Genomic DNA, 57,054 nt, shown 5'->3' on the forward strand with positions numbered 1-57,054 from the left:
CCGCTCCCTGGTGCGCCTGCTGCCCTCATCGCTGCTGAAGATCGAAAGCGGTAGCGTGGTGCTCGAAGGGCGTGACCTCATGCGGATCGACGATGGCGAGATGCTGAAAGTGCGCGGCGGCGAGATCGGCATGATCTTCCAGAACCCGACCAGCCATCTCGACCCCGTGATGCGGATCGGCGACCAGATCGCCGAGGGCATCCGCTATCACCAGGGCCTCGGCGCCCGCGAGGCCCGCACTGCGGCGACGGAAATCCTGGCGCAGGTCGGCTTCCCCGATGCGAAGCGCCAGTACGACAGTTATCCGCACGAATTTTCCGGCGGCATGCGACAGCGGGCGATGATCGGCGTGGCGCTGTCCTGCAATCCGAAGATCCTGATCGCCGACGAGCCGACCACGGCGCTCGACGTGACCATCCAGGCGCAGATCCTGCGGCTGTTGATTGACATTCGCGATCGGCGCGGCCTGTCGATCATTCTGATCACCCACGATCTCGGTATCGTCGCCCAGACCTGCGACCGCATCGCCGTGCTGCGCGGCGGCAAACTGCTCGAAGAAGGGCCGAAGCGGACGATCCTGGCGCGGCCGCAGCATCCCTATACGATCAACCTGATCAACAGCCACCCTTCCCTGCCGGGCGAGATATCAGCGCCGCTGCTCGAGATTGCCGACGCCAGCAAACCGGCCAGGCCATTGCTCGAAATCGACGATCTTCATGTGCGCTTCAGAGCTGGCGGCGCCCTGCTCAGGGGCAGTGCCAAGACGGTCAGCGCTGTTGCCGGTGTCAGCCTGCAGATCATGCCGGGCGAGACGGTCGGCATCGTCGGCGAATCCGGCAGCGGCAAGAGCACGCTTGCCCGGGCCGTGCTCGGCCTCACGCCGCTTTCGTCGGGCCACGTCACCTTCGACGGCGTCGATCTGGCGCTGCAGAAAAGCGCTGGCCTGGCAAAGCTCAGGCGCGAGACGGCGATGGTCTTCCAGGACCCCTATAATGCGCTCAATCCGCGGCTGACAATCGGGCAGATGCTGGCCGAGGTGCTGAAGGTGCAGGGCAAGGTCGCCAGGAGCGATATTCCGACGCGGATCGGCGAACTGCTCGATCTCGTCGGCCTCGAACGCGAATTCGCCGGCCGCAAACCGCGCAGCATGAGTGGCGGCCAGTGCCAGCGCGCCGGCATTGCCCGGGCGCTGGCCGTCGATCCGAAGCTGATCATCGCCGACGAATGCGTGGCGGCCCTCGACGTCACCATTCAGGCGCAGATCATCGAGCTTTTCCGAGAACTCACGGCGAAGATGAACCTGACGCTGATCTTCATCGCCCATGATCTCGCGATCGTCCGCAATCTGTGCGAACGCGTCGTCGTGATGTATCGCGGCGAGATCGTCGAGGAAGGTCGTTCCGAAGAAGTCTTCGCGCGGCCTAAGCATTCCTATACGGCGGCGCTGATCGCCGCCATTCCCGACATCGATCCTGACAAGCGGCTGCTTCAAGACGCCGACGGCAAGGACGATCCGCATTCGATGCCGATTCAATCAATCAAACGCATGCCATAACAACGAAGGGAACGAACTCATGACAAACAGGTGGAAATCAATCGGGCTTGCAGCTTTGCTCGCCGGCCTGACGCTCAGCGCAAGCTATGCCGAGGCCGCCGGTGTGCTCACCATCGGCCGCCGCGAGGATTCGACGACATTCGATCCGATCAAGACCGCGCAGAACATCGACAACTGGGTGTTCTCCAACGTCTACGACGTGCTGATCCGGGTCGACAAGACAGGCACGAAACTGGAGCCGGGCCTTGCCGAAAGCTGGACCGTCTCGGATGACGGGCTGACCTACACGTTCAAGATCCGCGACGCGAAATTCTCGGACGGTTCGCCGCTGACGGCGGAAGACGCGGCCTACAGCCTGCTGCGCATCCGCGATGACGCCGCCTCGCTTTGGAGCGATTCCTATAAGGTGATCGACATGGCGGTGGCGACTGACGCGCGCACGCTGACGATCAAGCTCAAGAACCCGTCCGCGCCGTTCCTTTCGACGCTGGCGCTGCCGAATGCCTCCGTCATCTCCAAGAAAGGCATGGAATCGCTTGGCCCCGATGCCTATGCCGAAAAGCCGATCGCATCCGGTGCCTTCGTGGTCGAGGAATGGCGGCGCGGCGACCGCGTCATTCTGAAGAAGAACCCGAACTTCTGGCAGGCCGACCGCGTCAAGCTTGACGGCGTCGAGTGGATCTCGGTGCCTGACGACAACACCCGCATGCTGAACGTTCAGGCCGGCGAGCTGGATACGGCGATCTTCGTTCCCTTTTCTCGCGTCGAGGAGCTGAAGAAGGACCCGAACCTCAATGTCGATATCGACGCTTCGACCCGTGAGGACCATCTTCTGATCAACCATGCGCATGGCGCGCTCGGCAAGAAGGAAGTCCGCCAAGCGCTGGATCTCGCGATCGACAAGAAGGCGATCGTCGATACCGTCACCTTCGGCCAGGGCACGGTCGCCAATTCCTATATTCCGAAGGGCGCGCTCTATTATTATGCCGACAATCTGCAGCGGCCCTATAATCCCGAAAAGGCGAAGGAGTTGCTTGCGGCCGCCGGCGCCTCCGACCTGACGCTGAACTATCTGGTGCGCGCCGGCGACGAAGTCGACGAACAGACGGCGGTGCTCGTCCAGCAGCAGCTGCAGAAGGCCGGCATCACCGCCAACTTGCAGAAGGTCGATCCGAGCCAGGAATGGGACATGACGGTCGCCGGCGACTACGATATCTCGGTCAATTACTGGACCAACGACATTCTCGATCCGGATCAGAAGACCACCTTTGTCCTCGGCCACGATTCCAATAACAACTATCTGACCAACTACAAAAACGAGGCGGTCAAGGAATTGGTGGCGAAGGCCCGTCTCGAGCTCGACCCGAAGAAGCGCGAAGCGATGTATGTCGATCTGCAGAAGATGGCCAAGGACGACGTCAACTGGATCGACCTCTATTACAGCCCCTATATCAACGTCTCGCGCAAGAATATCGAGAACTTCTATCAGAACCCGCTCGGCCGCTTCTTCCTGGAAGAGACGGTCAAGAACTGAGTTCGCAGTTGCTCCGTCGCCGCAAAGGCGGCGGAGCATCATTTGTTGCTGCGACACGTGGCTGGGGCCGCTTGCTTACTCGGCCGCGAGCTTGTCCTGCGTCATGGTATCGAAGTCGCTGGCGTCGTGGCGCTCGTGCAACTGGCTAGAGGGCTCGCCGGACAGGCGGTTGACCATTCGGCCGCGTTGCACGGCCGGCCTGCTGTGGATGGCGTCGGCCCAGCGCAGCACGTTCTTATAGTCCTCGACCTGCAGAAATTCGGCTGCCCCGTAGGTCCAGCCCTTCACCAGACCGCCGTACCAGGGCCAGACGGCAATATCGGCGATCGTATATTGGCTGCCTGCCAGATAGTCGCTTTCGGCCAGGCGACGATCGAGCACGTCGAGCTGACGCTTCACTTCCATGGCGAAACGGTCGATCGCATATTCGATCTTCGTCGGCGCATAGGCGTAGAAATGGCCGAAGCCGCCGCCGAGATAGGGCGCGCTTCCCATCTGCCAGAACAGCCATGACAGGCATTCGGCTCGGTCGGCAGGCTCGGTCGGCAGGAAGGCGCCGAACTTCTCAGCGAGATAGGTCAGGATGGCACCGGATTCGAAGACGCGGATCGGCTTTGGCCCGCTGCGGTCCATCAAAGCCGGTATCTTGGAATTGGGGTTGACCGCGACGAAGCCGCTTCCGAACTGATCGCCGTCGCCGATCTTGATCAGCCATGCATCGTATTCGGCACCGCTATGGCCAAGCGCCAGCAGTTCCTCGAGCATGATGGTGACCTTCTGGCCGTTCGGCGTGCCGAGCGAATAGAGCTGCAGCGGATGGCGGCCGATCGGAAGCTCCTTGTCATGCGTCGGTCCGGCGATCGGGCGATTGATGCTGGCGAACTGGCCGCCATTCGCCTTGTTCCAGGTCCAGACTTTCGGGGGTGTATATTCGGGAGAACCGCTCATCTTTCAAACTCCTGGCTTTGGTAAGATAGATCGCGACGCCAATCGGTTTGGCCACCGCATTTTTCCTGACATAGCAGAGGCAATCAGGTTTGGTCAGAGGTGTCGGAGAAGGTTCACACAATCGTCAGAGCGCTGGCAAACCCATGGCTCTATCCCTCGTATTCGGTTGCTGCGACGATTGCTTGACCATCGCGATCAGTTTTCGGTTTCCGAGTAGGTGATGATCTCGTCCAGCTGCTCGACGAGCACGCGGCTGCCCTCCACGTCGCCGGCCATCCTGGAGAAGACGTCCGCCATGCCCCGGAAGATGGTCGCGGCCGGATCATCCTCGCCGAGGAAATCGGCGATCTCCTGCATTTCGGCAACCCACCGATAGGCTTTCGGATACATGTCCGGTATGGATCTCGACAGCTTGCGATCGACGTCCGGAAGGCTTTCGGAGAGCTCGGCTTTCAGGCTTTCGGCGGCACCCGAACGCGATGCGGCGAGCAGCATGGCGGTGCTGAGGCCGATAAATCCCTTGTTGATGCCGGCATAACACATCTTCAGTGCCGAGGCGGCGCCGAGCGGTCCGTCGAGCCTGCGGATCCTGAGGCCGCAGTCCTCGAGGGGCCGGCTTCGGCCCGCAGTATCGCCGCTGATATAGATGGTCGGACCTGATTTGCCGGGGACCGGCGGCCCGCCGATGATCGCACCGTCAAGCACTTCCACGCCCCTGCCTTCGAAGCGTGCTGCCAACGCCCTCATCGTTTTCGGCGCGATCGCGTTGAGGTCGACGAAAGGCGGCGGCGCCGACATGGCGGATGATATGTCCGCGACGAATTCAGCGACCTTGATCGCCTCCGCCGGCGGAACGATCGACAGGATCAGCTCGGCCTTCCTCAGCTCCTGGTGGCCGACAGGCACCATGCCGGCTGCCTTTGCCCGCGCCATCGTCCGCTCGCTCCTGCCCTCGAGGCAAGTCAGCACCGTGGCACCGTTGTCGAACAGCCGTTTGGCGACAGCACTTCCCATCGCACCTGATCCGATAATCGCAAAATTCGGCATGTGAACCTCAATCAGTGACGGCATCAGGTGAAAAATGTTGCTGAGGGCCCTGCCGTCAACTGCGACGATTCAGCCGGAGGTCCATTCCGAAGCAGCTGGCCGTTTCATGCGCGCTGCCGTTGCGGCACGTTTGCTTGATATTCGTCAATGTCGGGACGGTCGACACCGGTATGATCGGTGCTATCATTCGCATTCAAGGATATGGATTTCAATGTATCGGACGATCATCTGCGGCATCGGCATGGGCTCCAGGGAAACGGCAATCCGCCTTCTGCGCCGGGCTACTGCGCTGGCGGACGAAGGTGGAAGCATCGTCGTCATGCACGTCATCGAGAATATCCCGCGCCGTCACCTGACGGAGCTTCCCGAGGAATTCGAAACGACCGCCATCGTCGACGCCGAAAAGAAACTAGCATCGCTCTGCAAGGAGATGGGAATTCCGGCGACGATCGAGGTGCGCGTTGGCGTTGCCGCCTCCCTGCTCGTCTCCGTCGCAAGGGAGAAGTCGGCTGATCTCATCCTGCTTTCATCCCATGTGACGGATATTACCGACTACGTCTTCTCCTCCATCGTCGACAAGGTCGTGCGCCACGCCGGGTGCTCGGTTCTCATCGACCGGCGACCCGATCCCACGCATGAAGGCTCGGCGCCTCAAGTGGAAGATGCGGCGTTGCTCTAGCTCCGCTGCGGATTGATGAAGTCGATCACGAACGACCTCCCCTCCCCGGGGCCGGCCCGACAACCTATATCATCCCCAAGCCAACCAGCAGTATTCGCTGCCTGACCGGAGAGATGCATGAGCCAGGATCCATATGAGCTTCTGGGCGTAAAGCGGGATGCGACGCAAAAGGATATTCAAAGCGCGTTCCGCAAGCTCGCCAAGAAACTTCACCCCGACCTCAACCCCGGCGACAAAAAAGCCGAGGAACGGTTCAAGGAAATTTCGGCCGCCAACGAGATCTTGAGCGACGAGGAAAAACGCGGCCGCTTCGATCGCGGCGAGATCGACATAACCGGCGCCGAGCGGGCGCAGCGCAACTATTACCGCGACTATGCCTCGGCGAGCCGTCCTAGCGATCCCTATCACAACAGCGCAGGCTTTGCCGATTTCGGCGATGCCGACGATCTCTTTGCCAATTTCTTTTCGCGACGTGCCGGCGGCGGCCAGGCCCGCAGTCGTGGCCGGGACAGCCATTTCTCGATGGAAGTCGGCTTTCTCGACGCCGTCAACGGCACCAGGACTGAGATCAAGCTGCCGGAGGGCCCAGCGCTCGATGTACAGATCCCGCCGGGAACGCGCGACGGCCAGACTTTGCGGCTGCGCGGCAAGGGCGAGCCGGGCATCGGCGGCGGGCCGGCGGGCGATGCCCTCATCGACATCCGTGTGCGGCCGCACCGCTTCTTCACGCGCGACGGCGATGACATCCGGCTCGAACTGCCGATCTCGCTCGGCGAGGCCGTGCTCGGCGGCAAGGTTCGTGTGCCAACGCCGTCAGGGCCTGTCAATCTGACGCTGCCGCCTCATTCCAACACCGGCAAAGTCCTGCGCCTCAAGGGCAAGGGTATTGCAAAACGCGGCGGCGAACATGGCGACGTCTACATCTCTCTGAAGATCGTGCTGCCCGATGCCCCGGATGAACGACTGAAGTCCTTCATCCAGGAATGGGCGACGGCAAACCCATACGATCCGAGAAAGAACATGGAGGCCTGATCATGGATGATCTCGAATTCCGTCTTTACTTGAAAATCGACGTCGTCCAGCTCGACCTCTGGGTCGAAGAGGGTTGGCTGATCCCGGAGACGTCAGGCGGCCAACGGCAATTTCGGGACGCCGATGTCGCACGCGCCCGGCTGATCCTGGATCTCATGGGAAACATGGGTGTCAACGAAGCCGGCGTCGATGTCATCATGGACCTAGTCGACCAGTTGCACGGCCTGCGGGGCACGATGGGCAAGCTGATGACCGCCATCAGCATGCAGGAGCGGGATGTTCAGCGCCGGCTGTTCGAGAGCCTCGAGGAGATCGACCGGTTTTAGCCAGAACCAAGCTTCTACACGGCGAACCAATAGCGGATGATGTGAAAGAACAGCGGCGCGGCGAAGGTGATGGAATCCAAGCGGTCGAGCACGCCCCCGTGACCCTCGATCACATAGCCCCAGTCCTTGGCGTTGAGATCGCGCTTGATGGCCGAGAGCACGAAGCCGCCGAAGAAGCCGGCGACGACGATGACCGTGCTGATGGCAGCTGCCTGCAGCGGCGAGAACGGCGTCAGGCGATATAGCAGTGTTCCCACGAGGATGGCCGAGGCGCCGCCTCCGACCAGCCCTTCGATCGTCTTCGACGGGCTGATGTTCGGCGAGAAACGGTGCTTTCCGAGGAGCTTGCCCCAGACGTACTGGAAAACGTCGCTGAGCTGCACGACCAGGACCAGATAGACGAGAAGAAGTGCCGACGGCGTGCCGGTTTCCAGCATGAGGAGTGCCGGGGCATGGCTGATCGAATAGACCGTCAGCATCAGTCCCCACTGCACCCTAGCGCTGCGGGCGAGAAATTCGTTGACGTCGCCGGTCAGGGTCGCCACCGCCGGCAGGATCAGGAAGGCATAGACCGGGATAAAGATGGAGAAGAGGCCGTACCACTCGGTTCCGAGCAGCACGTAGTGGATCGGCAGGACCACGAAGAACGACAGGAAAAGCGCCAGATGATCGCCACGTCGCGATGGCGTCAGCGTCCAGAATTCGCGAAGCGCCATGAAGGATAGAAATGCGAACAGGATGACCGTCGACGTTTCGCCGAGCAGGATCGCGCCGCCGAACACGGCGACCATGATCCACCAGGAGCGGATACGGGCGTTGAGGTTCTGAACGGTGGCGACGGAGCCGGGTTCTGTCGCGCGTCGCTGCAGGATGAAACCGATGGCGGAGGCGACGGCAAGCAGGCCGAGGATAGCGGCTAGCACGAAAGAGAACATACTGGTCATGCGGTGTGCCCCCCATCCGCGAGCTCGATGACAGCGGCACGGGCGCGCGCCAGGAATTCGGCCTTTTCCTCGCCCGGTTCGACACGCAGCGGTTTGCCGAAGCGCGCCGTGCAGGTGATCGGCACGATCAGCATGCTTCCCTTAGGCAGGATGCGCTGGAGGTTGTCGAGATGGATCGGCACCAGATCGACATCGGGGAAACGGCAGGCAAGGCGAAAGATGCCGCTGCGGAACGGGGCGATCTCGTCGGTGGTGCTTCTCGTTCCTTCCGGGAAAATCAGGACTGAGCGCCCCTCCTCGAGCAGGCGCTCTATCGGAGCCAGCGGGTCGGTATCAGGCGGAGGCTTGCGGTCTATCAGGACCGCTCGCAGGCCTTTCTCCGCGATGAAACGGCGAAAGGCGCTCGCTCCCCAATAATCGCGCGCCGCAACCGGATGGGTCATCCGGCGCACCGGCCAGGGCAAGGCGGCCATGACGGCGACGGTATCGATATGGCTGTTGTGATTGGCGAAATAGATGCGCCGGCTGGGATCGGGCGCGCAGCCCCGCCACTCGCTTCGGGCGCCGACCAGGATACGGACGAGCAGCACGAGAAACCGACGGATAATCGCGATCATAGCTTCTCCAGGGAATGTTTCAGCCTCAACGTGCGGGTGGTGCAGGTGACGAGGCTACCGGCCGCGATGATCGCGGATGCAAGGATCAGCGACCAATGGCTGGGGGATATCAGCGTCTCAACGCTCTGGGCAAGGAGACCCGCTGTCAGCACGGCCATGCGGCGCTGCTTGGCCATGATGCCGCTGAAATCCTGCGGCAGGCCCACCGATCCGCCGAACACCCTGATATAGGCGGTAAGGGCTGCGAGCAGCGCAGACAACCAGCCAAGCCAGCCAAAGCCGCAGGCATAACCGGCCGCGATCAGAAACAGGCTGTCGGCGACCCGATCGGGAAATTCGTTGTAGAGCGGCCCGCTCTTGGTTTTCTTGCCGCCTTCGATCGCGACCATTCCGTCTAGCAGATTGCAGACCAGCCGCAGTTGTACCGAGATCGCGGCGCAAACCATGGCAATCGGATGTGTTGTGAAAACGATGAGCGCTGCGCCTATACCCGCGAATACGACCGATAAAAGCGAAATGCCGTTCGGTGTCGCGCCGCTCCGCGCCAGCCACGCGCTGAGGCCGATGGCCCAGGAAGACGACCGGCTCGCGATCGGTCGCCGCGAGGCGCCCTCTTCTTCCCCCATTTCATGTCCCCCAACCCCTATCCTCCTTGCTTATCCTGCCAATTGCGTCGCGCCAAGCCGCGACGCCATACAGTTCGGAAAAAAATGGCTGCAGAACGCAAGGCGCAACAGATTGAACAGCCTGATTTTTAAGCCCATTCGCTGCTTGACACATTTTTGGGCGCTACTATGATTTTTGAACCAAATGGTAAAAAAGGGGAACAATCAATGACCAAAGATATCCTGATTTCACGCCGGGCAGTGATCGCGTCGGGCATTGCGCTTGGGGTCAGCGGCTTTGCCCCGCTGGCAAGGGCGGCTGCGCCGCTGAAGGTTGCCGGCATTCATGCGTCGCCGGTCGAAAATGCCTGGAACTCCTGTCTGCACAAGGCCCTGCAGGACGCGGCCAAGGAAGGCGTGATCGAATATGTCTTCTCCGAAGGCGTCTCCGGCACCGATTATCCGCGTGCCATGCGCGAATATGCCGAACAGGGCAACAAACTGATCATCGGCGAGGCCTATGCGGTGGAAAAAGAGGCCCGGCAGGTCGGAGCCGACTATCCCGATACCGCTTTCGTGCTGGGTTCGAGCGGCGAGCAGGCCGGCGACAACTTCGGCGTCTTCGGCACCTGGAATCATGACGGCGCCTATCTTGCCGGCATGCTGGCGGGCAAGATGACCAAGTCGAATATCGTCGGTTCCGTCGGTGCCATTCCGATCCCCGAGGTCAACATGCTGATCAATGCCTTCGCGGCCGGTGTCAAGGCGGTCAACCCGGACGCAAAGCACCTCGTCTCGTTCATCGGCACCTTCTTCGATCCGCCGAAAGCCCGCGAAGCCGGTCTTGCCCAGATCGACGCCGGCGCCGACATCCTGTTCGGCGAGCGCATCGGCACGGCCGATGCCGCCAAGGAGCGCGGCATCAAGTCGGTCGGTTCGCTGATCGACTATACGCCGCGTTATCCCGATACGGTGTTTGCCAACGCCATGTGGTATTTCCGCCCGATCCTGGACGCTGCGATTGCCGATGTCACAGCCGGAAAGCCGGTCGGCAGGAACTACACGTCCTACGGCCTGATGAAGGAAGGCGGCAGCGATATCGTTTTCGTCAAGGGTGTCGCACCCGCCGAGGCAGAGGCTGCGATGGAAGCCAAGCGGGCAGAGATCAAGGCCGGCACCTTCGAAGTTCCGAAGATGATGGACGAGCCAAAGTAATTCGGCCCATGCAGGGCGATGCGACGGATCTGGCGGCAGCGATCAGGCGTGGCAGCCTGAGCGCTGCGGAAGCGATGCAGGCTTCTCTTGCCGCAGCCGTGCTGCAGGAGCCGCTCGGCGCGATCGCCTATCTCGATGCCGCCATGGGCCTCGCCTCGGCGAACGCCCTCGACGAAGAACGGCAGAGCGCGCCCAATCGCTTTGTCGCCAGGCCCTTTGCCGGCGTGCCGACCTTGGCAAAGGATCTTGGCGGCCCCTTCGCCGGGCTGCCGGTCACGGCCGGTTCCCGCCTGTTCGAGAGAAAGGGTGGCGAAGCGGATTCCGATCTCGCTGCTCGTTTCCGCAACGCCGGCTTCTGCCTGTTCGGCCTGACGACCAGCCCGGAATTCGGCCTGTCGCTCGCCAGCGAACCGGTGATCGGGCCGATCTGCCGCAATCCGCTCGATCCGGCACGGACCGCAGGTGGCTCCTCCGGCGGGGCGGCGGCAGCGGTTGCCGCCGGGATCGTCTCCATTGCGCATGCCACCGATGCCGGCGGCTCGATCCGAGTGCCAGCCGCCTGCTGTGGCCTCGTCGGAATGAAGCCGACGCGCGGCGCCATCCCGGGTGGGCCATCCTTCGGCAACCACTTGGCCGGCATCGCCAGCGAACTCGCGGTCTGTCGTTCGGTCCGGGATACAGCGCTGATTTTCGACAGACTGAGCGGCAAATCGCGAGGACCTTTTCCGGATCCCTCCCCTGTCGATAGCGATAACGGCCATTTGCGGATTGGCCTGCTTGCCGATACCGGCTCGACCTACCCGACCGAGGGTGATCGGCTCGCAGTCGTCGAGGCTGCGGCCCGTGCGCTGGAGAGCGAGGGACATGAGGTCGTTCCAATGGCATGGTCCGAATTTGAATGGAGCGTCGCCGCCAGCGACAGCACGTTCGCCGATATCATCTCCGTCAACCTTGCGGCACTCATCGAGGCGGCGGCTCTGGATGAAAGCAGGGCCGAGCCTCTGACGCAGGCCTTCGCGGCGCGTGGACGGGCGCTTCCGGCGACATCGCTCTGGAACACGTTGAACGAGGCCGTCCTGGTGAGCCATAAGCTCTGGGCACTATTCGACAGGGTCGATTGCATCCTCATGCCGATGCTGTCCTCCGCACCCCTTGCGATCGGCTCCTTTCCATCCGATCATGCCGATACGGATCTGCATCTCGAGCGGATGACGGCATTTGCGCCGCTTGCCTGCCTCGCGAATATTTCGGGTTTTCCTGCTTTGACGCTGCCTTTCGGACAGGATGAGCATGCCATGCCGCTGCCGGTGCAGATCATGGCGCCGATGGGTCACGAGCCGCGTCTGCTGTCGCTTGCCACCCGCCTGGAGGCCGAGGGGCGGTGGCAGCATCGTTTTCCCATTGCGGGATTGCCGTCATGACCGGGCCTGTGCTGGAAATTGTTGGCGTCAGCAAGCGCTTCGGCGACAATCTGGCCAATGACGATATCTCGATGACGCTTGCCAAGGGCGAGGTCGTGGCCCTGCTTGGCGAGAATGGTGCCGGCAAGACCACGCTGATGAGCATCCTTTTCGGCCACTACATGCCGGATGCCGGGCGAATTCTGATCGAGGGTGCGGAGGTTCCGCAGGGCAAGCCGCGTGCCGCAATCCGCGCCGGCGTCGGCATGGTGCATCAGCATTTTTCGCTGGCGCCCAATCTGACCGTTCTCGAAAACGTCATGACCGGCACGGAAAGACTGTGGTCCTGGCGCTCGGGAACAACAGCGGCGCGGAAGAAGCTGCTGGCAATTTCCGAGCGCTTCGGCCTCAAGGTTGATCCGGATGCCCGCCTTGGCGACTTGTCGGTCGGCGAGCAGCAGCGCGTTGAGATCCTCAAGGCGCTCTACAACGATGCCCGCATCCTGATTCTCGACGAGCCGACGGCAGTGCTGACCAACATCGAGGCCGAGCGGCTGTTCACGACGCTGAAGGAAATGGCCCGCCAGGGCCTGTCGCTGATCTTCATCTCGCACAAGCTCGACGAGGTGATGGCCGCGGCCGACCGCATCGTGGTCTTACGCGGCGGCAGGATGGTCGCCGAACGCAGGGCGTCGGAAACCAGCAAGGCGGAACTCGCCGAACTGATGGTCGGACGCCGTGTGACGCGGCCCGTGCGCGAGCCGTCGACACCCGGCGCCGTTGCCCTCGAGGCGGCCGATGTGACGGTGCGCATCGACGGCGTCGATCGGCTGAAATCGATCAGCTTCCGCCTGCACCAGGGCGAGATCCTCGGCATCATCGGGGTTTCTGGCAATGGCCAGGCGGCTTTGGCGCATCTTCTTTCAGGCACGCTGTCGCGCAGCGGCGGTGACCTTCTGCTGTTTGGGGAAGCCATCGGCAATCTCGGCGTCGCCGATGTCGTCGAAGCCGGCATCGGCCGCATTCCCGAGGATCGCAACGAGGAGGGCGTGATCGGCGAAATGGCGATCTGGGAAAACGCCGTGCTGGAGCGCATCGCGTCGCCGGCGTTTTCGCGCCGTGGTCTCGTCAACCGCAAGGCGGGCATGGCATTCGCCAGGGAGATCATCGACGGATTCGATGTCCGCGGCGGCGGGCCAGCGATCCGCACCCGGCTGCTCTCAGGCGGCAATATGCAAAAGCTCATTCTCGGCCGCAACCTGCATCGGCGGCCGCGCATCCTGATCGCTGCGCAGCCGGCGCGTGGCCTCGATGAGGGAGCGGTGGCCGCCGTGCATGCACGCCTGCTCGAAGCCCGCCGGCAGGGTACCGCCGTGCTGCTGATCTCGGAAGATCTCGACGAGGTGATCGCGCTTGCCGATCGCATCCAGGCGATCGTCGGCGGCCGCCTGTCACCACCCGTCGAGGCCGACGGCGCCGACGCCCGCAGGCTGGGGCTGATGATGACAGGCGAATGGCAAGAGACCCACGAGGCCGATCATGCGATTTGAGCGCCGCGAACATCGTCCGCTTTACCTGCTGATCGTCACCCCTGTGATCGCGGTCATCGCAGCGCTGGCGCTTGCCGGCATCCTGATATCAATCGCCGGCGCGCCTGTTCTCGATGCCTATTGGCGCATCCTGACCGGTGCTTTCGGCTCGCGGCTGTCAGCGACCGAAACGCTGACGCGGGCAACGCCGCTGATGCTGACGGGGCTTGCCGCCGCCGTCGCTTTCCGGGCGCGGCTCTGGAATATCGGCGCTGAAGGCCAGTTCTATCTCGGCGCCATCGCCGTTGCCGCGGCAAGCTCGAAACTGCTCGGCAATCTTCCCGCACCTATCCTCATTCCGCTGCTGCTGCTGGTCGGCGCCATTGCCGGCATGGTGCTGATCCTGATCCCGCTCTGGCTCAGGCTGCGCTTCTCCGTCGATGAGGTCGTCACCAGTCTGCTCTTGAACTTCATCGCCGTGCTCTTCGTCTCGATGCTGATCGATGGTGTTCTCAAGGACCCGCTCGCCTTCGGCTGGCCGCAGTCGCAATCCGTCAGCGATCACGCCATGCTGCCCAAGCTGATCGCCCGCTCGCGCCTGCATATCGGCTTTGCGATTGCGATCGCACTGGCGGTCGTCGTCCATTTCGTCCAGTCCCGCACCGTGTTCGGCATGCAGTCGCGCGCTGCGGGCCTCAATCCCGGCGGTGCAGTCTTTGCCGGCGTCCCCCTCGGCAGAACGTTGGTGAAGGTCGCCTGTCTCTCGGGCGGGCTTGCGGGGCTCGCCGGAGCGATCGAGGTGATGGGGGTCAAGGGTTATGTGACGACCGACCTATCGCCCGGTTTCGGCTATGCCGGCATCGTCGTCGCCATGCTTGCCAACCTCAATCCGCTCGGTGTCGTCTTCGCCGCCATTTTCACCGCCACCATGTTCGTGGGTGCGGACGGCATGAGCCGCGGCCTCGGCATCCCGACCTATATCGCCGATGTCACGGTGGCGCTGTCGCTGCTGACGATGCTGATCGCCTTGTTCTTCACCCAATATAGGATCCGGCGATGATGCAACTGTTCGACATCATCGCTTCCGCCGGGCTCTGGGCGGCAATCCTGCGGATCGCCACGCCGCTGATTTTTGGCACGCTCGGCGCTTTGCTCTGCGAACGGGCCGGCGTGCTCAATCTCGGCATCGAAGGCATCATGACCTTCGGCGCGATGATCGGCTGGCTTTCCGTCTATCACGGCGCCGATCTCTGGACCGGCCTGCTGATTGCAGCGGTGGCCGGCGGCGTCTTCGGCCTGTTGCATGCGGGCCTGACGGTGACGCTCGGCCTCTCCCAGCATGTCTCCGGTCTCGGCGTCACGCTCTTTGCCTCAAGCTTCAGCTATTATGTCTTCCGCCTGATCGTGCCGCTTGCCAATACCCCACCCACCATCGTGCCGTTCCAGCCGATCGCGATACCTGGCCTCTCGACCCTGCCGTTCATCGGGCCGGCCTTCTTCACCCAGACGGCGCCGACCTATCTTGCGATCCTTATGGCCCTGCTGATGGCCTACATCATCTTCCGCACGCCGGTCGGCCTTGCGATCCGCATGACCGGCGAAAATCCGCATGCGGCGGAAGCCCAGGGTGTCAATCCGATGAAGGTGCGTTATGGCGCCGTCATCATGGGAAGCGCGCTGATGGGAATGGGCGGCGCCTTCCTGACATTGTCGGCGTTCAACAGCTTTTTCCCGACCATGGTGCAGGGGCGTGGCTGGATCTGCATCGCGCTCGTCGTCTTCGCTTCGTGGCGGCCGGGCCGAGCGCTGTTCGGCGCCCTGCTCTTTGCCTTCTTCGACGCCTTTCAGCTTCGACTGCAAACCGCACTCAGCGGGCTCGTGCCCTATCAGCTGTTTCTGATGACGCCCTATATCCTTTCCATTGCCGCTCTTGCCGTCATGGCCCGCCGCGCCCTCGTTCCGCAGGCGCTGATGCAGCCCTATCGCCGCGGCGAACGCTGAAACCGCCCACACCCAATGAGGCTCCGATGTTCGATCTGATCGTCAGAAATGCAAATCTCGCCGATGGCCGAACCGGCATCGATATCGGCATCCAGGGCGGCAGGATCATCGCTGTCGAGCCCAATCTCCAGGCGCAGGCGCAAGAAGAAATCGATTCGACCGGCCGGCTGGTCAGCCCGCCCTTCGTCGATCCGCATTTCCATATGGACGCCACCCTGTCGCTCGGCCTGCCGCGCATGAACGTGTCCGGCACCCTGCTCGAAGGCATTGCGCTCTGGGGGGAGCTGCGCCCGATCGTGACGAAGGAGGAACTGGTCGATCGCGCGCTGCGCTATTGCGATCTGGCGGTGACGCAGGGCCTGCTCTTCATCCGCAGCCATGTCGATACCAGTGATCCCAGGCTTGTAACCGTCGAGGCGATGATCGAGGTTCGCGAGAAGGTCGCGCCCTATATCGATCTGCAGCTGGTCGCCTTTCCCCAGGACGGTTATTACCGCTCGCCGGGCGCGATCGACGCGCTCAACCGCGCCCTCGACATGGGCGTCGATATCGTCGGCGGCATTCCCCATTTCGAACGGACGATGGATGAAGGTACAGCGTCGGTCGAGGCACTCTGCCGGATCGCCGCCGATCGCGGTCTGCCTGTCGATATGCATTGCGACGAAACCGATGATCCGCTCTCGCGCCATATCGAAACGCTGGCTGCGGAAACCATCCGCTTCGGCCTACAGGGACGCGTCGCCGGCTCGCATCTGACTTCGATGCATTCGATGGACAATTATTATGTTTCCAAGCTAATTCCGCTGATGGCGGAGGCCGAGATCAACATCATTCCCAATCCGCTGATCAACATCATGCTGCAGGGCCGGCACGACACCTATCCGAAACGCCGCGGCATGACCCGCGTCAGGGAATTGATGGATGCGGGGCTCAATGTTTCCTTCGGGCACGATTGCGTCATGGACCCCTGGTATTCGATGGGGTCGGGCGACATGCTGGAGGTCGGCCATATGGCGATCCATGTCGCGCAGATGGCCGGCATCGACGACAAAAAGAGGATCTTCGACGCGCTGACCATCAATTCGGCAAAGACGATGGGGCTTGAGGGCTACGGCCTGGAAAAGGGATGCAATGCCGACCTCGTCGTCCTCCAGGCCAGCGACACGCTGGAAGCGCTGCGGCTGAAGCCGAACCGGCTGGCGGTGATCCGCCGCGGCAAGATTATCGCCCGCTCGGCCCCGCGCATCGGCGAACTCTTTCTGGACGGGCGGCCGGCGCGGATCGACGGCGGCCTGGATTACGTGCCTCGTTATTAGATGCGGCGGAGGCTTACCGAAGCAGCGATAGATCGGAGTCAGCAAAATGGGGTCGCAAAGCTGAAACCCGCTAGACTGCCGACAAGGGCGGCCAACTCCTCTTTCGTCATGCTCGGGCTTGTCCCGAGTATCTACAGCCGGCTCAGCAGATCCTCGGCACAAGGCCGAGGATGACGCCGAGTGAAGAATGAGACTTTCAACAAACTGAGGGGTCGCGAAGCCGCGACCCTCTTCAATTCGCCCTGGCTTGGAGCCTATTTCTTCGAGGCCTCGTAGAGCGCCTTGGTTTCGGCGTTCATCGGGTAGAGGCCGGGCAACGGTATGCCTTCATCGATCCTGGTCATGATCCAGGCTTCCATGCGCTCCTGTTCCGGCGCTTCATCAAGCACGGCGTCGAGCAGATCGGCCGGGATCAGCACGGCGCCGTCCTGGTCGACGACGATGATGTCATCGGGGAAAACAGCCACGCCGCCGCAGCCGATCGGCTGCTGCCAAGCGACGAAGGTGAGGCCAGCGACCGAGGGGGGTGCTGCAACGCCGCGGCACCAGACCGGCAGGTTGGTATCGAGAACGCCGGCAAGGTCGCGTATGACGCCGTCGGTGACGAGGGCTGCAACGCCTCTCTTCTGCATGCGGGCGCAGAGGATATCGCCGAAGATGCCGGCATCGGTAACACCCATCGCATCGACGACGGCGACACAGCCTTCCGGCATCGCCTCGATCGCGGCGCGTGTCGAGATCGGCGAGGCCCAGGATGCCGGCGTTGCCAGATCTTCGCGAGCCGGCACAAAGCGCAGGGTGAAGGCAGGGCCGACGATGCGCGGCTGGCCGGGCTTCAAGGGAACGGCGCCGCGGATCCAGACGTTCCGCAGGCCCTTCTTCAGAAGAACGGTCGTCAGGGTCGCCGTCGAGACGGTCTTGAGGGTTGCTATCGCTTCAGCGCTGAGGGCCATCGGTTATCGGTTCCAATTCGGATTCTGTTAGATGCTCTGGATCATGCCGCCATCGACGCGGATCACTGATCCGGTCAGATAGGAGGCAGGCTCGCTTGCCAGGAAGGTGACGACATTGCCATATTCTTCCGGCCGGCCATAGCGGCCGAGCGGAATGCTGCCGGTGCTCTCAGTGACAACGTCATCGATGGAACGGTTCTCGCGCTTGGCCTTCTGTTCGTCGAGGAAGGTGATGCGGCCGGTGGCGATCCGGCCGGGCAGGACGATGTTGACGGTGATGCCGTCGCGCCCGACCTCGCGCGCCAGTGTTTTCGACCAGCCGACCAGCGACAGGCGCAGCGCATTGGAGATGCCGAGATTGGGGATCGGCGCGACCACGCCCGACGAGGTCGAGGTGACGATGCGTCCCCATTTGCGCGCCCGCATCTGAGGCAGCACACGATCGGTAATGGCGATGACGGAGAGCACCATGCTCTGGAAATACTGGTTCCACACCGTCGGATCCTGGCCGGAGACAGTGGTCGGCGGTGGGCCACCGGTATTGTTGACGAGGATGTCGACCGGTCCGAACTGCCGTTCGATTGCAGCGACATGTGCATCGATCGAACCGAGATCGGAAAGGTCCCATTGCAGTGCCAGCGCCTTGCCGCCTTCGGATTCGATCGCAGCCGCGGTCTTCTCAGCAGCGGCGAGATCGATATCCGCCGCGGCAATTCTGGCGCCTTCGCGCGCAAGTTTGATGGCAATCGCGCTGCCCAATCCGCCGCCGGCGCCAAGCACCAGGGCCGTCTTGTCCTTCAGGCCGAAATCCATTTCATCTCCTCATGGGGTCTGGGCATCTTTCGGAGCAATGGATCGTAAATAAAATATCGCTTTTGCTTCGTTCAGGAGATAGAAAAACTATCGATGGACACACGTTTTCTCGAAACCTTCATTGTCGTTGCCGAGCGGCACTCGCTGGCGGAGGCCGCCCAGCGGCTGAACCTCACGCCCGCCGCTGTGGCCCAACGCATCCGCGCATTGGAGGCCGAGCTCGGGGTGCGGCTGCTGGTGCGCTCCGGCCGCGTCATGCGGCCGACTGAGGCGGGTTTTGCCATTCTCGAACGCTGCAGGGATCTGGTGCGCGATACACGCGACCTGAAGGCGATGGCCGGTACCGCGACGATTTCGGGCGAGATGCGGATCGGGGCGATCAATACGGCGCTGACCGGTCTCGTTCCCGGCATTCTCCACCGCCTTGCGCAGGACTATCCGCTGATCGAAATTTTCCTCAAGCCGGGCGCGTCGATGGATCTCTATGCCGAGGTTCTGAACGGCACGCTGGACGCCGCCTTCATTATCGAGCCGCGATTTCCGATGCAGAAGACGCTGACCTTCAACAAGCTGCGCCAGGAACCCCTGGTTTTGATCGCGCCGCGGGACCGTGAGGGGGCGGATCCGCTCCAGCTGTTGAAGACCCTGCCCTTCATCCGCTACGACCGCAACCAGTGGGGTGGTCACATCGCCGATGAATATTTGCGCGAGACCGGCATCCATCCGGTCGAGCGTTATGAGCTCGACGCGCTGGAGGCGATCGCGGTGATGGTAGACCGCGGTCTCGGGATCTCGATCGTGCCGGATTGGGCGCCGCCCTGGCCGGGGGGATTAGATATCGTCAAGCTGCCCCTGCCCCGCTCGTCCGCCGTGCGCACGGTCGGCATCGTGGTGACGCGATCCTCGCCACGGGCAAATCTCGTCGCCGCGCTTCTGGAAACCAGCCGCGCGGCGATGGGAGCCTGATCAATTTCAGGCGATCTTCTGGCGGACCGGCAGTTTCCAGCCGGGCCGGACGAAATGGCAGGTATAGCCGTTCGGAATCCGCTCCAGATAATCCTGGTGTTCGGGTTCTGCCTCCCAGAAATCGCTGACCGGCACGACTTCGGTGACAACCTTGCCGGGCCACAGGCCTGATGCGTCGACATCGGCGATCGTATCCCTGGCGACGCGCTCCTGCTCAGGGGTGACGTAGAAGATCGCCGAGCGGTAGCTCAAGCCGACGTCGTTGCCCTGGCGATTGCGCGTGCTCGGGTCGTGGATCTGGAAGAAGAATTCAAGGATTTCCCGATAGCTGATCCTTGCGGGGTCGAAGATGATCTCGATCACTTCGGCATGGGTTCCGTGGTTGCGGTAGGTGGCATTCGGCACATCGCCGCCGCTATAGCCGACGCGGGTCGAAATCACGCCGTTGTATCGGCGGATCAGGTCCTGCATGCCCCAGAAGCAACCACCGGCGAGGACTGCACGTTCTTCGGTCATTGGATATCTCCTTTTCCGCAAGAGATAGTGTCTCCTGCCGCCGATTTCCACACAGCGCAATTAGCACAGCTGTGCAATTTCCCCGCCGAGACGCCTGATCCTGTCATGTCGATGTTACGCGCCGGCGCTAGCAAGGCCTTGGACAATCCTGCGGAGGCTGAGCCTCGACACCTGATGGAGACGGGTTATGAATAGACGCGAATTTCTGATCACATCGTCGGCTGCAGCCGGTCTGCTGGCTTTCCCGCGTTTCGCATCGGCTGCGGCCGGCACGATCGACCTCTACAGCGGTTCGGATGCCAACATCGTCGACCTCTGGAACAACGTCATCCGCCCGGCTTTCGAAAAGGCGCATCCGGGTGTTGCCCTGAAGGTGACCGATGCCGGCGACAATAATGGACTGCGCGCCATCGGCGCCGTGCGCTCGCCGCGCTGAAGACGAAGACCGATCCGCAGGCCGACTTTTTCGAACAGTTCGATCCGCGCCTGCCGTCCGGTGGCATCGATGCCGGGCTCTGGGTCAAATTCTCCGGCGAGAACATCGAAGGCTACGACCATATCAACCCGCTTGCCTTCGACACGCCCTACTCCCTTCCCTATCGCGGTTCGCAGGTTCTGCTCGCCTACGACACGACCAAGCTCGACCCGAAGAATGCGCCGAAGAGCTGGGATCAGCTCACCGCCTGGATCAAGGCCAATCCGGGCCAGTTCATCTACAACCGTCCCGACAAGGGCGGTTCAGGCGGAAATTTCGTGCGCCGCGCGATCCATCAAGCGAACGGCCGCGATCCGAAGAAGTTCAAGATCGACAATTTCACCGCCGACTTCGCCACTGAGACGCTGACGCCGGCCTGGAAGATCCTCAACGATCTTGCGCCTGCGCTCTACGACAAGGGCGCCTATACATCAGGCAACACCCAGTCGATCCAACTGCTCGCCCAGGGCGTCGTCACCATGGTGCCGGTCTGGTCGGACCAGGTGCTGCAGGCGATCTCCCAGGGTGTGCTGCCCGATACGACCGGCTTGGTGCAGCTTACCGATCTCGCCCTTTGCGGCGGCTTCTCCAGCATCACCGTCTTCTCGAACGGCGCCAACAAGGATGCGGCGCTGAAGCTGGCTGCATTCATGCTGACGAAGGAAATGCAGGAAGCGATCATCACCGAGATCGGCGGCTTCCCCGCCATCTCGTGGGACCACATTTCCGACGAGCTCCGCAAGAAATATGCCGACGTCATTCCCTCGACCATTCCGACCTCCCCGGGCGGCGATTGGGAAAAGGCGATCGCCGACGGCTGGTACCGCAATGTCGCGCCAAGCATCAGCCGCACCTGATGTCCGCTGACACTGCGCCGGCGGTTCTGCGCCGCCCCCGGTCCATCAACAGGGGGAGCTCTATCGGGCTCCTCCTCGTGGCCCTGCCGGTCCTCCTGCTCGCATGGCTGATCGTCTTTCCGATCTTTTCGGCGGTCGTCGGCACGATCTTCGTTCAAGGCCCTGACGGCGCGACGGAATTCTCGCTTGCCTCCTATCGCTTCTTCTTCACCGACGGCTACAGCCTCGGCAATCTGTGGCTGACGCTCTGGACCACCGCCGTCTGCGGCATTCTGCTTTTGGCGATCGGACTTCCGATCGCGCTTTACCTCCGCTTCTCGCAAGGCCGCCTTGCCGCCTATGTGCAGGCTCTTGCGATCTTCCCGATGTTCGTGCCGTCGATCATCCTTGCCTATGCGCTGATCAGGACGATCGGGCCGAACGGCACCGTCGACCTGCTGCTGAACGCCGTCAGCCTGCCGAAGCTGCGCACGCCCTATCTGACGCCATGGGGACCGGTCATCGGCCTCGTCTGGGACAATCTTCCCCTGACGGTGCTGATGCTGACGGCCGGGCTTTCCTCCGTTTCGAACAGCGCTATCGAGGCCGCCCGCGATGTCGGCGCAGGGCCGCTCCGGGTGTTCATCTCGATCATTCTGCCGCGCATCGGCAATTCCCTGCTGGTGACCGCGTCCTTCGCCGTGCTCGGCATCTTCTCCGCCTTCACCCTGCCCTATGTGCTCGGCTCGGCATCGCCGGAGATGATGGGGCCGTTCATGCAGCGTACCTTCGCCGACATGAACGACCCGCTGAACGCCATGACCCAGGCCGTCATCACATTCGGCTTCTGCCTGATCTTCGGCATCCTCTACATCAGGTCGATCGCCCGCAACCGCGAGGCCCAGCCATGAATGCCGGCACATCGAGCTTCGGCCTGCGCTTCGACTGGATCGGCCTGCTCTTCGCCTGCCTGCTGACGCTGTTCATCGCGCTGCCGCTAGTCGTCGTCGGCACATGGGCTTTCACCGAGATCTGGCGTTACCCCTCGCTGATCCCGCAGCAGTTCGGCCTGCGTTTCTGGGGCCAGGCGCTGGCGCGCGGGGATGTCTGGGACGCGCTCTTCCTCAGCCTGCGGCTGACGACGACGGTCACCGTTCTTTCCGCCATCATCTGCCTTCCCGCGGCTTACGCCTTCGCGCGCATGCGCTTTCCCGGCAGGAACATCCTGTTCCTGTCGTTCCTTGCTTCGCATGCCTTCCCGAAATTCGGCCTGCTCGTCGCCATTGCCGGCATCTTCCTGCAGCTCGGCCTGATCAGCACCTTCTGGGGCGTCGTGCTGATCCAGCTCGTCGGCACGCTGATGCTGATGATCTGGATCCCGGTCGCAGCCTTCCAGAATGTCGACCGGCGGATGGAAGAGGCGGCGCGCGATGCGGGTGCAACGCCGCTGCGCGTCTTCTGGTCGATTACGCTCCCGCAGGCCGCACCGACGATCTCAGCCGCACTGCTTTTGACCTTCGTCGGCACCTTCTACGAGACGGAAGGCGCCTGGCTGATCGGCGCGCCTCAGGTCCGCACCATGCCGGTGCTGATGATCAGTTTCATCAACAACCAGATCGTCGTGCAATACGGCGCCGTGCTCTCCGTCATGCTGTGGGTGCCGTCCTTCATCGCGCTGATGTTTGCCCGACGGGTGATCGGCACCGGCGCCTTTGCGAGAGGCTTCGGCGCGTGAGGTTAATTAGGGAAAGGTTTGAGAATGGCACATCTTTCGATCGAACGCGTTTCGAAGCTGTTCGGGGCCACCTTTGCCGTTCGCGACTTCTCGCTTGAAGTCGGCGACGGCGAGCTCGTCTGCCTGCTCGGCCCGTCCGGCTCCGGCAAGTCGACGCTTCTCCGGATGATCGGCGGCTTCGAGCGCCCGAGCGGCGGAACGATCCGCATCGACGCGAAGGATGTGACGACGCTCCCGCCCGAGCGCCGTCCGACCGGCATGGTGTTTCAGAGCCATGCGCTCTGGACGCACATGGATGTCTTCAACAACATCGCCTTAGGCCTGAAGCTCCGCCGGCTGCCGAAAGCGGAGATCCGCCAGCGTGTCGAGGATGCTTTGGCGCTGGTCGGCCTCGCCGATTACCGGCGGCGGATGACGACGCAACTGTCAGGCGGCCAGCAGCAGCGTGTCGCCCTTGCCCGCTCGCTGGTCCTCGAGCCGAAGATCCTTCTGCTCGACGAGCCCTTCGCTAGCCTTGACCAGCACTTACGCGAAAGGCTGCGGGATGAAGTGCGCGATATCCAGCAACGCCTCGGCATCACCACGCTCTTCGTCACCCATGGCCAGGACGAGGCCTTAGCGCTCGCCGACCGCATCGTCGTCATGCGCGACGGAGGCACCGAACAGATTGCGCCGCCGAGCACCATCTACCGGCAGCCAGAGACCGCCTTCGTCGCCGGTTTCATCGGCTCGATGAATTTTGTTCAGAGTCATACCAGGAACGGCGTCTGCGAGCATCCGCTGTTCCCGCTTGCGGTTCCCATCGAGGATGGGCCGGTGACGCTGGCCGTCCGCCCGGAAGCACTGACGATTCGTTCCTCGGACCGGGTCGATGCCGCCACAGTCCATCGCATCGTCGATTTCGGGACCCACAAGATGGTCGATATCGATCTTGCCGACGGCACCCGCCTGAAGGCGATGGTGGCGTCGGACGATCGGATCCGGACCGGGATGAGGGTCGAGCCGAGTTTCTCCCACTTTTTCATTTTCCGTCACAACGAGCTTGTCCATTCCGAGTTGCAGATCCTGCCGCAGCATCTCGGCGACTGCATCAAATAGCATACATAGATGCCTTCGATTCGGCATGAGCGGCGCTTCAAGCTGCTGACCGCGCCAGCTCACGCCATGTGATCTGATGCCAGGTCCGGTGTTTCGAACTAAAGTTAAAGTTTATTCTGCGTTTTCCATGGGCTTTTTATGTATCCCTGGTTGTGCGGAGCGACCGCCATTTCGATTATCTGAAACAATTCAAACAGAAATGCGCGAATTTTACACGAATGCATTAGTACATTTACATATTATAAATGTCTTCATTTAAGAATTGGCCCTATCAAAAGTGATGGTATTTGATGGCTTCCCGCCTGCGATAATTGGCCATTGTGAAACTACGGAGGAATGAATGTTGGGATTTGGCGCAGGTGCCGATGCAAGGGCCGTTCTCGAAGCGATGAGCAAGTCTCAGGCGATCATCGAGTTCAAGCTGGACGGTACAATCATCACCGCGAACGAAAACTTTTGCCGGGCGCTCGGTTATCAGCTTTCCGAGATCGTCGGTCAACATCATCGGCTCTTTGTCGATCCGGCTGAGGCAGCCAGCTCCGACTACAAAGACTTCTGGGCAAAACTAGCGCGCGGCCAGTTCGATCAACGGCAATATAAGCGCATCGGCAAGGGCGGCACGGAGGTCTGGATCGAGGCCTCCTACAACCCGGTCTCTAGCGGAGGTAAGCCGTATAAGGTCGTCAAATTCGCGACCGATATCACTGCGCAGAAGCTCAAGGCGGCCGAAGATAGCGGTAAGCTGAACGCCATCTCGCGGGCCCAGGCAGTCATCGAGTTCACTCCGAAAGGCGATATTCTCAATGCAAATGAGAATTTCCTGACGACACTCGGCTACGAGCTGGCGGAAATCCAGGGCAAACATCACTCGATGTTCTGTGAGCCAAGCTATAGCAACAGTGAAGATTATCGTCGGTTCTGGACGAGGCTTGCCGCGGGAGAATTTGTTGCGGACGAGTTCTTGCGCATCGGCAAGGGCGGCAAGAAGGTCCATATCCAGGCATCATACAATCCGATCTTCGACATGAACGGGAAAGTGTTCAAGGTCGTCAAATTTGCGACCGATGTCACCACGCGCGTCGGAAATGTCGACCAGCTCGCGGGAGCGCTAAAGGCTTTGTCAGAGGGCGATCTGACGCAGACCATCGCCATGCCTTTCCTGCCCGCCTTGGAGAAGCTGCGCGCTGATTTTAACGACGCTTCATCCAAGCTTCGCGTTACATTGCAGACAATCTCGCAGAACGCTGGCGCCATCGCTGCGGCATCGCAACAAATACAATCCGCCTCGAACGATCTGTCCAAGCGTACCGAGCAGCAGGCCGCTTCCGTCGAGGAGACGGCCGCAGCGCTGGAGGAGATCACAACCACCGTCGCTGATTCCAGTTCCCGCGCCCAGGAAGCAGGGCAGCTTGTTCGCAAGACCAAGGAGAACGCGGAGAATTCTGGCAACATTGTCAGTCAAGCCGTGGATGCGATGGGCAAGATCGAAAAGTCCGCCGGCGAGATCGCCAACATTATCGGCGTGATCGACGAGATCGCCTTCCAGACCAATCTTCTGGCGCTCAATGCCGGTGTTGAAGCGGCCCGGGCCGGCGACGCTGGCAAGGGCTTCGCCGTCGTCGCTCAGGAAGTTCGCGAACTCGCCCAGCGATCGGCCAAGGCGGCAAAGGAGATCAAGGAGCTGATCAACGCCTCGAACGAACACGTCAAAAGCGGTGTCACATTGGTTGGTAACACCGGCAAGGCATTGCAGGAAATCGTGACCCAGGTCGTCCAGGTCAACGGTAATGTCGGCGCCATCGTCGAAGCCTCCAAAGAGCAGGCAACGGGGCTCAAGGAAATCAACACCGCCGTCAATACGATGGACCAGGGCACACAGCAGAATGCCGCCATGGTCGAGGAGACGACGGCCGCGGCGCATAGCCTTGCCAAGGAAGCAGATCAGCTCTTCGATCTCCTCGGTCAGTTCAACATCGGGACAGGTGCCGGTGCACCTCGCGCCGTCCCGGTTGCAGCCGACCGGCATTTGCGGGCTATGCCGTCGCCAGCCCGTCAGATGACGGCGAAGGTAGCCCGTGCATTCAGCGGCAATGTGGCGCTCAAAGGCGGCGACAGCTGGGAGGAGTTTTGATGGCGTCGATATCCAAAAATCGCGATGGACGCACGTCTCTCGAAATCATTGCATTCCAATTACATGGTCAGAGCTTCTGTATCGAAACCACCTCCATTCGAGAGATACGTGGATGGGCGGCTTCGACGCCCATTCCGCACGCGCCGCCGGAAATGGTCGGCATCATTAACTTGCGAGGCGTCGTCATTCCCACCATCGACTTATGTCGCAAGCTGGGGATGCCTTCGTCGGAAGCGACCGAACGCAGCGCAATCGTGGTCGCTGAAGTTCACGGCAAACCGATCGGCCTTATGGTGGATCAGGTCACTGATATGCTTTCGATCAACGCCGATGATCTGCAACAGGCTCCAGAGATTGTCAGTTCGCCGGACCGCTCATACTGTGAAGGAATTATCACTCACCAGTCTGGGATGATTTGCTTCCTCAGCTTGACCAGGATGTTCGCTGACGATGACGAAGCATTGGCCGCTTAGTCGTCCCGCTTCGGCGTACAAATCAAAGAGCAGAGCATGATGTCGTCCGAAATCCGCCCATCGTCATCATCCTCCAGCACCGCGCCAACACAGTTGTCGCGTGGCATTCGTATATGCGAAACTGGGATAACTGCGCCGAAATGCGACGGTTCACATCTTGCTCCGGAAGCCTTCCAGCAGCCAGGGATGCAGCACCTTGCTGGCGGCCAGGATATCGCCCTTCCCCTCGACGGCTGCGCCGGAAAAACGGGTGACGATGCCGCCCGCCTCTTCGACCAGCAGCGCCGAGGCGCCGAAATCATGGATCTCGAGCCCGTCCTCGAAGAATCCGTCCAGGCGGCCGCAGGCGACATAGGCGATCGATAGTGCCGCCGAGCCGAGGCGGCGCACACCCGCCGTATTCGCCATCAGGCGTTTGATGGCCTCGAAATAGGTCGCTTCCGCAACCGCAGTGACCTGGCCGGGGATCGGCAGCCCGGCGCCGACCAGCACATTCTCGACGTCGCCGACATCGGCGCAGCGGATACGCTCGCCGTTCAGATAGGCGCCGCCGCCGATCTCGGCGCTGAACAGTTCGTCCTGCATGGCATCATAAACGACGCCCATGACGAGCCTGCCGCTTTCGACGATCGAGATCGTCATGCCGAAATGCGGAATGCCCCAGGCGTAATTGGTCGTGCCATCGATCGGGTCGATGTAAATAACAGGCGTTTCCGGACCCGCCGTGCGGTTGCCAACGGCTTCCTCGCCCTGGATGGCGTAGTCCGGGAAGGCCTTCGTCATCTCGTCGACGATGATCCGCTCGACGGCGAGATCAATTTCGGTCTGATAGTCGCGCGGCGCCTTGGCGAGCATTTCCTGGGATGTGCGCCGCCGCAGGGAGCCGCGGGCGGTTTCGCCGGCCTTCAATACCGCTTCGGCAAGCACAACGAGGCGGAACGAGGCGGTCGGGGAAAGACGCGCGGAACTCGGGGAAGATGTCATGAGAAAAGTCCGGATGCTGCTGATTATGACGGAGTGAATCGCGAGGAGCCCATCCCTTCGCAGAGGCCGATGATGATTTTATGAAGCGCGCTCATGCCGAGCGGATGATCTCAGGATCGCTTCAAGCTCGGAAATGGTCGGAAACGCCTTTCTTGTTCCATGTCTTGAGACGGTGATGGCCGCGGCTGCAACTGCGTGTTCGATGGCTAGCCTGTCCAACCGCTGTCCGCGCAGCGCGCAGGATGCAAGTGCTGCGGCCATGAAGGTATCGCCTGCGCCTGTTGTATCCACAACATCGCAGACTTGGGCGGGCACTTCGATGCTATCGTGCCGGTTCACGAGCGTCGCGCCGTCGCCGCCCAGCGTCAGGACGATTTCGCGCGGCCCCTGGCTCAGCAGATATTCGGCAGCATCCTTGCCGGTTGTCCCGGTCAGGGCCTGCGCCTCACCCTTGTTGAGGAAGGCGATGTCGATCAATCCCCAAAGATCGGAGAAATAGGCGCGCACCGGCGAGGGATTGAAGGCGGTGACCATTCCGATCGCTCTTGCATGTTCGAGAATGTCGCGGGTCGTCTGGTCGGACAGATTGCCCTGCAGCATCATCAGATCGCCGCGACCGGCTGTCGACAGGGTCCGCCTGACATCGAAGAGAGACAGGCTCTGCGCCGATTCCGTCGTCGTGACGATGGCATTCTCGCCGCCCGGCAGCCGGAAGATGATCGAGACATCGCTCGATGCATTTTCCATTTCGATCAGTTCGCTTTGAAGCCGTTCGTCCGCGAGGTAATGGCGTATGGTATCGGCCCTCGCATCCCTGCCGACGGGCGCCACCAGCGTTGTCGGAACGCCGCAGCGGGCCATGACGACCGCCTGATTCGTGCCCTTGCCGCCGAGATCGCTGCCCCCGGCATTGCCGAGGATGGAGGCGCCGATGACGGGAAGTTCGGAGACGGCGATGGTTTCGTCGATGGCGACGTTGCCGATTATGTAGGCGCGCATGCATCCGCTTTCGCAAGGTGGGGCTTAGAGCGGTTCAGCTTTTCATGAAAGCGCAAGACCGTTCTAACCCCTTGTTTTACGCAATTCCTGGCAAAACCGCTTCGCGCTTTGCCTGGAATTGCTCTAGAGGTAAGGCGCATCGTGAAAATCGATCTCAAGCTGCATCGCCCGGCCGAAGATCGCGCTGAGCCGCGCTTTTTCATCCTCTTCCAGCGTTTCTCCTGCCATGTCGAGTTCATTCTTCAGCCATTGCGCCTGGGCGGCGAAATTCGGATCGACATGCAGGTCGACCCATTCCTTCAGCAGCGGATCGCTGATTGGATGGGTCGCCGCTTCCTTCGACCAGGTCCAATACATCCACTCGGCCGCAAACATCACCGCGACCGTGTCGAGGAAGCCGCCCTGGCGGGCAATCTCCAACATGCCGGCGCGAAAGGCTTCGACCGCCGCGATGCCGGTATCGAAGGACGAGGGATCGATGCCGCGGCTGGCGAAGGTGCGCTCGAAATAGGCGATCTGCTCGTTGGCAAGCGCGTCGAGAACCGCAATCAGCCAGCGCTTCTGCGGCATCGTCTTGGCGGTCGCCGCCGCATAGGCAAAGATCGAGATGGCGCTGTCGACGAACGCGCCTTCATAGACGAGATAACGTTCGAAAGCCGCCTTGCTCAGCCTGTCGTTCTTGACGTCCTCGACGAAGCGGTGGCTCAGCATCGCCTGGAAGACGGCATCGTTCTCGTGCAGGATGCGGGCCGAAAGGCTCTCTGCCGCCATGCTCAGCCCTCCAGTCCCGGTTCGGCCGCCGCCCGGAAGGCGCGCACCCGCTCGACGTCGACCGGGTTCCACCAGACGCCGCCGTGCTTCAACGAAGACGCAACGATGACGCCGTTGGTGCGGCTCAGAATATCGACGATATTGTCCTTGTTGACGCCGGAGCCGACAAGCAGCGGCAGGTGTGTCGCCGCACCGATCTCCTCGATTTCCTCCATCGATGCCGAATTGCCGGTCCGCTGGCCGGTAGCGATGACGCCATCGGCATCGAAGAAGGCGAGATCGCGCGTCAGTTCCTGGATCGTGCGGTCGGCGACAATGGCGTGACTGCCATGCTTGACGTGGCTGTCGGCGAAGACCTTGATATGCTCGGCCCGGAGCAGCGAGCGGTAGCGCATGGCTTCGGCGGCCCTGCCTTCCATGAAGCCTTCATTGGCGACATAGGCATTGGCCCATTGATTGACGCGGATGAATTTGGCACCACCCGCCATGGCAATGGCGAAAGCCGGGATAGGCGCGTTGGCCAGCACATTAATACCGAGCGGAATGCCGGCCGCGCGCGCGATCCGGTCGGTGACGACGGACATGAAACCGGTCGTCTCGGGGCCGATATCCTCGGGCTTCGAGAACGGCACGTCGCCGTGATTTTCGATGATCAGCCCATGCAGGCCGCCTTCCACGCAAGCTTCGGCGTCGCGCATGCACGCGTCGTAGATCGCATCCATCGCAGCCCCCCGGTAGCGCGGCGCGCCCGGAAAGGCGGGGCAATGGATCATGCCGATCAGAACCTTATCCCTGCCGAAGATGTCTCTGATGGCGTTCGACGGCCTGTCCGAAATTTCCTGCATGTCATTCCCTTTCGAATTTCTGCCCGGCACTGACATCACGCCTGCTTTTCGGTGAGCCAGCCGAGGATGTTCTTCCAGAGCCGGCCGTAGCCTTCCCATTCGCAGAAAGCGGGCGAGAGCCAGTGCGGGCCGATATCCGACGTCCAGGCTGCCGTCCGCCCGGTGCCGTGTATGCCGACGACGAGCAGCGGGTGGCCGCCCTGATCTTCAGGTAGGCGCGCGACGACCTCGACATCCGCTCGGTCTCGCACTTCGACCTCATTGACGCCGAGGAGCACGGGCCAGGTGCCCTCGAGACCCTGCATCGTTGCATGCTCGGGCTTTACTACCTCGGCAACGGTTCCTTCGGGAATTTCGACGCGGTCGTCATAAGGCAGGCACGTCACCGGCAGCGTGTCTTCGACGGGGGTGCGCCGCCAACGCGCCTTGCCGTCGATACCCTGGAAGGAGAAATATCCGCCGACCATCAGCAGGCCGCCGCCCTTTTCCACCCACGCCTTCAGAAGCTTCAGGCGGTTTGGCACAGTGCGCGAATGCAGCCACACATCTGGCGGCAGCAGCAGCGAGTTGGCGCCAATATCGGAGAGAATGATGGCGTCATAGGCGTCGAGCCCAGCCATCTCGAAGGGGAATTTCTCCACTGCCTCATGCGCCGGCATATAGATGAGCTCGAAGGCGCTACCGGCGAGCGCCTTGACCAGCGGTTCGGCGCCGAGATGGAAGGTGACGCTGCCGAACTGGTCGAAGCCTTTGTAGTGGGTGGCGGAGCTGACCCAGCTTTCGCCGACAAGGAGGATTTTCTTGGTCATGGTCTGCGTTTACCTGTGATCGATTGAATGGATGGAGCTAAAGCATGTCGCGCAAAAGTGTGCAGCGGTTTTACGATAACGACATGCGTAAAACGAAGACCTAAAGCGTGGCGCGCTTTAGGCTCCGGCATGAAAGACGCGGCGCGGATTGCTGCGCATCATTTCATCGAGAACCGTCCTGTCGAGGCCGTGCCGCTGAAGACGGGGAAGGAAGTGGCGGAGGATGTAGGCATAGCCGTTGCCGCCGTAATGCGTCAGCATCATCTTCAGAAACACGTCGTGCGACAGAAGAATCCGGTCGAGATAACCGGCCTCGACAAGACACACGATGGCGCGCGCCGCCTCCTCGTCGCTCGGGCACTGCACCTGCTGGTCGGCATAGAAGAAATCCATGCCGATCATATCGTATTCGATGAAGGCGCCACGCTCTGCCAGCTCGCTCTGATAGGCAATGTCGTCATGTGACGGGTTCATGTGGCAAAGCACGGTGTGGCGGAGATCTGCCCCCTCTTCGGCGACCACGTCGAGCACGCGATGGCCGAGACGAAACCAGCCCGGCAGATGCACCATCAACGGAAGCCCGGTCAGCACCTGCGCCCGGGCAGCGCCGCGCAGCGATTTCTCCTCCTCGACGGTGAAATCTGCGGAGACGCCGATCTCGCCGATCAGGCCGATCCTGACGCCGGTGCCGTCGACGCCGTCCCTCGCCTCGCGGACGATTTCGCCCGCGATGTCATCGACGCTCATCGCCGCGACGCCTTCCGGATGTGAGGAGCCGAGGTAATAACCCGCCCCCATTACGATGTTGAGACCGGATGCTTTCGAGATGCGCTGGAGCGCCAGCGGATCGCGCCCAATGCCCTTGCAGGTCGGCTCTACCACCGTGCGCCCGCCCGCCGTGGCGAAATCCCCGAGTTCGGCCACCGCCAGATGTTCGTCGTCGAGCGTGATATTGTGTTTGTTGACGAAGGGATCCTGCCGGAGTTCGCCGAGGATCTCCATGCAGACGAAGCTTTCGGCGAGATACTGCCGTTCCGGTGTCTTCGGGGCATGCCACCAGCAGCGGCAGTCGTTGAGGATATGCTCGTGCATCAGCGTCACGCCAAGTGCATCCGCCGATACGGGGCCGGTCACGGTCATTACCTTGCCGGAGCGGACATGCGCTTCGGACAGGCTCTCTATCGTCTGTTCGCTCATCGCGTCATCCTTTCCTGCCCAGCCGGAAATGGAAATTAGCCGTAAAGATGCGCGTGTTCAGCCAGATGGCGACGAGGATGATGGCGCCGGTAACGATCTGGGTGAAGAACGGCGATATGTGCATCAGGATCAGGCCGTTGCCGATGACGGCGATGGTCAGCGTGCCGAGTACAGTGCCAAGGATGGTGCCGCGCCCGCCCATCAGCGACGTTCCGCCGAGCACCACGGCCGCAATCACCTGAAGCTCGAAACCGACGGCGGCATTGGACGAGCCGGAGCCGAGACGAGCGGCGATCAGCAGGCCGGCGACGGCGCAGGCGATGCCGGAGATGATATAGACCGAGGCGATGATCCATTTGGCCGGCATGCCGACACGCCGCGCCGCCTCTGCATTGGAGCCGACCGCGACGACCTGCCGGCCATATTTGGTCGCGGTGATGACGACGTAGCCGAGAATGGCGATGGCGACGGCGATGACCGCCGGGATCGGGAAGCTGAGGATTTCGCCCCGGCCGAGCGCGAAGAAGCCCGGCGCATCCTTGATCGGAATGGAATAGCCCTGGGTCAGATAGAGCGCCAGACCGCGCAGGATCGAGAGGCCGGCAAGCGTGACGATGAAGGCCGGGATGCCCTGATAGGCGGTAAACCAGCCCTGGACCAGCCCCATGAAGCCGCCGAGCACGATCATGCCGATGACGACCGACGGCCAGGGAATACCCATCGCCATGATGATCGCCGCGACCGCATTGACGAGCGCGACCTGCGAGCCGACCGAAAGATCGATGCCGCCGGTGATGATGACGAAGGTCATGGCGATGGCGACGATCAGGATGGGAGCTGCCTGGCGCACGATGTTCAGGATGTTGCCGAGCGTGAAGAAGGTTTCGCTGCCGATCGAGAAGAAGATCATGCAGGCCAGGAAGAAGATGGCGATCGACAGGACCTGTGCGTGTTCACCGAAGAAATCGGCGACGCGCGAGCCGTGGCCGCGTTCCGTATAAGCCGTCATTGTCTGGCTCCTTCACCGACGATCAACCTGACGAGATCTTCGAGATTGGTGCTGCCGATCTGCCGTTCGGCCACCTTGGTGCCCTCGTACATCACCGCAATGCGGTCGCAGACCCGGAAGAGGTCCTGCAGCCGGTGGGTGATGAGGATCACCGAGACCCCGTTTGCCTTGACGCGGTTGATCAGCGCCAGAACCGCCTCGACCTCGGCGACGGCAAGTGCTGACGTCGGCTCGTCCATGATCAGCACCTTCGGCTTGAAGGAGGCCGCGCGCGCAATGGCGATCGCCTGACGCTGCCCGCCGGAGAGCTGGGCGACCTTGCCGGTCAGTCTCGGAATGCGGATCTCAAGCGAATCCAGCATCTTGCGCGCTTCCGACAACATCGTTCTGGTGTCGAGAAACGGCCCGCGGCTGAGTTCGCGGCCGAGGAAGAGATTGCCGACGACATCGATATGATCGCAGAGACTGAGATCCTGGAAGACCATTTCGATGTTCCGTCCACGCGCATCCGCGGGGCCGGAGAAGCGAACCTCTTCGCCTTCCATGGTGATCGTGCCGGCATCGGGAATGTAGGTTCCCGAGATGATCTTCGTCAGCGTCGATTTGCCGGCGGCGTTGTCGCCGACAAGGCCCAGGCATTCGCCGGGGAAGATGTCGAGATCGATGCCGCGCAGGGCCTGGTGGGAGCCGAAGGACTTGCGGATACCGCGCAGCGAGATGCGCGGGCCGGATCGGGTGCCGCCGGATGTTCCGGTTCCGGAGGGTGCGACCCCTCCGGAACCGGCGGCAGCGATGTCACGCTGTCCGCTTTCGATCATTTGAAGACGGCCCGGTACGGCTCGACATTCTCCTTGGTCACGATGGTGATCGGCACCGAGATCGTCTTGGTGACGGTTTCGCCGGCCGAAGCCTTGACGAGCGCGTCGACGGCGGCACCGCCCATTGCGGCCGGATCCTGCTGGACGACGGCGACGACGAAGCCGGCATCGATGCCGGCAATGGCTTCGGCAGTCAGATCCCAGCCGAACACCTTGATCTTATCCTGCTTGCCCTGGCTCTGGACGGCGGCGATCGCCCCCATCAAGGCCGGTTCGCCAGTGGCGTAGATCGCGGTCAGATCAGGATTGGCGGTGATCAGGTTTTCGGCCGCCGCAAGGGCGTTGTCCTGAATGTTCTGCCCGTCGACGACGCCGGCCATTTCAATGCCGTCGACGCCTTTCAGGGTCTTCTCGAAGCCCTCCTGGCGGATGTTCTGGATGAACGAGTTCAGCGCTCCGACAACGCCGAGCTTGGCTTTGCCGCCCATATTCGCCTTGACGTAGTCGACGAAGTATTTGCCCATGTCGGCGCCGGCCGCGGCATTGTCCACGCCGATCTGCGCCTTCTGCGGGCCATCAGGCAGGATGGCGTCGATGGCGACGACCGGAATGCCGGCATCGGCCGCCTGCTTGACGGCCGGCATGATGCCGTTGACGTCGATCGCCACGACGGCAAGGCCGGAGACCTTTTCCTGCACGTAGGTTTCGATCGCGCTGTTTTGCGCCGTCGTCTCGTTGTTGGCGTTGAAGATCACCAGCTTGACGCCGGCGGCATCGGCCGCCTTCTGGGCGCCCTCATTCATCTGATTGAAGAAAAGCGCCTGCTGGTTGATCTGCACCAGTGCGACGGTCTTCTTTTCTTGTGCCGCTGCGCCGGACAGGCCGATGAAGGTCAATGCCGTAAAGCCGGCGGCTGCGATCATCGTTCGTCTTGTCAAATTCAGTGTCATGTTCTCATCCTCTTTTGGTTTTTGACGTTGCCGATTATTATTTCGCAGGCGGCGCAACGGAGTTCCGCACTACGATTTCGACAGGCAGGAGTTCTTCCGAGGCGGACGGTTTCCACTCGTGCCAATTGGTTTCCAGAAGCAGCTCCAGCGACCGCCGGCCGATCTCACGCACCGGCTGGCGGATGGCCGTCAGCGGCGGCGCAAAGAGATGAAGCGGACCGACATCGTCGAAGCCGATGACTGAGATGTCGCCTGGGATCGAGACGCCTTGGCTTCTGAAGACCTCGACCAGCCCGATGGCGATCTCGTCGGAGCTGGCAAAGATCGCCGTTGCCTTTCGGTCTCCGGAGAGATAGTCGAGTGCCGCCGCACGGCCATATTCGATCGTATATTCGCCGGCATAGCGATCGGCTCGGGCCTCGCCACCATGCCGCTCCCTGAGCGCCTTCAGCAGGCCGTCATAGCGCCTGCGGGCGCTGATCATACGCTCGTCGCCGCCGATGAAGAGGACATGGCGATGGCCTTGTTCGGCCAGGTGCTGACCGGCGAGATAGCCGCCCTGCTCATTGTCGCAGAACAACTTCGGCGCCTTCGAATCGGGAATGTCCTCGTCGACGATGATGACCTTGCCGCTGCCGTTGATCAGCGCAGCAAGCGCGCCATCGTCGGGGTGGTTGGTGACGAAGATCAGGCCGTCGACGTGATTGCGCTCGATCAGCTGCAGATATTCGATCTCGCGTCCCGGCCGGTTGAGGGTGGCGTGCAATGAGACCGCGAGCTTCTTTTCATCGGCCGCCTGCTCGACGGCGGCGACGAGGGTCGCGAAGAAGGGATTAGCGATATCGGGCACGACGAGGCCGATCGTATCCGAGCGCCCCCTGCTTAAGCGACGCGCATGCGGGTTCGGCCGATAGTTCAGCGTCTTGATCGCATCCTCGATGCGCTTCTTGGTCTGAAAGGGAAGATCGAGACTGCCATTGACGAAACGCGACACTGTCGTGACCGACACGCCGGCCGCTGCCGCAACATCCTTCAGACTTGGTGTCGTTCCCTTGGCCATTGACTGAACCTATTGTAAAGCGGTTTAGTAAACCGCTTTACAAGACAATATCGATTGTGCCCCGTTGTCAACAGCGATGATCGTGCGGCATTCGTTTTTCTTGCGATCCGATCGAAGCTCGACCGGACAGGCCCTCAGGCGATCGTCCGGTCGAGCTTGTCGCGCAGCCAGTCGCCGGTGATACTTTCGAGATCTGGCTCGACGGCGTCGCCGGGTTCGATTTTATGACAATTCCAAGCCGAGGGGCTGCTGCCTTTATATGAGGTGATCCGTCGACGCGTCGAAGAGATGGACCTGGCCCGGATCGACCGAAAGTCCGATCATGTCTCCTGCCTTGACCCTGTCGCGGCGGGTCTCGACTATCGTCAGCTCCGGCTGGGTCTCCGCGACGATGAAGGTCGAGGAGCCAGTCGATTCGACGAAGGCGATCGGCACGTCGAAGCTGCCATGGCCGGGCTCGACGACGCCGATATGCTCCGGCCGGATGCCGGCGATGAGCTTACGGCCGGGTTCGATGGCGCGTGATATCGCAAGCGTCTGCTTCACCGCGCCGAAGTCCAGGACAAGGCTCTTGCCGTCTTCCGCGGCGATCGCGGGAATGAAATTCATCGCCGGCGAGCCAATGAAACCGGCGACGAACCGGTTCGCCGGCCGGTCATAGAGGTCCAGCGGCGCGCCCTGCTGTTCGATGATGCCGTCGCGCATCACCACGACATGGTCGGCCATCGTCATCGCTTCGACCTGGTCGTGCGTGACGTAGACGAAGGTTGCGTGCAGCCGGTCGTGCAGCGACCGGATTTCCTTGCGCATGTGGACGCGCAGCGCCGCATCGAGGTTGGACAGCGGCTCGTCGAACAGGAAGGCCTTGGGATGGCGGATGATGGCACGGCTCATGGCGACACGCTGGCGCTGGCCGCCGGAAAGCTCGCGCGGATAGCGCTTCAGGAGATGCGAAAGACCTGTCGTCGCCGCCACGTCCTCGGCAGCTTTCTTGGCCTCCGCCTTGGCGATGCCGCGAATGCGCAGGCTGTAGGTCAGGTTCTCCTCGACCGTCATATGCGGATAGAGCGCATAGGACTGGAACACCATGGCGACGTCGCGCTTGCGCGGCGGCACGCCGTTCATCAGCTCACCGGCAATCCTGAGATCACCCGACGAAATGCTTTCAAGACCGGCAAGCGAACGCAGCAGCGTGGACTTGCCGCAGCCCGACGGGCCGACGAGCGCGACGAAAGTGCCCTTGGCGATCGAAAGGTCGATATTCTTCAGGGCGTGGAAGGCGCCGTAATATTTGTTGACGCCTCTGAGCTCGATCTGTGTGGTCATTTGAGGGCTCCAGAGGTGAGGCCGGATACGATGCGGCGCTGCAAGAGAACGAAGATGGCAAGGATCGGCGTGACATACATCGTGGCGTAAGCCATGATGTTGTTCCACTCGTTGGTGTTCGGCCCCATGAAGGAATTGAGGCCGACGCTTGCCGGCTGAAGGTCGACCGCCTGGATCATCGACTTCGAATAGACGAATTCGCCGAAGGCCTGCATGAAGATCAGGATGGCGCTGACCAGGATGCCGTTGCGGGCAAGCGGCAGCACGATGTTGAAGAAGGCGCCGACGCGCGAATTGCCGTCGACGAGCGCCGCCTCCTCCAACTCCTGGGGAACGCTCATGAAGGTGGCGCGCACCAGGATGACGAAGAAGGGCATGCTCTTTGCCGCGACCGCGATGATGACGGCAAGGCGTGGATAATTCAGCATGCCGATCTGCGAAAAGCCGACGAAGATTGGCGTGATCATCAGCGATGCCGGTAGGACCTGCAGCATCAGGATCAGGAACAGACCGATATCCACCCAGACATTGCGGTACCTGGCGAGCACATAGGCGCAGCCGACGCCAAGCAGCGTGATGAGAGCCATGGAGCCGAGAGCGATGACCAGCGAGTTCCAGAGATAACGGCCCATGTCGCGGCTTTCCCAGACATAGGCATAGGTGCCCCATTGGGGTGCAGCCGGCCAGAAGCTCGGCGGCGTCGCGAACATCTCCGAGCCGCTTTTCAGCGCGGTGATGTACATCCAGTAGAGCGGGAACAGATAGATCGCCGCCATGACGATCGATATGGCGAGCATCAGGCGGTCGCGATTCGTCGTAATCATCCGCGCACCTCGTGGCGTGTGGACCGGACATAGACGACGGACGCGAACATGACGAAGACGATCATGATGACGGAGATCGTTGCGCCCTTGGCGAAGTCGTATTGGCGGAAGGAGAGATCCCAGGCCCAATATTGCGTGACGTTCGATGAATTGTTCGGCCCGCCCGACGTGATCGCGGCGAAAAGATCGAATTGCTGCAAGGTGAAGATCAGGCCAAGTGCGATGATGGCGCCGATGGTCGAGCGCATCATCGGCAGCGTGATCGTCCAGAAGCGCTGCCAGACATTGGCGCCGTCGAGTTCGGCCGCTTCGTAGAGATCGGCGGGAATGCCGGCAAGGCCGACGGAAAGCAGGATCATGTTGAACGAGGTGCCGAGCCAGACATTGGCGATGATGACGGCAGAAAGCGAATAATGCGGGTCCGAGCGCCAGAAGATGTTACCCGAGATAATGCCGCTTTCCTTCAGGATGAAATTCAGCACGCCGAAATCGCCCGACAGTATCCAGTTCCAGATGGCGCCGACAACAAGGCCGGGCATCACCCAGGAGACGAGGAACAGGCCGCGCATCCATGAGGCCCCGGGAAAATTGACCCAGAAGAACAGCGCCAGACCGAAGCCGATCAGGAACTGGCCGGCGATGGAGCCGACGACGAAGATGACGGTGTTGTAGAGGATCGGCAGCGTCTCCGGCTGCGCGAAGAGGTCGGTATAATTCTTGAAGCCGACGAAGGGACGCGAGAAGGTCCCGAGGCTGAACATGTCGACCTCCTGGAAACTCATCACGACATTGTAGATCAGCGGCAGCCCCGCCATCAGGAACAGAAAGCCGAGCGGGAAAGCGACCAGCACGATATCGAAACCGCGGCCGTCCCTGACGCTCATCAGGATCCTCTTCATGGGTCCTCCGATACTCCGAACGGGGCCGCCTGGCGCATGATGCGGAAGACGGCCCCTGCCGGGAGGAAATGATGGGATGAACCGAGGCTCATCCGGTTAAAAGACGCTTTGCTTCCGGTTTCTCTTCTCCCCGCTGGAGAGAAGAGGGAGCAACGGCGGCCCCGGCCGTTCGCGTTGGGCTCAGGGCGTTCGTCGCAGCAATCGATTCACTGGATCGATTGCTTCGGCTGCGCCGAAACGTTCCTCACCCAAGCACAGCCTTGATCTTGTCGGCGGCCTGGTCGAGCGCGTCCTTCGGGCTCATCTGGCCAGTCAATGCGGCCTGGATGGCGTCCTGGATCGCCTTGGAGATCTTCGGCCATTGCGGATGCGGGCCGCGCGGCTTGGCGTATTTCAGCTGTTCGAGGAAGACCTTGAGGGCCGCATCCTTCAGCGGCTGGCCGGTCTCGGGGATCGAAATGTCGGAACGGGCCGGAAGCTGGCCGAAATTCTTGAACATCTTGTCGTCCTGCGAGGCGAAATATTCGAGCGCCTTGAAGGCTTCGGCCGGATGTTTGCTGGTGGCGAAGATCGCCCAGTTGAAGTCACCCATGGCCGAGGAGCGTTCAGCCCCTTCCTTGGGAACCGGGAGCAGTGTGACGCCCCAGTCGAACTTCGCTTCCTGCGTCATGCGGTCGAGCTCCCACGGGCCCGAGATCGCCATTGCCGCATTGCCGGAATTGAAGGTGCCGGTCGAATCCCACTGGCCGCGCGTCAAGGTGTCGGGAGAAGCGAGCTTCTCGTCCATGATCGTCTTCCAGATCCCGAGCGCCTTCACCGCGCCTTCGGCATTGATGTTCTCATAGCTGCCGCCGCCCATCTGAGCCCAGGGAAGGAACTGGAAGGTGCCTTCCTCATTGGCCTTGGCCGAGAAGGCAAGACCGTAGACGTTCTTGGCGGGGTCGGTCAGCTTGCGTGCGTCCTCGACCAGTTCGTCCCAGGTCTGCGGCGGCTTCGCCGGATCGAGGCCTTTGGCCTTGAACATATCCTTATTGTAGTAAAGCGCGATCGTGTTGGTCGCCTTCGGCACGCCAAAATACTTGCCGTCCCACTCGACCGATTTCAGCGGGCCGGGGAAATAATTCTCCGGCTTGATGACGGTCGACTTGGCGATCATATCGGTAAGATCGAGGAAGGCGCCGCGCGACGAAAACAGCGCATGCTCCGGATTGTCGACGGCGATGATGTCGGGCGCCTGGCCGGTCGCATAGGCACGCATCGCCTCGGTGACGACGTCGTCGAACTGGATCAGCCGATATTCGATCTTGATGCCGTTGTTCTGGGCGTTGAACTCCTTGACGAGGTTCGGCGCCGGCTGGGTGTCTTTGTCCAGCGACCAGAGCGTCAGCGTGACGTCCTCGGCCTTGGCCGAAAGACCGAATAGCGAGACGCCTGCAAGCGCGAGAGCGCCCAGAATTGCATATTTACGGATAGCCATGGTTCTCCTCCTTTGTGGTTATCCCCGTTTCCGGCAATTCCTCCTTGCCGGAAACGATATCATCAGATGGGATCGACGACGAATTCGCCGCCCCGGGCATGCTTGAGGTGGTTCAGCGCATAGACCTGGCCGGTCATTTCAAGCGCGTCGCGATAGACCGGGTCGTGCCAGCCTTCGATGTCGATCGAGCCGGACCAGCCGGCAAGGCGCAGCTCGGAAATGATGTCGGTCCAGTTGCTGTCGCCGAAGCCCGGCGTGCGCATGAAGACGAATTTCTCCTTGCCGAAGATACCGTGTTCCTTGATGACCTCCCAGCGGATGGTCGCGTCCTTGCCGTGGACATGGAAGAACTTATGCGCCCATTTTCGGATCTGCGGCAAAGGGTCGATCAGATAGACCATCTGATGGCACGGCTCCCACTCCAGCCCGATATTATCGTCAGGCGTCTCGTTGAACATCAGTTCCCAGGCGTCGGGATTATGCGCGATATTCCAGTCGCCGGTCGCCCAGTTGCCGTCCATGGCGCAATTCTCGAAAGCAATCTTGACGCCCTTGTCGGCCGCCCGCTTGGCAAGCTCGCTCCAGATCTGCTTGTAGCGAGGCAGGCTGTCTGTCAGTGGCTTGCCGCGGATGCGGCCGGTGAAGCCGGCAACGCAGGTGGCGCCGAAGTGATGGGCATTGTCGATACAATGCTTCCAGCCCTCCAGCGTCTCGAGGTCGATTGCGGTCTCTTCCAGCGGATTGCCGAACATGCCGAGCGTCGAGATGGTGATGTCGCGGTCGCCGATCGCATCGAGGCAGCGCTTGCCGAGTTCGGCAAGGTTCTGGCCCTTGGTCGTCTGCCAGAAGAAGGGCTCGAAGCTTTCGAAGCCCATGCCGGCGATCTCGCCGATGCGGCTGGCGGCATCGCCCTTGTTGCCGCTGACCATGGTGCCGATTCGAATGGATTTTGCAGGGTTGCTCACGTCACGTCTTCCTATGCTGAAATTTCGACGCGCCTGCCCGTCTTGGCGCTTTCGATTGCGCCGAAGACCATGGCAAGGCTTCTGATATTGTCGGAATTGACCGTCTCGGGCCGTTTGCCGGTGCCGATCGCCGCGATGAAGTCGGCGATGACGCTGGCGTGGCCATGGGTTTCCTCGTCATGTTCCGGACCGGGAACGTTTACGGCAGCGGAACCGTGCAAAAGGCCGGGCTCTTCGCCGGCAACAGTCGCCTTGAAATTCTCCTCGCCATCCCAGGTGAGCATCCCCTTCGAGCCGACGAGACGCCACTGGCTTTCCCAGCTGGTGCGCTCGCCCTCGGCGCACCAGGAGCCGCGATAGGTGAAGACGATGTCGTCGGAAAATTCGAAGATGGCATTGGCCGAGGCGCCGTGCCGGTACCACGAACCCTTCGGATTGCGCTCGACGCAATAGACGGCGAGCGGCTTCCGGTCGGCGACGTAGCGCGCAGCATCGAAAGTGTGGATCGCCATGTCGAGAAGCAGGACGTTGTCCATCTCTTCGCGGAAACCGCCGAAATGCGGCGCCAGGAAGAAGTCGCAATGGATGCCGGTGAGTTCGCCGATCGCGCCGCTTTCGACGAAGCGACGCAAGCGCCTGACGCCGGATATGAAGCGGCGGTTCTGGATCACGGCATGGATGCGGCCGGTCTCGGCGGCTAAGTCGACCAGAGCGGCGCCCTCGGCAAGCGAGGCCGCCATCGGCTTTTCGCTGAGCACATGGCAGCCGGCCTTGAGTGCGGTAGAAACGACGTCGTAGCGCGCAGCCGGAATGACGATGTCGAAGACCAGGTCGGCCTTTGTGGCCGCGATGACGTCGGACAGGTCCGAACCGATGACTGCGCCATCAAGGCCGAACTCCGCAGCAAGCTTTTCGGCCGTCTCCCGGCTCAGGTCGACAAGGCCGACGATGGTGATGGAATCGGCCAGCAGAGGGTTGGAGGCGATGGCTCGCAACCAACCTTTGGACATAGCTCCGCACCCGCACAGAATGGCACTGAATTTCACGATTTCCTCCAGGGGAACGGTGCCAACTCTCCTCGTGACACGCACTCCGTAAACGTTTACGACTGTATCCGGAAACATTTTGCGGTGTCAATAGACGCCAAACGGGAAATTACAGGCCCAGATCCGGACGGATCTGAATTATAGAAATGGAGCATGATGTCGTCCGAAAACCGCGCACACTTTTCGGCATCATGCTCCCGGGAAAATCGTCAGCGATGAAGGGGATTCACCAGCTTGCCGAACACTTGAATATCTCGATCGGCACGGTCTCCCGCGCGCTGAACGGCAAGCCCGATGTCAATGAGGAAACCCGCCGGCGGGTTCTGGCGGCGGCCGAGGAACTCGGCTACGTCGCCAACCAGTCTGGGCGGAGCCTGAGGCAGGGGGAGACGAAGGTCATCGGATTGATGATCGAATCCAGCAAGGAGACGGTCGAGAACGCCGACAACTTCTTCCTCGGCGTCACCAGCGGCCTGCAGAGCGTCTTTGCCCGCCATAAGCTCGACCTCATCATGTTGCCCTGCCCGAGCGACGAGGACCCGCACGAATATCTGAAGCGGATGGTGGCGCGGCGCATCGTCGATGCAATGATCATCTCGGACACGCAGCGCGTCGACCCACGCATCGACTTTCTGTCGCGGACGAAGATCCCTTTCGTCGCGCTCGGCCGCAGCCTTTCGGCCAGCAATTTTCCCTGGATCGATCTCGATTTCGAGGGCGTGGCCGAGCATGCCGTCGAGCGGCTGATCGCGCTGGGACACCGCCGGATCGCGATCACTGCGCCGTCGAGCGAGGCCAACCTCGGCTATCTCTTTATCGATAGCTATCGCCGGGCGCTCGAGCGGCACGATATTGCCTTCGACGCCTCACTCGTCATTCGCGTCAAGTCGAGTGAACAGGGCGGCTATCAGGCGGCCCATGAACTGCTGCTGCTCGAAGAGCGGCCGACGGCGGTGATTCTGATCTACGAGCTGATGGCGATCGGCCTTTTCCGCCGCCTGATGGAATCCGGCGTCATGCCCGGCCGCGACCTTGCGGTGATCGGCTTCCGCGACGCTCCGCGCGCACGGTTCCTGCAGCCGTCGCTGAGCTGCTTTCGCATCTCGCTCTACGATCTCGGTGTCGCGCTCGGCCGGATGCTTCTCGCCACCATGCCGGCCTATCGAGATTTCTATCCGGGAGGCGACCGCAACATTATCTGGCCCCTCGAACTGATGCCGGGCGAAAGTGATGCGTTTCGGGTTGGGGTCATAGCCTGAGCACTATCGGCTTGCTTCCGGAAAGCAGAAGCGAGCCCCCTCATGTACCTGATGCAAAGAACCGGTTCTCCGGCCGGGGCAATCCGAGATGCTCGCGCAGCGTCGTGCCCTGATATTCGCTGCGGAACAGGCCGCGGCGCTGCAGTTCGGGAACCAGCCGTTCGGTGACGTCGAGGAGACCCTGCGGCAGATAGGGGAAGACGACGTTGAAACCGTCCGAACCCTCCTCGTCAAGCCAGCGCTCCATCTCGTCGGCGATACTGGCCGGCGTGCCGACGAAGGCAAGGCCGGCATAGCCGCCATAACGCTGCGCCAACTGACGCACCGTCAGATTTTCCTCCGCAGCAAGCTTCAGCACCTGGGCGCGACCGGTCTTGCTGGCATTGGTGTCGGGAATATCGGCCGGCAGCGGTGCGTCGGGATCGAAGCCCGAAGCGTCATGGCCGAGCGCGATCGAAAGCGAAGCGATGGCGCTGTCGTAATGCACCAGGCTGTCGAGCGTGGCGCGTTTGGCGCGGGCCTCGTCGATGCTGTCGCCGACGATGATGAAGGCGGCAGGCAGGATCTTCAGGTGGTCGCAGTTGCGGCCAATGGCTGCCATGCGGCCTTTAATATCGGCATACAGCGCCCTGCCGGCGGCCAGATCGCGCGGCGAACAGAAGACCATTTCGGCGGTCTCCGCGGCAAGCTGGCGACCGGGGTCCGACTGGCCGGCCTGGACGATGACGGGCCAGCCCTGCGGCGGCCGGGCGATATTGAGCGGCCCGCGCACGCTCAATTCCTCGCCCTTGTGGCCGAGCACATGCATCTTTTCCGGATCGAAGAACAGGCCGCTTTCCCGGTCACGGATGAAGGCATCGTCGGCGAAACTATCCCAGAGCCCGGTCACGACATCATAAAATTCTCGGGCGCGATGATAACGCTCGCCGTGCTCCACATGTTCGTCAAGGCCGAAATTGAGGGCGGCGTCGGGGTTGGACGTCGTGACGATGTTCCAGCCGGCGCGGCCGCCGCTGATATGGTCGAGCGAGGCGAAACGCCGGGCGATATGATAGGGCTCGTCGAATGTGGTGGAGGCGGTAGCGACGAGGCCGATGCGCTCCGTCACCGCCGCCAGCGCCGAGAGCAGCGTGAAGGGCTCGAAGGAGGTCACGGTGTGGCTGCGCCTCAGCGCCTCGACCGGCATGTTGAGTACGGCGAGGTGATCGGCCATGAAGAAGGCGTCGAATTTCGCCCGTTCTAGTGCCTGGGCGAAGGACTTCAGATGGGCGAAATTGAAATTGGCATCGGGATAGGAGCCGGGATAGCGCCATGCGCCGGTATGCAGGCTGACGGGACGCATGAAGGCGCCGAGGCGCAACTGCCGTGGGGTCATGACTTTCCTCATGGATCGGGCAAGGCGGCCGCCTGCCCCGCATTGGGCATTCTCTGAGCAATCGCTGCGGCGACGCAGCGAATATTGGTTAGGTAAGAGCTCGCCGAAATCAAATCGAGACCGGGAGCGCCAGTTCCGGGCAGGATTTTTATCGCTTCCAAAGGCAAGCTCACGGCGCGAGTGCTGGGCCGGGACAGTAATCGCGGCGGTCGGAGCCTGATAAGCAAACACTTTTCATTTTCTATCACATCTATAGAATTTGTACTCTTATCTCGGCGCGCGATTTCTTTCACCGATAGCATCGTCAGAAATGGAGACATCGATGAACACCGTGCTGAGGCAAGCAGACCAGATCCGGCCCGTGGCCGACCGTATCGGCAGCGATGATGAGGCGATAGCCACTGCCCGCAGATTGGCGGCGCAGTTTGCCGCACGCGCCGCCGAGCGCGACGCCGACAGGATTCTGCCGTTTAGCGAACTCGATCTTGTCGCCCAGTCCGGCCTTCTGGCGATCACCGTGCCGGCGCAATATGGCGGCCTCGACGTCTCCAACGCCGTACTTGCCGAGATCACTGCGATCCTGTCGGAGGCGGACGGCTCGATCGGCCAGATCCCGCAGAACCATTTCTATATTCTCGAGGCGCTCAGAACCGACGGCGGCGAGGAGCAGCAGCGCTATTTCTTCAGCCGCGTGCTGGCCGGCGATCGTTTCGGCAATGCGCTTTCCGAGCGCGGCACCAAGACGGTCGGCCACTATAATACGCGCATCACCCGCGACGGTCCGGGTTACCGGATCAACGGCCGCAAATTCTATTCGACCGGCGTCCTCTTCGCCGACTGGATCACCATCTTCGCGCTTGATCCGGAGGATCGGTTGACCATGGCCTTCGTGCCGAAGGGCACCGAAGGTGTCGAGATCGTCGACGACTGGGACGGTTTTGGCCAGCGCACCACCGGCAGCGGCACGACGATCCTCGACAATGTCTATGTCAGCGCCGATTCCGTGGTCTTCCATCATAAGGGCTTCGAGCGGCCGACGACGATCGGCTCCGTTGGTCAGATCATCCATGCCGGTGTCGATCTCGGTATCGCACGGGCGGCCTTTGCCGAAACGCTGGAGTTCGTCAGGACGAAATCGCGCCCCTGGATGGATAGCGGCCTTGAGCGTGCCTCCGACGATCCGCTGACGATCGCCAAGGTCGGCCAGATCGCCATCCGGCTGGAAGCTGCAACGGCTCTCGTGGAGCGCGCCGGCCGCAAGGTCGATGCCGCGCAGGTCGAGACGACGGAGGAAAAGGTGATCGCGGCCACGCTGGCAGTCGCTGCGGCGAAGGTGCTGACGACCGAAGTGGCGCTCGAGGCCTCGAACACGCTTTTTGAGCTTGCCGGAACTTCGTCGGTGCAGGCTGGCCTCAACCTCGACCGCCATTGGCGCAATGCCCGCACCCATACGCTGCACGATCCCGTGCGTTGGAAATATCACGTCGTCGGCAACTACCATTTGAACGGCGTAACGCCGCCGAAGAACGGCGCGCTCTGAAATCTCTCCGTCTTCCAACCGAAAACCCCACCGCCGGGGCCGGCAGTGGGGTTTTTGCTTTCGATGAAAGATGGCCGCCTCAGCTATAGAGGCTGACCTCCGGTATCTTGTCGTTCAGCACGAATTCACCGACTTCCTTCGCCTTGTAGAAGACGGGATCGTGCAGCGTATGGGTGCGGACATTGCGCCAAAAACGGTCGAAACGGTATTTGTCGGCCGTCGAGCGCGCCCCCGTCAGCTCGAAGACGCGTGAGGTGATGTCGAGCGAGACATGGGTGGCGTGGACCTTGGCGGCATAGGCTTCCGCCGCCGCTTCGCCGCGCTCGCGCGCGGTGACGTCGCGGCCGCGGGCAAGGCCCGCCTGCACGGCAGCTGCGGCGTTGTCGGCAAGGGCCGCCGAAGCCTTCAGCGCGGCAGTGAATTCGCCGACGCGTTCGAGGATATAAGGATCATCCGCCGCCCGCTCGACACCCGAGGTGATCCATGGCCGGGTCGTGTTGCGGACGTAATCGACGGCCGCCTGCAGCGCGCCTTCCGCGGTGCCGAGATAAAAGTTGACGAAGACCAGTTGGATGAACGGCGTGTTGAAGGTCGACAGCACCGGCGGCGCTGCGTCGGCTGCAGCCGGCGCGCCGACGAAATCCTCCTCGTAGACGGGGAAGTCGCGGAACTCGACGCTGCCGCTGTCCGACAGGCGCTGGCCGATATTGTCCCAGTCGTCATTGGCGACGTAGCCTTGACGATTGGTCGGCACGGCGAAACCGGCGATCTTGTCGTCGAGCGTCGCATTGGCATTGATGTAATCGGAGACCCGCGCTGCCGTGGAGAAGGACTTGCGTCCGTTCAGCACATAGCCGTTGCCGCGACGGGTGAGCACCAGCCCGGGATCGCGCGGATTGACGGCCGCCCCCCAATAGAGGTTCCTGGCGACCGTATCGCTGCCCAGCGCATGGGCGCGGGCGGCATCAAGCGCCCAATAGATGTACTGGCTGTTGACATAGTGGTAGCCGAGCAGCTGGCCGATCGAGCTCTCGCCACGGGCGAGAATGCGCACCAACCTCAATCCGTCGACCCAATCGAGGCCACCGCCGCCGATTTGCGTGGGATGCAGCGCATTGAGCAGCCCGGCATTCTTCAATTTGACGATCTCGGCGCGCGGCGGACGGCCTTCGCGGTCGAGGTCTGCGGCGCGCCGCGACAGGTCGGCAGAGACCTCCTCGGCACGGGCAAAGAGGTCTTCGCGCGTTGGGTTGCGGCTGGCCGCGAAGATGACATTGGATTGGCTCATGGGCGGAACTCCAATTCTCCAAAAAGATGATCCGACGGGAGGCGCACGCTTCCGCCGGAAGGATCGAAGTGCGAGGTCTCAGAACAGCTTGTCCGGGATCCAGCTGGCGGTCGCCGCATCGCTCGTGCTGAAGGCCGGGATCTTTTCGGCCAGTTCTTCGATCGTCTTGACGCCGGCTGCGCGCAGGCTTTCCTGCGTCAGAAGCGTCGGCTTCACGGTGATCTGGTGGGGAGCCGTCTGCCCGGCGATTTCGAGTGCTGCGGCGCGAATGGAGACGGCGCCGACGACGGCCGGATTGGTCGCGACGGTCGCGACCCAGGGGCTGCCTTCCTCGGTGATTTCCTGGATATCGGCCGTCGAGACGTCGGCCGAATAGATCTTGAGCTTGCTTGCTATGCCGAGATCGTTGGCGGCGAGCTTCACGCCGCGGGCGAACTCGTCATAGGGGGCGAAGACGACCGATATATCGGGATTGGCGGTGAGCACGGCCTTCGCCTGATCGGCGGTCGAAGTCGCCGTCGTGTCGCTGACATTGCCGAAACGGGCCTTTTCGACCACGCCTTTATTGTCCGACTTGAACTTGTCCCAAACTTCGTTGCGGCGGTCGAGTGGCGCAAAGCCCGCGACATAGACATAACCGGCGCTGAAGCTGTTGCCGTTGTCCTTCACCACCTGTTCAAGTGCCAATGATGCAAGTTCGTGATCGCTCTGCTCCACCTGCGGAATCTTGGGATTGTTGAGGTTGACGTCGAAGGCCACGACCTTGATGCCCTTGTCGAGGGCCTGCTGCACGACGTCGCCGAGCGATTCTGGCAAACCGTGGTCGATGACGATGCCGGAGACGCCGAGATTGATCGCCTGGAGGATCTGCTCGCGCTGCTCGGCGGCATCCTGCCGGCCGGGGAAGATGCGCAGGTCGATATCCAGCGCCTTGGCCTGGGCTTCAGCGCCCGCCTGATAGGCCTGGAAGAAATCGCCGGCCGAGATGTAGCTGATCAGCGCTACTTTGACGCCGCCCTTGTCGAAAGGGGCAGGAGCACCGGACAGACCGTCGGCTTTTGCGCCTTGAATGAAAATGAACGGAATGACGGCGGCAGAGAGTGCGAGCCGTGCGAGGGATTTCATTGTCGCGTTCCTTTTAGCAATCGGGAGCGTCGTCTGACAGGTTAGCCCTCGCGACGCGTTGAATTATTAGATATAATCTCTATGTTTTTAGTAGAGTAAATGATCCGATTTTATGGGCTGTCGGAGATTCTTTGTTTCCCGAGGGCAGTTCGCCGGGGAAAGGCGTGCCTGGAGTTCGACCGCCCGGACAGGGCACACTCCGGCTTCGATTGCAGTCCCGGACCTTTGTCGATGCCGCTTCTTCACATTGAAAATATCACCCGCAGATTCGGGTCGACGCGGGCGCTAGCCGGTGCCGATCTTTCGATGGAGCGCGGCGAGATCGTGGCGCTGATGGGCGCAAACGGCGCGGGCAAATCGACGCTGGTCAAGATCCTTTCCGGCGTGCTTCCGGCCGATGGCGGCATGGTCAGCCTCGATGGCCGCGCCTTTGCGCCGCGCAGCCCGGCCGAAGCGGCAAGGGCTGGTGTCGTCACGGTGCATCAATCGACGGATCTCGTCGGCGCGGCCGGTCTGACCGTTGCCGATGCCCTGCTGCTCAACCGGTTTGCCGATCGCAGCACACCTTTCTTCGTCTCGCGCGCCGGCATCCGCCGTGCCGCTCAGTCCATGCTCGATGCCGCCGGCTTCAGCCTGCCGTTGGACCGTGATTTCGGCGAACTCACCAGCGCCGACCGGCAACTGGTGGCAATCGCCCGGGCGCTTGCCAACCGCGCCGATCTCCTCATCCTCGACGAACCGACGGCGAGCCTTTCCGGAGAGGAAAGCCGCCGGCTCTTCGATATTCTGCTTAGGCTTCGCAAGCGCGGCCTGGCGATCCTCTATATCTCGCACCGTACAGCCGATCTTGAAGCGATCGCCGACCGCGCGCTCGTCATGCGCGGCGGCCGCGTCGTCGGCACCTTTTCGCGGCCGATCGATTTTTCGAGCGCCATCGAGACGATGATCGGCCGTCGACTGGAGGCGGCCCGGCCGGATGCGCGGCCTGCGACCGGACCAGTGATTTTCGAGATGCGTGATATCAGCCTGCTCCCTGAAGCCGCCTCCTTTGATCTGTCATTGCATGAGGGCGAGGTGGTGGCGGTGACCGGCGTGCTCGGCGCCGGCAAGAGCCGGTTGCTCCAGGCGATCTTCGGCGTGACGGCGCTTGCCGGAGGCCAGATGTTCCTCGGCGGTCGACCCTACCGACCGAAAGGCCCGGCCGAGGCGATCGCCGCAGGTGTGGCGATGGCGGCCGAAGACCGTCATCGTTCCTCGCTGATGCCGCCGGCATGGCCCGGCCATTCGCTGTCGGCGACGATCAGCCTGCCGCATCTTGGCAAATGGTATCCGCGCGGTTTCCTTGTCGGCGGCCGTGAACGACGCGAGGCCGAACAGGCGATCACTCGTCTCGGCATCAAGGCCGCGGGTCCGCTCGCCTCGATCTGGTCGCTCTCCGGCGGCAACCAGCAGAAGGCGGTGATCGCCCGCTGGGAGGCGGAACCGAGCCGTTTGCTGCTGCTCGACGAACCTTTCCAGGGTGTCGACGTCGGCGCCCGTCATGACATCATCCGGGCAATCCGCGCCCGCAGCGACCGGGCGACGCTGATTGCGACCTCCGACCCGGAGGAGGCCTATGAGGTGGCAGATCGCATCCTCGTCATCGACCGCCACGTGTTGATGCCCGCTGCAGGCGGAATTCCCGCTCCTTCCGCCATTCAGGGAATATCCGCATGACGACGATCGATGACGACACTCTTCCACAGGCAAGCGCCCGGCCGAAGGCATCGCCGCAAGCCGATGGCGGTCGTCTTGCGGCTCTCGGGGCATTTCTCCGGGCGGGCGCCGTGTTCATCCTGTTGGCACTGCTCGTCGTCGGTTTCACCATCGCCGAGCCCGCCTTCATCAACATCGCCAATCTGATGAGCATCCTGCAGGCAGTGTCCGTCGTCGCCATTCTCGGCGCCGGCGTCACCGTCACGCTTGCTGTCGGCGGTTTCGACCTGTCGGTCGGCGCGGTCGCCGCATCGAGCGTGATGGCGGCCAGCTATGCGATGATCGTCTGGGGCCTTGATGCCTATGCGACGGTGCCGCTGGTGCTCGCCTTCGGCGCCCTGGTCGGTCTCGTCAATGCCTTCCTCATCGTCCGCCTGAAGGTGCCTGATCTCCTGGCGACGCTGGCGATGCTGTTCCTGCTTTCCGGCCTGCAGCTGATCCCGACCGCCGGCCGGTCGATTTCGGCCGGTCTCACCCTGCCCGACGGCTCGAAGGCGACCGGCGCTTACGACCCGGCCTTTTTGCTGATCGGCCGCTACAGCATTCTCGGCACCCTGCCCGTTTCGGTGGTGCTGATGGCGGTGGTCGCCATCGCACTCTTCATTCTCACCGAACGCACCCGCATCGGCCGGCTGCTGTTTGCGACCGGCGGCAACGAGGTCGCGACCCGGCTTGCCGGCGCCTCGACGGTGCGGCTGAAGACGCTCGCCTATGTGCTGTCGGGCACACTGGCATCGCTCGGCGGCATTGTCATCGCCGCCCGCGTCGGGCGTGGTGATATCTCGTCCGGCGGCTCGCTGCTGATGGATTCGGTCGCTGCCGCGTTGATCGGCTTTGCCGTCTTCAACCTGCGCCGCCCAAACGTGCTTGGCACCATTGCCGGCGCGGTCTTCGTCGGCGTGCTGCTGAACGGCCTCACCATGCTGAACGCCCCTTACTACACCCAGGATTTCGTCAAGGGCGCCGTGCTCGTCGGCGCGTTGGCGCTGACCTACGGCCTCGGCCGTAGCAAACCCTAATTCCAAGGAAGAAAACATGACCCGCGAAATCAGGCTGAACGCCTTCGACATGAATTGCGTCGGACACCAGTCGCCGGGGCTCTGGCGCCATCCGCGCGACAAGTCCTGGACCTACAAGGATCTCGACTACTGGGTGCATCTGGCAAAGACGCTGGAGCGCGGCAGGTTCGACGGGCTGTTCATCGCCGACGTGCTCGGCGTCTACGATGTGCTGAACGGCAATGTCGATGCCGCACTTCGCCATTCGGCTCAGGTGCCGGTCAACGATCCGCTGCAGCTGATTCCCACCATGGCCTACGAGACCGAGCATCTCGGCTTCGGCCTGACGGCGTCGCTCTCCTTCGAGCATCCCTATACCTTCGCCCGCCGCATTTCGACACTCGACCACCTGACCAAGGGGCGTGTCGGCTGGAATATCGTCACCTCCTACCTCAACAGCGGCGCGCTCAATATCGGCCAGCCGGCGCAGACGAAGCATGACGATCGCTACGACCTCGCCGAGGAATATCTCGAGGTCTGCTACAAGCTCTGGGAGGGAAGCTGGGAAGACGGCGCCGTCGTCCGCGATCGGGAAAGCGGTATCTTCACCCATCCAGAAAAAGTCCACCCGATCCGCCATTCCGGCAAGCATTTCAACGTGCCCGGCATTCACTTGAGTGAACCTTCGCCGCAACGTACACCGGTACTTTACCAGGCCGGCGCCTCGAGCCGCGGCAAGGACTTTGCCGGCGCCCATGCCGAATGCATTTTCGTCGCCTCTCCATCGAAGGCGGTGCTGAAGCGCTACGTCGCCAATGTCCGCGAGGCGGCCGAACGCATCGGCCGCAACCCGCGCGAAATCCTCGCCTTCAATCTGCAAACGGTTGTTCTCGGCGAAACCGATGCGGAAGCGCAGCGGAAGTTCAACGAATACCGCAAATACGCTTCCTTCGAAGGCGCGCTGACGCTGATCTCCGGCTGGACCGGCATCGATTTCGGCCAGTTTGGGCCGGACGAGGTGCTGCGGCACCGCCATACCAATGCGGTACAATCGGCTGTCGAGACCTTCACGACAATCGATCCCACCAAGGAATGGACGGTGCGTGAAATGGCCGACTGGGTCGGCATCGGCGGTTTCGGTCCTGTTTTCGTCGGCTCGCCGCAAACGGTCGGCGATTTGATGCAGGAATGGATCGAGGACACCGATGTCGACGGCTTCAACCTCGCCTATGCCGTGACGCCCGAGAGTTTCGAGGATGCCGTCGATCTGCTGGTGCCGGAACTGCAGAAGCGCGGCGTCTACAAGACCGACTACGCCAAGGGAACGCTGCGGGAAAAACTTGGGCGAGCGGGGCCGCGGCTCGTCGCGCCGCATCCCGGTGCTGCCTATCGCAATCTCTTCGGCGAGCCGGCACGTGTCGCGGCCAACGGCTGAGCGAATAATGGCTGAGTGACAAAAAATATCTCGCCCAGTCCAACCATTCGAATCTAACCTCTATGACAATTTGCATTTCGCCCTGAATATGGGCACCCGAATTTCACCGATCAGGAGGGGTCATGACCGTATCATCTATCTCGCGGCGCACGCTGATGAAGGGCACCGCCCTGCTGCTTGCCTCGACGGCGCTCGCCCGACAGACGCTTGCGCAGACCGCGGCCAGCGGCGGCCGGCTGATCGTTGCGGCCGATTCCGAGCCGAAGAACCTCAATCCCGCCATCGTCGCCTCGAACGGCGTCTTCTTCGTCGCAAGCAAGGTGATCGAGCCGCTGGCCGAAGCGTCGTTCGACGGCAAGGATGGGCTTTCGCTGCGCCTTGCCACCTCCTGGGAGGGCTCGGATGACGGCCTTTCCGTCACCTTCAAGCTGCGCGACGGCGTCACCTGGCACGATGGCAAGCCGTTCACCTCGGTCGATGTCGCCTTCTCCGCGCTCAACATCTGGAAGCCGCTGCAGAATCTCGGCCGCCTGGTCTTCGCCAATCTCGAAGCCGTCGACACGCCTGACGATTACACCGCGATCTTCCGCTTCTCCAAGCCGACACCGTTCCAGCTGATCCGCAACGCGCTGCCTGTCGTCACCAGCGTCATCGCCAAGCACATCTTCGACGGTACCGATATCGCCACCAACCCGGCCAACAACACGTTGATCGGCACCGGTCCGTTCAAGTTTGCCGAACACAAGCCTGGCGAATATTACCGGCTGGCGCGCAATGAGAATTATTGGGACAAGGACCAGCCGAAACTCGATGAGATCGTCTTCCGCGTATTGCCCGATCGCGAAGCAGCGGGCTCGGCGCTCGAAGCCGAGGAAATCCAGCTTGCTGCCTTTTCAGCCGTGCCGCTCGCCGATCTCGATCGTATCTCGAAGGTCGCCGGCATCAAGGTGATCTCGAAGGGGTATGAGGCCCTGACCTACCAGCTCGTCGTCGAGATCAATCATCGCCGCAAGGAACTGGCCGATCTGAGAGTCCGTCAGGCGATCGCGCAGGCGATCGACAAGAAATTCGTGGTCGACACGATCTTCCTCGGCTACGCCGCAGCCTCCACTGGTCCCGTGCCGAAGAATGCGCCGCAGTTCTACACGCCGGATGTCGCGGCCTATGATTTCAACCCTGCCGCCGCCAACGATATCCTCGACAAGGCAGGATACAAGCAAAGGGCAGACGGCAACCGATTCACGCTGAAGCTTCGCCCCGCGCCCTATTTCAACGAAACCCGCCAGTTCGGCGATTACCTTCGCCAGGCGCTGGCCGTGATCGGCATCAATGCCGAGATCGTCAATGCCGATGCGGCCGCGCATCAGAAAGCTGTTTATACCGATCACGACTTCGATCTCGCCGTTGGCCCGCCGGTCTTCCGTGGCGATCCGGCGATCTCCACCACCATTCTCGTCCAATCCGGCACGCCAGCCGGCGTCCCCTTCTCCAATCAGGGCGGCTACGTCAATCCGGAACTCGACAAGATCATCCTGCAGGCATCCGAAACCATCGACACGGCGGCGCGCACCGATCTCTACCGCAAGTTCCAGCAGTTGGTCGTCGCCGACCTCCCGCTGATCAACGTTGCGGAATGGGGCTTCATCACCGTTGCGCGCGACACCGTGCTCAACGTCTCGAACAACCCGCGCTGGGCCGTCTCGAACTGGGGCGATACCGCGCTGCAATCGTGATAGAATCGGCGGCAATTCTCTTTCAGAGGCCCTGTCCGGCGTGAGACGTGCAATCATCCTCCTGAGGCGCAGGGCAATCAGCAGCATTCCAGTGCTGCTGATCGTGGTGATCTTCACCTTTTTCCTGCTCGAATCCGCCTCGGGCGATGCAGTCGACGCCTATCTCGGTTCGATCGGCGGCGGCGATGCCGCACTTAGGCAGTCGCTGCGCGAGAGCTACGGCCTCGACCGGTCCGTTCTTGCGCGCCTCTGGCTTTATCTTTCCTCGCTGGCGCGGCTCGATCTCGGCTGGTCGGTCGCCTTCGGCCGGCCGGTCGGTGCACTCATTGCCGAACGCCTGCCCAATACGCTGCTCCTAATGGGCAGTGCGACGGCACTCTCCTTCGGCCTCGGCTCGGCGCTCGGCATCCTTGCCGGGGCGCGGCCGGGCAGCATGCGGGACCGGCTGTTGTCGATCGGCTCGCTGATCGTCTATGCCATTCCGAGCTTCTGGCTCGGTCTGGTGCTGAGCGTTGCTTTCTCGGTGAAGCTGCGGTGGTTTCCCATCGCCGGTGTCGAGACGATCGCTTCCGGCAAGACGGGTTTTCCGCGCGCGCTTGATATCGCCGATCATCTGGTTCTGCCGGTCGGCGCGCTGGCCCTCATCTATCTCGCCTTGTTCCTGCGGGTGATGCGCAGCGGTATGGTCGAGGCGTGGAAGCTCGATTTCGTGCTCTTCGCCCGCGCCAAGGGCCTGTCGCGGAGCCGGATTGTGCTGCGCCATGTGGCGCGCAATGCGCTGCTGCCGCTCGTCACCATGCTCGGATTGCAATCGGCGGCGATGCTCGGCGGCAGCGTGGTGATCGAGAGCGTCTTTGCGATCCCGGGTTTCGGGCGGCTGGCGCAGGAGGCGGTCAATGGCCGCGACGCGCCGCTGTTGATGGGCATCGTCGTCACCAGCGCCGTGCTCGTCATTTCGGTCAATTTCCTCGTCGATCTCGTCTATGCAGCACTCGACCCGCGCATCGGCGCTTCGGAGGGCCGCGCATGAGCCGCCTGCTGCGCACGCCGGAAGGCGCGGTTGGACTTGCGATCCTTCTTGTCCTGCTCATGGCCGGGCTGCTCGCTCCTATCCTTTCACCGGGCGATCCCCTGAAGATTGCCGGCCGCGCGCTGCTGACGCCGTTCACCGATCCGGCTTTTCCGCTCGGCACCGACCGGCTCGGCCGCGACGTCCTGGCGGGCCTGCTCTATGGCGCGCGGACCTCACTCGCCGTCGGCCTTGCGGCAGCGTTTTCCGCCATGGTGCTCGGGCTCTGCGTCGGCATGGCCGCCGGTTTTGCCGGCGGGCTCGTCGACGAAGCGCTGATGCGCGTCGTCGACGCCTTCCAGATCGTGCCGGCCTTCCTGCTTGCCCTCGCCTTCGTCAGCACCATCGGGGTCTCGACGCCTGTCGTCGTCCTTGCCATCGCACTCGGCACCTGGGCCGATCCGGCCCGGCTGACGCGAGCGCAGGTGCTTGCCATCCGCGAGCAGGATTACGTCGCCTCGGCAAGGGTGATCGGCATGCATCCGGCCGAGATCGCCTTCCGGGAAATCCTGCCGAACGCGCTGCCGCCGGTGCTGGCGCTCTCCGCCACCATCGTCGCCGGCGCGATCCTCACCGAGGCAGCGCTGTCCTTCCTTGGCCTCGGCAACCCCAATATCGCCACCTGGGGTTCGATGATCGCCGAGGGCCGCAGCGTGCTGCGCTCGGCATCCTATCTCTCCGTCATACCGGGCGCGGTGCTCGCCATCACCGTGCTCGGCGTCCATCTCTTCAGCGAGGGTCTCGGCAAGGCGCT

At 62.0% G+C, this 57,054-nt stretch carries 52 protein-coding genes and 1 pseudogene (2 of these 53 running past the window's edge); 26 read left to right on the top strand and 27 right to left on the bottom strand.

Going from position 1 to position 57,054, the window contains the following annotated elements; genetic code table 11:
* On the top strand, positions 1 to 1,555 hold the 3' portion of the coding sequence (locus HFO99_RS23165) for a dipeptide ABC transporter ATP-binding protein (RefSeq protein WP_222363877.1). 155 nt of this gene lie to the left of the window's left edge; 1,555 of the gene's 1,710 nt are visible here — the last part of the coding sequence; the start codon falls outside the window, past its left edge; its stop codon occupies positions 1,553 to 1,555.
* A 19-nt stretch (positions 1,556 to 1,574) separates the two neighbouring features.
* A complete protein-coding gene (locus HFO99_RS23170) occupies positions 1,575 to 3,089 on the top strand; it encodes an ABC transporter substrate-binding protein (RefSeq protein WP_222363878.1) in 1,515 nt (504 codons plus the stop codon).
* A 75-nt stretch (positions 3,090 to 3,164) separates the two neighbouring features.
* Here the strand turns inward: HFO99_RS23170 and yghU are convergent, their stop codons facing one another.
* Positions 3,165 to 4,037 (bottom strand): glutathione-dependent disulfide-bond oxidoreductase, encoded by an 873-nt coding sequence (gene yghU, locus HFO99_RS23175; RefSeq protein WP_222335818.1) that lies wholly within the window; start codon positions 4,035 to 4,037, stop codon positions 3,165 to 3,167.
* Between the two features lie 195 nt (positions 4,038 to 4,232).
* Positions 4,233 to 5,084, bottom strand: coding sequence for an NAD(P)-dependent oxidoreductase (locus tag HFO99_RS23180; RefSeq protein ID WP_222335817.1), 852 nt, complete (start codon positions 5,082 to 5,084; stop codon positions 4,233 to 4,235).
* A 211-nt stretch (positions 5,085 to 5,295) separates the two neighbouring features.
* Here HFO99_RS23180 and HFO99_RS23185 point away from each other — a divergent pair, with 211 nt between their 5' ends.
* The 3 genes from HFO99_RS23185 to HFO99_RS23195 all read left to right on the top strand — a co-directional run bounded on the left by HFO99_RS23185 (position 5,296) and on the right by HFO99_RS23195 (position 7,121).
* Complete coding sequence (locus HFO99_RS23185) at positions 5,296 to 5,763, top strand: universal stress protein (protein ID WP_222363879.1); 468 nt, start codon at positions 5,296 to 5,298, stop codon at positions 5,761 to 5,763.
* Between the two features lie 117 nt (positions 5,764 to 5,880).
* Positions 5,881 to 6,795, top strand: coding sequence for a DnaJ C-terminal domain-containing protein (locus HFO99_RS23190; protein WP_064248435.1), 915 nt, complete (start codon positions 5,881 to 5,883; stop codon positions 6,793 to 6,795).
* A gap of 2 nt (positions 6,796 to 6,797) precedes the next feature.
* The gene (locus HFO99_RS23195; protein WP_222363880.1) at positions 6,798 to 7,121 is read left to right on the top strand and encodes a chaperone modulator CbpM; all 324 of its coding nucleotides are present in this window, start codon (positions 6,798 to 6,800) and stop codon (positions 7,119 to 7,121) included.
* Positions 7,122 to 7,135: 14 nt separating this feature from the next.
* Here HFO99_RS23195 and HFO99_RS23200 read toward each other — a convergent pair whose 3' ends face one another.
* From HFO99_RS23200 to HFO99_RS23210, 3 genes are read right to left on the bottom strand one after another with little or no spacing between them, the layout of a single operon-like run.
* Entirely contained in the window at positions 7,136 to 8,065 is a 930-nt protein-coding gene (locus HFO99_RS23200) for a phosphatidate cytidylyltransferase (protein WP_222363881.1), read from the bottom strand.
* Positions 8,062 to 8,682, bottom strand: a complete 621-nt coding sequence (locus tag HFO99_RS23205) for a lysophospholipid acyltransferase family protein (RefSeq protein ID WP_222335811.1) — start codon at positions 8,680 to 8,682, stop codon at positions 8,062 to 8,064. Before HFO99_RS23205 ends, HFO99_RS23200 begins: the two co-directional genes overlap by 4 nt.
* Complete coding sequence (locus HFO99_RS23210) at positions 8,679 to 9,308, bottom strand: CDP-alcohol phosphatidyltransferase family protein (RefSeq protein WP_222363882.1); 630 nt, start codon at positions 9,306 to 9,308, stop codon at positions 8,679 to 8,681. Before HFO99_RS23210 ends, HFO99_RS23205 begins: the two co-directional genes overlap by 4 nt.
* Before the next feature lie 207 nt (positions 9,309 to 9,515).
* Here HFO99_RS23210 and HFO99_RS23215 point away from each other — a divergent pair, with 207 nt between their 5' ends.
* From HFO99_RS23215 to HFO99_RS23240, 6 genes are read left to right on the top strand one after another with little or no spacing between them, the layout of a single operon-like run.
* Positions 9,516 to 10,502: a BMP family protein gene (locus HFO99_RS23215; RefSeq protein ID WP_222335807.1), complete on the top strand. Its 987-nt coding sequence runs from the start codon at positions 9,516 to 9,518 to the stop codon at positions 10,500 to 10,502.
* 8 nt (positions 10,503 to 10,510) lie between these two features.
* Positions 10,511 to 11,923 carry an amidase gene (locus tag HFO99_RS23220; protein ID WP_222363883.1) on the top strand — a complete coding sequence of 471 codons (1,413 nt, stop codon included), beginning with the start codon at positions 10,511 to 10,513 and terminating at the stop codon, positions 11,921 to 11,923.
* Complete coding sequence (locus HFO99_RS23225; RefSeq protein WP_222363884.1) at positions 11,920 to 13,452, top strand: ABC transporter ATP-binding protein; 1,533 nt, start codon at positions 11,920 to 11,922, stop codon at positions 13,450 to 13,452. The genes HFO99_RS23220 and HFO99_RS23225 overlap by 4 nt, the downstream gene beginning before the upstream one ends.
* Positions 13,442 to 14,491 (top strand): ABC transporter permease, encoded by a 1,050-nt coding sequence (locus tag HFO99_RS23230; protein ID WP_065284903.1) that lies wholly within the window; start codon positions 13,442 to 13,444, stop codon positions 14,489 to 14,491. The genes HFO99_RS23225 and HFO99_RS23230 overlap by 11 nt, the downstream gene beginning before the upstream one ends.
* A complete protein-coding gene (locus HFO99_RS23235) occupies positions 14,488 to 15,432 on the top strand; it encodes an ABC transporter permease (protein ID WP_222363885.1) in 945 nt (314 codons plus the stop codon). The genes HFO99_RS23230 and HFO99_RS23235 overlap by 4 nt, the downstream gene beginning before the upstream one ends.
* Before the next feature lie 26 nt (positions 15,433 to 15,458).
* Positions 15,459 to 16,748, top strand: a complete 1,290-nt coding sequence (locus tag HFO99_RS23240; RefSeq protein ID WP_222363886.1) for an amidohydrolase family protein — start codon at positions 15,459 to 15,461, stop codon at positions 16,746 to 16,748.
* A gap of 254 nt (positions 16,749 to 17,002) precedes the next feature.
* On the opposite strand, the gene HFO99_RS23245 is transcribed toward HFO99_RS23240, so the two are convergent.
* Together HFO99_RS23245 and HFO99_RS23250 are read right to left on the bottom strand one after the other, a co-directional pair.
* Positions 17,003 to 17,701, bottom strand: a complete 699-nt coding sequence (locus HFO99_RS23245) for a ribonuclease activity regulator RraA (RefSeq protein WP_222363887.1) — start codon at positions 17,699 to 17,701, stop codon at positions 17,003 to 17,005.
* Positions 17,702 to 17,728: 27 nt separating this feature from the next.
* Positions 17,729 to 18,514, bottom strand: coding sequence for an SDR family oxidoreductase (locus tag HFO99_RS23250; protein WP_222363888.1), 786 nt, complete (start codon positions 18,512 to 18,514; stop codon positions 17,729 to 17,731).
* A 93-nt stretch (positions 18,515 to 18,607) separates the two neighbouring features.
* Here HFO99_RS23250 and HFO99_RS23255 point away from each other — a divergent pair, with 93 nt between their 5' ends.
* The gene (locus tag HFO99_RS23255; protein WP_222363889.1) at positions 18,608 to 19,480 is read left to right on the top strand and encodes a LysR family transcriptional regulator; all 873 of its coding nucleotides are present in this window, start codon (positions 18,608 to 18,610) and stop codon (positions 19,478 to 19,480) included.
* Between the two features lie 6 nt (positions 19,481 to 19,486).
* On the opposite strand, the gene msrA is transcribed toward HFO99_RS23255, so the two are convergent.
* Positions 19,487 to 19,996: a peptide-methionine (S)-S-oxide reductase MsrA gene (gene msrA / locus HFO99_RS23260; protein WP_222363890.1), complete on the bottom strand. Its 510-nt coding sequence runs from the start codon at positions 19,994 to 19,996 to the stop codon at positions 19,487 to 19,489.
* Positions 19,997 to 20,183: 187 nt separating this feature from the next.
* Here msrA and HFO99_RS23265 point away from each other — a divergent pair.
* The 6 genes and pseudogenes from HFO99_RS23265 to HFO99_RS23290 all read left to right on the top strand — a co-directional run bounded on the left by HFO99_RS23265 (position 20,184) and on the right by HFO99_RS23290 (position 26,744).
* A pseudogene (locus HFO99_RS23265) lies at positions 20,184 to 21,328 on the top strand (extracellular solute-binding protein).
* Positions 21,328 to 22,218, top strand: a complete 891-nt coding sequence (locus tag HFO99_RS23270; protein ID WP_222363891.1) for an ABC transporter permease — start codon at positions 21,328 to 21,330, stop codon at positions 22,216 to 22,218. The pseudogene HFO99_RS23265 and the gene HFO99_RS23270 overlap by 1 nt, the downstream one beginning before the upstream one ends.
* Positions 22,215 to 23,042 (top strand): ABC transporter permease, encoded by an 828-nt coding sequence (locus tag HFO99_RS23275; RefSeq protein ID WP_222363892.1) that lies wholly within the window; start codon positions 22,215 to 22,217, stop codon positions 23,040 to 23,042. The genes HFO99_RS23270 and HFO99_RS23275 overlap by 4 nt, the downstream gene beginning before the upstream one ends.
* Before the next feature lie 24 nt (positions 23,043 to 23,066).
* Positions 23,067 to 24,140: an ABC transporter ATP-binding protein gene (locus tag HFO99_RS23280; RefSeq protein WP_222363893.1), complete on the top strand. Its 1,074-nt coding sequence runs from the start codon at positions 23,067 to 23,069 to the stop codon at positions 24,138 to 24,140.
* Positions 24,141 to 24,480: 340 nt separating this feature from the next.
* Positions 24,481 to 26,271, top strand: coding sequence for a methyl-accepting chemotaxis protein (locus HFO99_RS23285; RefSeq protein ID WP_222363894.1), 1,791 nt, complete (start codon positions 24,481 to 24,483; stop codon positions 26,269 to 26,271).
* On the top strand, positions 26,271 to 26,744 hold the full coding sequence (locus tag HFO99_RS23290; protein ID WP_017969197.1) for a chemotaxis protein CheW: 474 nt from the start codon (positions 26,271 to 26,273) through the stop codon (positions 26,742 to 26,744). Before HFO99_RS23285 ends, HFO99_RS23290 begins: the two co-directional genes overlap by 1 nt.
* Before the next feature lie 150 nt (positions 26,745 to 26,894).
* On the opposite strand, the gene HFO99_RS23295 is transcribed toward HFO99_RS23290, so the two are convergent.
* From HFO99_RS23295 to HFO99_RS23370, 16 genes are all read right to left on the bottom strand, one after another.
* A complete protein-coding gene (locus HFO99_RS23295; protein ID WP_222363895.1) occupies positions 26,895 to 27,728 on the bottom strand; it encodes an inositol monophosphatase family protein in 834 nt (277 codons plus the stop codon).
* Positions 27,729 to 27,806: 78 nt separating this feature from the next.
* The gene (locus HFO99_RS23300; protein ID WP_222363896.1) at positions 27,807 to 28,727 is read right to left on the bottom strand and encodes a ribokinase; all 921 of its coding nucleotides are present in this window, start codon (positions 28,725 to 28,727) and stop codon (positions 27,807 to 27,809) included.
* 123 nt (positions 28,728 to 28,850) lie between these two features.
* Positions 28,851 to 29,498: a TenA family protein gene (locus HFO99_RS23305; RefSeq protein WP_222363897.1), complete on the bottom strand. Its 648-nt coding sequence runs from the start codon at positions 29,496 to 29,498 to the stop codon at positions 28,851 to 28,853.
* 2 nt (positions 29,499 to 29,500) lie between these two features.
* Positions 29,501 to 30,343, bottom strand: coding sequence for a BtpA/SgcQ family protein (locus HFO99_RS23310; RefSeq protein ID WP_222363898.1), 843 nt, complete (start codon positions 30,341 to 30,343; stop codon positions 29,501 to 29,503).
* A 35-nt stretch (positions 30,344 to 30,378) separates the two neighbouring features.
* Positions 30,379 to 31,152 (bottom strand): glutamine amidotransferase, encoded by a 774-nt coding sequence (locus HFO99_RS23315; protein WP_222363899.1) that lies wholly within the window; start codon positions 31,150 to 31,152, stop codon positions 30,379 to 30,381.
* Between the two features lie 117 nt (positions 31,153 to 31,269).
* Positions 31,270 to 32,349: a phosphotriesterase gene (locus HFO99_RS23320; protein ID WP_222363901.1), complete on the bottom strand. Its 1,080-nt coding sequence runs from the start codon at positions 32,347 to 32,349 to the stop codon at positions 31,270 to 31,272.
* A gap of 4 nt (positions 32,350 to 32,353) precedes the next feature.
* Complete coding sequence (locus tag HFO99_RS23325; RefSeq protein ID WP_222363903.1) at positions 32,354 to 33,358, bottom strand: ABC transporter permease; 1,005 nt, start codon at positions 33,356 to 33,358, stop codon at positions 32,354 to 32,356.
* The gene (locus HFO99_RS23330) at positions 33,355 to 34,176 is read right to left on the bottom strand and encodes an ATP-binding cassette domain-containing protein (protein ID WP_222363905.1); all 822 of its coding nucleotides are present in this window, start codon (positions 34,174 to 34,176) and stop codon (positions 33,355 to 33,357) included. The genes HFO99_RS23325 and HFO99_RS23330 overlap by 4 nt, the downstream gene beginning before the upstream one ends.
* Positions 34,173 to 35,126 carry a substrate-binding domain-containing protein gene (locus HFO99_RS23335; protein ID WP_222363907.1) on the bottom strand — a complete coding sequence of 318 codons (954 nt, stop codon included), beginning with the start codon at positions 35,124 to 35,126 and terminating at the stop codon, positions 34,173 to 34,175. The genes HFO99_RS23330 and HFO99_RS23335 overlap by 4 nt, the downstream gene beginning before the upstream one ends.
* Positions 35,127 to 35,163: 37 nt before the next feature.
* Positions 35,164 to 36,186: a LacI family DNA-binding transcriptional regulator gene (locus HFO99_RS23340; RefSeq protein ID WP_163878117.1), complete on the bottom strand. Its 1,023-nt coding sequence runs from the start codon at positions 36,184 to 36,186 to the stop codon at positions 35,164 to 35,166.
* 255 nt (positions 36,187 to 36,441) lie between these two features.
* On the bottom strand, positions 36,442 to 37,512 hold the full coding sequence (locus HFO99_RS23345) for an ABC transporter ATP-binding protein (protein WP_222363909.1): 1,071 nt from the start codon (positions 37,510 to 37,512) through the stop codon (positions 36,442 to 36,444).
* Entirely contained in the window at positions 37,509 to 38,336 is an 828-nt protein-coding gene (locus tag HFO99_RS23350; protein ID WP_017997193.1) for a carbohydrate ABC transporter permease, read from the bottom strand. The genes HFO99_RS23345 and HFO99_RS23350 overlap by 4 nt, the downstream gene beginning before the upstream one ends.
* Positions 38,333 to 39,235 (bottom strand): carbohydrate ABC transporter permease, encoded by a 903-nt coding sequence (locus tag HFO99_RS23355; protein ID WP_222363911.1) that lies wholly within the window; start codon positions 39,233 to 39,235, stop codon positions 38,333 to 38,335. Before HFO99_RS23355 ends, HFO99_RS23350 begins: the two co-directional genes overlap by 4 nt.
* Before the next feature lie 244 nt (positions 39,236 to 39,479).
* On the bottom strand, positions 39,480 to 40,712 hold the full coding sequence (locus tag HFO99_RS23360; protein ID WP_221964838.1) for an ABC transporter substrate-binding protein: 1,233 nt from the start codon (positions 40,710 to 40,712) through the stop codon (positions 39,480 to 39,482).
* A gap of 62 nt (positions 40,713 to 40,774) precedes the next feature.
* Positions 40,775 to 41,677: a sugar phosphate isomerase/epimerase family protein gene (locus HFO99_RS23365; RefSeq protein WP_222363913.1), complete on the bottom strand. Its 903-nt coding sequence runs from the start codon at positions 41,675 to 41,677 to the stop codon at positions 40,775 to 40,777.
* 11 nt (positions 41,678 to 41,688) lie between these two features.
* Positions 41,689 to 42,723, bottom strand: coding sequence for a Gfo/Idh/MocA family protein (locus HFO99_RS23370; protein ID WP_222363915.1), 1,035 nt, complete (start codon positions 42,721 to 42,723; stop codon positions 41,689 to 41,691).
* A 215-nt stretch (positions 42,724 to 42,938) separates the two neighbouring features.
* Between HFO99_RS23370 and HFO99_RS23375 the strand changes: the two genes are divergently transcribed.
* Positions 42,939 to 43,982: a substrate-binding domain-containing protein gene (locus tag HFO99_RS23375; protein WP_222363917.1), complete on the top strand. Its 1,044-nt coding sequence runs from the start codon at positions 42,939 to 42,941 to the stop codon at positions 43,980 to 43,982.
* 40 nt (positions 43,983 to 44,022) lie between these two features.
* Here HFO99_RS23375 and HFO99_RS23380 read toward each other — a convergent pair whose 3' ends face one another.
* Positions 44,023 to 45,357, bottom strand: a complete 1,335-nt coding sequence (locus tag HFO99_RS23380) for an LLM class flavin-dependent oxidoreductase (RefSeq protein WP_222363919.1) — start codon at positions 45,355 to 45,357, stop codon at positions 44,023 to 44,025.
* A gap of 322 nt (positions 45,358 to 45,679) precedes the next feature.
* Here HFO99_RS23380 and HFO99_RS23385 point away from each other — a divergent pair, with 322 nt between their 5' ends.
* Complete coding sequence (locus HFO99_RS23385) at positions 45,680 to 46,897, top strand: SfnB family sulfur acquisition oxidoreductase (RefSeq protein WP_222363921.1); 1,218 nt, start codon at positions 45,680 to 45,682, stop codon at positions 46,895 to 46,897.
* A gap of 79 nt (positions 46,898 to 46,976) precedes the next feature.
* On the opposite strand, the gene HFO99_RS23390 is transcribed toward HFO99_RS23385, so the two are convergent.
* Positions 46,977 to 48,185 (bottom strand): acyl-CoA dehydrogenase family protein, encoded by a 1,209-nt coding sequence (locus HFO99_RS23390; RefSeq protein ID WP_222363923.1) that lies wholly within the window; start codon positions 48,183 to 48,185, stop codon positions 46,977 to 46,979.
* 78 nt (positions 48,186 to 48,263) lie between these two features.
* A complete protein-coding gene (locus HFO99_RS23395) occupies positions 48,264 to 49,310 on the bottom strand; it encodes a substrate-binding domain-containing protein (protein ID WP_222363925.1) in 1,047 nt (348 codons plus the stop codon).
* 231 nt (positions 49,311 to 49,541) lie between these two features.
* Here HFO99_RS23395 and HFO99_RS23400 point away from each other — a divergent pair, with 231 nt between their 5' ends.
* From HFO99_RS23400 to HFO99_RS23425, 6 genes are all read left to right on the top strand, one after another.
* Positions 49,542 to 51,026, top strand: a complete 1,485-nt coding sequence (locus HFO99_RS23400; protein WP_222363927.1) for a sugar ABC transporter ATP-binding protein — start codon at positions 49,542 to 49,544, stop codon at positions 51,024 to 51,026.
* Positions 51,023 to 52,084, top strand: a complete 1,062-nt coding sequence (locus HFO99_RS23405; RefSeq protein WP_222363929.1) for an ABC transporter permease — start codon at positions 51,023 to 51,025, stop codon at positions 52,082 to 52,084. Before HFO99_RS23400 ends, HFO99_RS23405 begins: the two co-directional genes overlap by 4 nt.
* 16 nt (positions 52,085 to 52,100) lie before the next feature.
* Positions 52,101 to 53,498, top strand: coding sequence for an LLM class flavin-dependent oxidoreductase (locus HFO99_RS23410; protein WP_222363931.1), 1,398 nt, complete (start codon positions 52,101 to 52,103; stop codon positions 53,496 to 53,498).
* 122 nt (positions 53,499 to 53,620) lie between these two features.
* Entirely contained in the window at positions 53,621 to 55,231 is a 1,611-nt protein-coding gene (locus tag HFO99_RS23415) for an ABC transporter substrate-binding protein (RefSeq protein ID WP_222363933.1), read from the top strand.
* A 40-nt stretch (positions 55,232 to 55,271) separates the two neighbouring features.
* Positions 55,272 to 56,261 carry an ABC transporter permease gene (locus HFO99_RS23420; protein WP_222363936.1) on the top strand — a complete coding sequence of 330 codons (990 nt, stop codon included), beginning with the start codon at positions 55,272 to 55,274 and terminating at the stop codon, positions 56,259 to 56,261.
* On the top strand, positions 56,258 to 57,054 hold the 5' portion of the coding sequence (locus HFO99_RS23425) for an ABC transporter permease (protein ID WP_222363943.1). Its footprint extends 28 nt past the window's final position; only the first 797 of its 825 coding nucleotides appear in the window; it begins with the start codon at positions 56,258 to 56,260; its stop codon lies beyond the right edge, outside the window. The genes HFO99_RS23420 and HFO99_RS23425 overlap by 4 nt, the downstream gene beginning before the upstream one ends.

Source organism: Rhizobium leguminosarum (assembly GCF_019798305.1).
Classification (GTDB): domain Bacteria; phylum Pseudomonadota; class Alphaproteobacteria; order Rhizobiales; family Rhizobiaceae; genus Rhizobium; species Rhizobium leguminosarum_U.

Coding starts and splice junctions, on each gene's coding strand:
- HFO99_RS23170 (WP_222363878.1), top strand. CDS start 1,575: ATGACAAACAGGTGGAAATCAATCGGGCTTGCAGCTTTGCTCGCCGGC.
- yghU (WP_222335818.1), bottom strand. CDS start 4,037: ATGAGCGGTTCTCCCGAATATACACCCCCGAAAGTCTGGACCTGGAAC.
- HFO99_RS23180 (WP_222335817.1), bottom strand. CDS start 5,084: ATGCCGAATTTTGCGATTATCGGATCAGGTGCGATGGGAAGTGCTGTC.
- HFO99_RS23185 (WP_222363879.1), top strand. CDS start 5,296: ATGTATCGGACGATCATCTGCGGCATCGGCATGGGCTCCAGGGAAACG.
- HFO99_RS23190 (WP_064248435.1), top strand. CDS start 5,881: ATGAGCCAGGATCCATATGAGCTTCTGGGCGTAAAGCGGGATGCGACG.
- HFO99_RS23195 (WP_222363880.1), top strand. CDS start 6,798: ATGGATGATCTCGAATTCCGTCTTTACTTGAAAATCGACGTCGTCCAG.
- HFO99_RS23200 (WP_222363881.1), bottom strand. CDS start 8,065: ATGACCAGTATGTTCTCTTTCGTGCTAGCCGCTATCCTCGGCCTGCTT.
- HFO99_RS23205 (WP_222335811.1), bottom strand. CDS start 8,682: ATGATCGCGATTATCCGTCGGTTTCTCGTGCTGCTCGTCCGTATCCTG.
- HFO99_RS23210 (WP_222363882.1), bottom strand. CDS start 9,308: ATGGGGGAAGAAGAGGGCGCCTCGCGGCGACCGATCGCGAGCCGGTCG.
- HFO99_RS23215 (WP_222335807.1), top strand. CDS start 9,516: ATGACCAAAGATATCCTGATTTCACGCCGGGCAGTGATCGCGTCGGGC.
- HFO99_RS23220 (WP_222363883.1), top strand. CDS start 10,511: ATGCAGGGCGATGCGACGGATCTGGCGGCAGCGATCAGGCGTGGCAGC.
- HFO99_RS23225 (WP_222363884.1), top strand. CDS start 11,920: ATGACCGGGCCTGTGCTGGAAATTGTTGGCGTCAGCAAGCGCTTCGGC.
- HFO99_RS23230 (WP_065284903.1), top strand. CDS start 13,442: ATGCGATTTGAGCGCCGCGAACATCGTCCGCTTTACCTGCTGATCGTC.
- HFO99_RS23235 (WP_222363885.1), top strand. CDS start 14,488: ATGATGCAACTGTTCGACATCATCGCTTCCGCCGGGCTCTGGGCGGCA.
- HFO99_RS23240 (WP_222363886.1), top strand. CDS start 15,459: ATGTTCGATCTGATCGTCAGAAATGCAAATCTCGCCGATGGCCGAACC.
- HFO99_RS23245 (WP_222363887.1), bottom strand. CDS start 17,701: ATGGCCCTCAGCGCTGAAGCGATAGCAACCCTCAAGACCGTCTCGACG.
- HFO99_RS23250 (WP_222363888.1), bottom strand. CDS start 18,514: ATGGATTTCGGCCTGAAGGACAAGACGGCCCTGGTGCTTGGCGCCGGC.
- HFO99_RS23255 (WP_222363889.1), top strand. CDS start 18,608: ATGGACACACGTTTTCTCGAAACCTTCATTGTCGTTGCCGAGCGGCAC.
- msrA (WP_222363890.1), bottom strand. CDS start 19,996: ATGACCGAAGAACGTGCAGTCCTCGCCGGTGGTTGCTTCTGGGGCATG.
- HFO99_RS23270 (WP_222363891.1), top strand. CDS start 21,328: ATGTCCGCTGACACTGCGCCGGCGGTTCTGCGCCGCCCCCGGTCCATC.
- HFO99_RS23275 (WP_222363892.1), top strand. CDS start 22,215: ATGAATGCCGGCACATCGAGCTTCGGCCTGCGCTTCGACTGGATCGGC.
- HFO99_RS23280 (WP_222363893.1), top strand. CDS start 23,067: ATGGCACATCTTTCGATCGAACGCGTTTCGAAGCTGTTCGGGGCCACC.
- HFO99_RS23285 (WP_222363894.1), top strand. CDS start 24,481: ATGTTGGGATTTGGCGCAGGTGCCGATGCAAGGGCCGTTCTCGAAGCG.
- HFO99_RS23290 (WP_017969197.1), top strand. CDS start 26,271: ATGGCGTCGATATCCAAAAATCGCGATGGACGCACGTCTCTCGAAATC.
- HFO99_RS23295 (WP_222363895.1), bottom strand. CDS start 27,728: ATGACATCTTCCCCGAGTTCCGCGCGTCTTTCCCCGACCGCCTCGTTC.
- HFO99_RS23300 (WP_222363896.1), bottom strand. CDS start 28,727: ATGCGCGCCTACATAATCGGCAACGTCGCCATCGACGAAACCATCGCC.
- HFO99_RS23305 (WP_222363897.1), bottom strand. CDS start 29,498: ATGGCGGCAGAGAGCCTTTCGGCCCGCATCCTGCACGAGAACGATGCC.
- HFO99_RS23310 (WP_222363898.1), bottom strand. CDS start 30,343: ATGCAGGAAATTTCGGACAGGCCGTCGAACGCCATCAGAGACATCTTC.
- HFO99_RS23315 (WP_222363899.1), bottom strand. CDS start 31,152: ATGACCAAGAAAATCCTCCTTGTCGGCGAAAGCTGGGTCAGCTCCGCC.
- HFO99_RS23320 (WP_222363901.1), bottom strand. CDS start 32,349: ATGAGCGAACAGACGATAGAGAGCCTGTCCGAAGCGCATGTCCGCTCC.
- HFO99_RS23325 (WP_222363903.1), bottom strand. CDS start 33,358: ATGACGGCTTATACGGAACGCGGCCACGGCTCGCGCGTCGCCGATTTC.
- HFO99_RS23330 (WP_222363905.1), bottom strand. CDS start 34,176: ATGATCGAAAGCGGACAGCGTGACATCGCTGCCGCCGGTTCCGGAGGG.
- HFO99_RS23335 (WP_222363907.1), bottom strand. CDS start 35,126: ATGACACTGAATTTGACAAGACGAACGATGATCGCAGCCGCCGGCTTT.
- HFO99_RS23340 (WP_163878117.1), bottom strand. CDS start 36,186: ATGGCCAAGGGAACGACACCAAGTCTGAAGGATGTTGCGGCAGCGGCC.
- HFO99_RS23345 (WP_222363909.1), bottom strand. CDS start 37,512: ATGACCACACAGATCGAGCTCAGAGGCGTCAACAAATATTACGGCGCC.
- HFO99_RS23350 (WP_017997193.1), bottom strand. CDS start 38,336: ATGATTACGACGAATCGCGACCGCCTGATGCTCGCCATATCGATCGTC.
- HFO99_RS23355 (WP_222363911.1), bottom strand. CDS start 39,235: ATGAAGAGGATCCTGATGAGCGTCAGGGACGGCCGCGGTTTCGATATC.
- HFO99_RS23360 (WP_221964838.1), bottom strand. CDS start 40,712: ATGGCTATCCGTAAATATGCAATTCTGGGCGCTCTCGCGCTTGCAGGC.
- HFO99_RS23375 (WP_222363917.1), top strand. CDS start 42,939: ATGAAGGGGATTCACCAGCTTGCCGAACACTTGAATATCTCGATCGGC.
- HFO99_RS23380 (WP_222363919.1), bottom strand. CDS start 45,357: ATGACCCCACGGCAGTTGCGCCTCGGCGCCTTCATGCGTCCCGTCAGC.
- HFO99_RS23385 (WP_222363921.1), top strand. CDS start 45,680: ATGAACACCGTGCTGAGGCAAGCAGACCAGATCCGGCCCGTGGCCGAC.
- HFO99_RS23390 (WP_222363923.1), bottom strand. CDS start 48,185: ATGAGCCAATCCAATGTCATCTTCGCGGCCAGCCGCAACCCAACGCGC.
- HFO99_RS23395 (WP_222363925.1), bottom strand. CDS start 49,310: ATGAAATCCCTCGCACGGCTCGCACTCTCTGCCGCCGTCATTCCGTTC.
- HFO99_RS23400 (WP_222363927.1), top strand. CDS start 49,542: ATGCCGCTTCTTCACATTGAAAATATCACCCGCAGATTCGGGTCGACG.
- HFO99_RS23405 (WP_222363929.1), top strand. CDS start 51,023: ATGACGACGATCGATGACGACACTCTTCCACAGGCAAGCGCCCGGCCG.
- HFO99_RS23410 (WP_222363931.1), top strand. CDS start 52,101: ATGACCCGCGAAATCAGGCTGAACGCCTTCGACATGAATTGCGTCGGA.
- HFO99_RS23415 (WP_222363933.1), top strand. CDS start 53,621: ATGACCGTATCATCTATCTCGCGGCGCACGCTGATGAAGGGCACCGCC.